The 54,942-nt window shown below is 65.5% G+C and carries 56 protein-coding genes (2 of these 56 cut by a window edge); 26 read left to right on the top strand and 30 right to left on the bottom strand.

Annotated features, from left to right (window positions below; genetic code table 11):
- Both ACED18_RS08030 and ACED18_RS08025 read left to right on the top strand, forming a co-directional pair.
- Window positions 1-556, top strand: partial view of an energy-coupling factor transporter transmembrane component T family protein gene (locus ACED18_RS08030; RefSeq protein WP_377290702.1) — the 3' portion only. 185 nt of this gene lie to the left of the window's left edge; only the last 556 of its 741 coding nucleotides appear in the window; its start codon lies beyond the left edge, outside the window; the stop codon is at window positions 554-556.
- A complete protein-coding gene (locus ACED18_RS08025; protein WP_377290700.1) occupies window positions 553-1,386 on the top strand; it encodes an energy-coupling factor ABC transporter ATP-binding protein in 834 nt (277 codons plus the stop codon). The genes ACED18_RS08030 and ACED18_RS08025 overlap by 4 nt, the downstream gene beginning before the upstream one ends.
- A gap of 6 nt (window positions 1,387-1,392) precedes the next feature.
- Here ACED18_RS08025 and ACED18_RS08020 read toward each other — a convergent pair whose 3' ends face one another.
- A complete protein-coding gene (locus tag ACED18_RS08020; protein ID WP_377290698.1) occupies window positions 1,393-1,929 on the bottom strand; it encodes an Lrp/AsnC ligand binding domain-containing protein in 537 nt (178 codons plus the stop codon).
- Between the two features lie 7 nt (window positions 1,930-1,936).
- Window positions 1,937-3,103 (bottom strand): M20 aminoacylase family protein, encoded by a 1,167-nt coding sequence (locus ACED18_RS08015; RefSeq protein WP_377290696.1) that lies wholly within the window; start codon window positions 3,101-3,103, stop codon window positions 1,937-1,939.
- Window positions 3,104-3,348: 245 nt separating this feature from the next.
- Between ACED18_RS08015 and ACED18_RS08010 the strand changes: the two genes are divergently transcribed.
- The 4 genes from ACED18_RS08010 (at window position 3,349) to ACED18_RS07995 (ending at window position 6,290) form a co-directional block, all read left to right on the top strand.
- The gene (locus ACED18_RS08010) at window positions 3,349-4,392 is read left to right on the top strand and encodes a D-alanyl-D-alanine carboxypeptidase family protein (protein ID WP_377291115.1); all 1,044 of its coding nucleotides are present in this window, start codon (window positions 3,349-3,351) and stop codon (window positions 4,390-4,392) included.
- Between the two features lie 12 nt (window positions 4,393-4,404).
- Window positions 4,405-5,634 carry a CobW family GTP-binding protein gene (locus ACED18_RS08005; protein WP_377291113.1) on the top strand — a complete coding sequence of 410 codons (1,230 nt, stop codon included), beginning with the start codon at window positions 4,405-4,407 and terminating at the stop codon, window positions 5,632-5,634.
- Between the two features lie 65 nt (window positions 5,635-5,699).
- Window positions 5,700-5,960 (top strand): hypothetical protein, encoded by a 261-nt coding sequence (locus tag ACED18_RS08000; protein WP_377290694.1) that lies wholly within the window; start codon window positions 5,700-5,702, stop codon window positions 5,958-5,960.
- 99 nt (window positions 5,961-6,059) lie between these two features.
- Window positions 6,060-6,290, top strand: coding sequence for a transcriptional regulator (locus ACED18_RS07995; RefSeq protein ID WP_377290692.1), 231 nt, complete (start codon window positions 6,060-6,062; stop codon window positions 6,288-6,290).
- Between the two features lie 427 nt (window positions 6,291-6,717).
- On the opposite strand, the gene ACED18_RS07990 is transcribed toward ACED18_RS07995, so the two are convergent.
- The 5 genes from ACED18_RS07990 to ACED18_RS07970 all read right to left on the bottom strand — a co-directional run bounded on the left by ACED18_RS07990 (window position 6,718) and on the right by ACED18_RS07970 (window position 10,962).
- Complete coding sequence (locus ACED18_RS07990; protein ID WP_377290690.1) at window positions 6,718-6,978, bottom strand: sulfurtransferase TusA family protein; 261 nt, start codon at window positions 6,976-6,978, stop codon at window positions 6,718-6,720.
- Window positions 6,978-8,444 carry a L,D-transpeptidase family protein gene (locus ACED18_RS07985; RefSeq protein WP_377290688.1) on the bottom strand — a complete coding sequence of 489 codons (1,467 nt, stop codon included), beginning with the start codon at window positions 8,442-8,444 and terminating at the stop codon, window positions 6,978-6,980. Before ACED18_RS07985 ends, ACED18_RS07990 begins: the two co-directional genes overlap by 1 nt.
- 269 nt (window positions 8,445-8,713) lie before the next feature.
- The gene (locus ACED18_RS07980) at window positions 8,714-9,667 is read right to left on the bottom strand and encodes an acetyl-CoA carboxylase carboxyltransferase subunit alpha (protein WP_377290686.1); all 954 of its coding nucleotides are present in this window, start codon (window positions 9,665-9,667) and stop codon (window positions 8,714-8,716) included.
- 87 nt (window positions 9,668-9,754) lie between these two features.
- Entirely contained in the window at window positions 9,755-10,705 is a 951-nt protein-coding gene (locus ACED18_RS07975) for a site-specific tyrosine recombinase XerD (RefSeq protein ID WP_377291111.1), read from the bottom strand.
- A gap of 38 nt (window positions 10,706-10,743) precedes the next feature.
- Window positions 10,744-10,962: a hypothetical protein gene (locus ACED18_RS07970; RefSeq protein WP_377290684.1), complete on the bottom strand. Its 219-nt coding sequence runs from the start codon at window positions 10,960-10,962 to the stop codon at window positions 10,744-10,746.
- Between the two features lie 145 nt (window positions 10,963-11,107).
- Between ACED18_RS07970 and ACED18_RS07965 the strand changes: the two genes are divergently transcribed.
- From ACED18_RS07965 to ACED18_RS07955, 3 genes are read left to right on the top strand one after another with little or no spacing between them, the layout of a single operon-like run.
- Window positions 11,108-11,704 carry a shikimate kinase gene (locus tag ACED18_RS07965; RefSeq protein ID WP_377290682.1) on the top strand — a complete coding sequence of 199 codons (597 nt, stop codon included), beginning with the start codon at window positions 11,108-11,110 and terminating at the stop codon, window positions 11,702-11,704.
- Window positions 11,705-11,716: 12 nt separating this feature from the next.
- Entirely contained in the window at window positions 11,717-12,853 is a 1,137-nt protein-coding gene (gene aroB, locus ACED18_RS07960) for a 3-dehydroquinate synthase (RefSeq protein WP_377291109.1), read from the top strand.
- Entirely contained in the window at window positions 12,850-14,151 is a 1,302-nt protein-coding gene (locus ACED18_RS07955; RefSeq protein ID WP_377290680.1) for an HlyC/CorC family transporter, read from the top strand. Before aroB ends, ACED18_RS07955 begins: the two co-directional genes overlap by 4 nt.
- Here ACED18_RS07955 and ACED18_RS07950 read toward each other — a convergent pair.
- Window positions 14,148-15,536 carry a PLP-dependent aminotransferase family protein gene (locus ACED18_RS07950; RefSeq protein ID WP_377290678.1) on the bottom strand — a complete coding sequence of 463 codons (1,389 nt, stop codon included), beginning with the start codon at window positions 15,534-15,536 and terminating at the stop codon, window positions 14,148-14,150. The two genes, ACED18_RS07955 and ACED18_RS07950, sit on opposite strands and share 4 nt — an antisense overlap.
- 151 nt (window positions 15,537-15,687) lie before the next feature.
- Here ACED18_RS07950 and ACED18_RS07945 point away from each other — a divergent pair, with 151 nt between their 5' ends.
- On the top strand, window positions 15,688-16,545 hold the full coding sequence (locus ACED18_RS07945; RefSeq protein WP_377290676.1) for a DMT family transporter: 858 nt from the start codon (window positions 15,688-15,690) through the stop codon (window positions 16,543-16,545).
- 65 nt (window positions 16,546-16,610) lie between these two features.
- Here ACED18_RS07945 and ACED18_RS07940 read toward each other — a convergent pair whose 3' ends face one another.
- A complete protein-coding gene (locus ACED18_RS07940) occupies window positions 16,611-18,533 on the bottom strand; it encodes a methyl-accepting chemotaxis protein (protein WP_377290674.1) in 1,923 nt (640 codons plus the stop codon).
- A 245-nt stretch (window positions 18,534-18,778) separates the two neighbouring features.
- Window positions 18,779-19,060, bottom strand: coding sequence for a BolA family protein (locus tag ACED18_RS07935; RefSeq protein WP_377290672.1), 282 nt, complete (start codon window positions 19,058-19,060; stop codon window positions 18,779-18,781).
- A 115-nt stretch (window positions 19,061-19,175) separates the two neighbouring features.
- Between ACED18_RS07935 and ACED18_RS07930 the strand changes: the two genes are divergently transcribed.
- The 4 genes from ACED18_RS07930 to ACED18_RS07915 all read left to right on the top strand — a co-directional run bounded on the left by ACED18_RS07930 (window position 19,176) and on the right by ACED18_RS07915 (window position 24,159).
- Window positions 19,176-19,805, top strand: a complete 630-nt coding sequence (locus tag ACED18_RS07930) for a J domain-containing protein (protein WP_377290670.1) — start codon at window positions 19,176-19,178, stop codon at window positions 19,803-19,805.
- Between the two features lie 169 nt (window positions 19,806-19,974).
- On the top strand, window positions 19,975-20,970 hold the full coding sequence (gene cobS, locus ACED18_RS07925) for a cobaltochelatase subunit CobS (protein WP_377290668.1): 996 nt from the start codon (window positions 19,975-19,977) through the stop codon (window positions 20,968-20,970).
- A gap of 3 nt (window positions 20,971-20,973) precedes the next feature.
- Window positions 20,974-22,863, top strand: a complete 1,890-nt coding sequence (cobT, locus tag ACED18_RS07920) for a cobaltochelatase subunit CobT (RefSeq protein WP_377290666.1) — start codon at window positions 20,974-20,976, stop codon at window positions 22,861-22,863.
- A gap of 291 nt (window positions 22,864-23,154) precedes the next feature.
- Window positions 23,155-24,159, top strand: a complete 1,005-nt coding sequence (locus ACED18_RS07915; protein ID WP_377290664.1) for an esterase-like activity of phytase family protein — start codon at window positions 23,155-23,157, stop codon at window positions 24,157-24,159.
- 14 nt (window positions 24,160-24,173) lie between these two features.
- Here ACED18_RS07915 and ACED18_RS07910 read toward each other — a convergent pair whose 3' ends face one another.
- From ACED18_RS07910 to ACED18_RS07900, 3 genes are all read right to left on the bottom strand, one after another.
- On the bottom strand, window positions 24,174-24,812 hold the full coding sequence (locus ACED18_RS07910) for a VUT family protein (RefSeq protein WP_377290662.1): 639 nt from the start codon (window positions 24,810-24,812) through the stop codon (window positions 24,174-24,176).
- 177 nt (window positions 24,813-24,989) lie between these two features.
- Complete coding sequence (rpmB, locus tag ACED18_RS07905; RefSeq protein ID WP_377290660.1) at window positions 24,990-25,280, bottom strand: 50S ribosomal protein L28; 291 nt, start codon at window positions 25,278-25,280, stop codon at window positions 24,990-24,992.
- Window positions 25,281-25,467: 187 nt separating this feature from the next.
- Window positions 25,468-25,938, bottom strand: coding sequence for a CHAP domain-containing protein (locus ACED18_RS07900; RefSeq protein WP_377290658.1), 471 nt, complete (start codon window positions 25,936-25,938; stop codon window positions 25,468-25,470).
- A 171-nt stretch (window positions 25,939-26,109) separates the two neighbouring features.
- Here ACED18_RS07900 and ACED18_RS07895 point away from each other — a divergent pair, with 171 nt between their 5' ends.
- Window positions 26,110-26,886 (top strand): DUF3108 domain-containing protein, encoded by a 777-nt coding sequence (locus ACED18_RS07895; protein WP_377290656.1) that lies wholly within the window; start codon window positions 26,110-26,112, stop codon window positions 26,884-26,886.
- A gap of 40 nt (window positions 26,887-26,926) precedes the next feature.
- A complete protein-coding gene (locus tag ACED18_RS07890) occupies window positions 26,927-27,799 on the top strand; it encodes a DMT family transporter (RefSeq protein ID WP_377290654.1) in 873 nt (290 codons plus the stop codon).
- 12 nt (window positions 27,800-27,811) lie between these two features.
- Here the strand turns inward: ACED18_RS07890 and ACED18_RS07885 are convergent, their stop codons facing one another.
- Both ACED18_RS07885 and gloB read right to left on the bottom strand, forming a co-directional pair.
- On the bottom strand, window positions 27,812-28,258 hold the full coding sequence (locus ACED18_RS07885; RefSeq protein WP_377290652.1) for a cupin domain-containing protein: 447 nt from the start codon (window positions 28,256-28,258) through the stop codon (window positions 27,812-27,814).
- Window positions 28,258-29,028, bottom strand: a complete 771-nt coding sequence (gene gloB / locus ACED18_RS07880) for a hydroxyacylglutathione hydrolase (protein ID WP_377290650.1) — start codon at window positions 29,026-29,028, stop codon at window positions 28,258-28,260. The genes ACED18_RS07885 and gloB overlap by 1 nt, the downstream gene beginning before the upstream one ends.
- Before the next feature lie 93 nt (window positions 29,029-29,121).
- On the opposite strand from gloB, the gene ACED18_RS07875 reads away from it, so the two are divergent.
- The 3 genes from ACED18_RS07875 to ACED18_RS07865 all read left to right on the top strand — a co-directional run bounded on the left by ACED18_RS07875 (window position 29,122) and on the right by ACED18_RS07865 (window position 32,042).
- Complete coding sequence (locus ACED18_RS07875) at window positions 29,122-29,889, top strand: class I SAM-dependent methyltransferase (protein WP_377290648.1); 768 nt, start codon at window positions 29,122-29,124, stop codon at window positions 29,887-29,889.
- 108 nt (window positions 29,890-29,997) lie between these two features.
- Window positions 29,998-31,119 carry a histidinol-phosphate transaminase gene (gene hisC / locus ACED18_RS07870; RefSeq protein WP_377290646.1) on the top strand — a complete coding sequence of 374 codons (1,122 nt, stop codon included), beginning with the start codon at window positions 29,998-30,000 and terminating at the stop codon, window positions 31,117-31,119.
- On the top strand, window positions 31,116-32,042 hold the full coding sequence (locus ACED18_RS07865) for a prephenate/arogenate dehydrogenase family protein (protein ID WP_377290644.1): 927 nt from the start codon (window positions 31,116-31,118) through the stop codon (window positions 32,040-32,042). The genes hisC and ACED18_RS07865 overlap by 4 nt, the downstream gene beginning before the upstream one ends.
- Before the next feature lie 177 nt (window positions 32,043-32,219).
- Here the strand turns inward: ACED18_RS07865 and ACED18_RS07860 are convergent, their stop codons facing one another.
- On the bottom strand, window positions 32,220-33,239 hold the full coding sequence (locus tag ACED18_RS07860) for a DUF2125 domain-containing protein (RefSeq protein WP_377290642.1): 1,020 nt from the start codon (window positions 33,237-33,239) through the stop codon (window positions 32,220-32,222).
- Window positions 33,240-33,496: 257 nt separating this feature from the next.
- Here ACED18_RS07860 and ACED18_RS07855 point away from each other — a divergent pair, with 257 nt between their 5' ends.
- On the top strand, window positions 33,497-34,045 hold the full coding sequence (locus ACED18_RS07855; RefSeq protein WP_377290640.1) for a gamma-glutamylcyclotransferase: 549 nt from the start codon (window positions 33,497-33,499) through the stop codon (window positions 34,043-34,045).
- A gap of 15 nt (window positions 34,046-34,060) precedes the next feature.
- Here ACED18_RS07855 and ACED18_RS07850 read toward each other — a convergent pair whose 3' ends face one another.
- The 4 genes from ACED18_RS07850 to ftsE all read right to left on the bottom strand — a co-directional run bounded on the left by ACED18_RS07850 (window position 34,061) and on the right by ftsE (window position 37,504).
- Window positions 34,061-34,864, bottom strand: a complete 804-nt coding sequence (locus ACED18_RS07850) for a lysophospholipid acyltransferase family protein (protein WP_377290638.1) — start codon at window positions 34,862-34,864, stop codon at window positions 34,061-34,063.
- Between the two features lie 133 nt (window positions 34,865-34,997).
- A complete protein-coding gene (locus tag ACED18_RS07845) occupies window positions 34,998-35,681 on the bottom strand; it encodes a YdcF family protein (protein WP_377290636.1) in 684 nt (227 codons plus the stop codon).
- Window positions 35,682-35,838: 157 nt separating this feature from the next.
- Window positions 35,839-36,852 (bottom strand): cell division protein FtsX, encoded by a 1,014-nt coding sequence (locus tag ACED18_RS07840; RefSeq protein WP_377290634.1) that lies wholly within the window; start codon window positions 36,850-36,852, stop codon window positions 35,839-35,841.
- On the bottom strand, window positions 36,845-37,504 hold the full coding sequence (gene ftsE / locus ACED18_RS07835; protein WP_377290632.1) for a cell division ATP-binding protein FtsE: 660 nt from the start codon (window positions 37,502-37,504) through the stop codon (window positions 36,845-36,847). The genes ACED18_RS07840 and ftsE overlap by 8 nt, the downstream gene beginning before the upstream one ends.
- A gap of 267 nt (window positions 37,505-37,771) precedes the next feature.
- Between ftsE and ACED18_RS07830 the strand changes: the two genes are divergently transcribed.
- The 3 genes from ACED18_RS07830 (at window position 37,772) to ACED18_RS07820 (ending at window position 39,744) form a co-directional block, all read left to right on the top strand.
- Complete coding sequence (locus tag ACED18_RS07830; protein ID WP_377290630.1) at window positions 37,772-38,467, top strand: hypothetical protein; 696 nt, start codon at window positions 37,772-37,774, stop codon at window positions 38,465-38,467.
- Window positions 38,468-38,568: 101 nt separating this feature from the next.
- Entirely contained in the window at window positions 38,569-39,111 is a 543-nt protein-coding gene (hpt, locus tag ACED18_RS07825) for a hypoxanthine phosphoribosyltransferase (RefSeq protein ID WP_377290628.1), read from the top strand.
- 273 nt (window positions 39,112-39,384) lie between these two features.
- Window positions 39,385-39,744: a response regulator gene (locus tag ACED18_RS07820; RefSeq protein ID WP_377290626.1), complete on the top strand. Its 360-nt coding sequence runs from the start codon at window positions 39,385-39,387 to the stop codon at window positions 39,742-39,744.
- 291 nt (window positions 39,745-40,035) lie between these two features.
- Here the strand turns inward: ACED18_RS07820 and ACED18_RS07815 are convergent, their stop codons facing one another.
- From ACED18_RS07815 to argH, 4 genes are all read right to left on the bottom strand, one after another.
- Window positions 40,036-42,714, bottom strand: a complete 2,679-nt coding sequence (locus ACED18_RS07815) for a TIGR02302 family protein (protein ID WP_377290624.1) — start codon at window positions 42,712-42,714, stop codon at window positions 40,036-40,038.
- A gap of 191 nt (window positions 42,715-42,905) precedes the next feature.
- On the bottom strand, window positions 42,906-44,174 hold the full coding sequence (lysA, locus tag ACED18_RS07810) for a diaminopimelate decarboxylase (protein WP_377290622.1): 1,269 nt from the start codon (window positions 44,172-44,174) through the stop codon (window positions 42,906-42,908).
- Window positions 44,175-44,244: 70 nt separating this feature from the next.
- Window positions 44,245-44,436, bottom strand: a complete 192-nt coding sequence (locus ACED18_RS07805) for a lipoprotein (RefSeq protein ID WP_377290620.1) — start codon at window positions 44,434-44,436, stop codon at window positions 44,245-44,247.
- 108 nt (window positions 44,437-44,544) lie between these two features.
- Window positions 44,545-45,948 (bottom strand): argininosuccinate lyase, encoded by a 1,404-nt coding sequence (gene argH / locus ACED18_RS07800; protein ID WP_377290618.1) that lies wholly within the window; start codon window positions 45,946-45,948, stop codon window positions 44,545-44,547.
- A gap of 60 nt (window positions 45,949-46,008) precedes the next feature.
- Between argH and ACED18_RS07795 the strand changes: the two genes are divergently transcribed.
- Entirely contained in the window at window positions 46,009-46,677 is a 669-nt protein-coding gene (locus ACED18_RS07795) for a TlpA family protein disulfide reductase (protein WP_377290616.1), read from the top strand.
- A 22-nt stretch (window positions 46,678-46,699) separates the two neighbouring features.
- On the opposite strand, the gene ACED18_RS07790 is transcribed toward ACED18_RS07795, so the two are convergent.
- The 6 genes from ACED18_RS07790 to ACED18_RS07765 all read right to left on the bottom strand — a co-directional run bounded on the left by ACED18_RS07790 (window position 46,700) and on the right by ACED18_RS07765 (window position 53,989).
- Window positions 46,700-47,191, bottom strand: coding sequence for a DUF523 domain-containing protein (locus tag ACED18_RS07790; RefSeq protein WP_377290614.1), 492 nt, complete (start codon window positions 47,189-47,191; stop codon window positions 46,700-46,702).
- A 26-nt stretch (window positions 47,192-47,217) separates the two neighbouring features.
- On the bottom strand, window positions 47,218-49,344 hold the full coding sequence (gene glyS, locus ACED18_RS07785; protein WP_377290612.1) for a glycine--tRNA ligase subunit beta: 2,127 nt from the start codon (window positions 49,342-49,344) through the stop codon (window positions 47,218-47,220).
- Between the two features lie 323 nt (window positions 49,345-49,667).
- Window positions 49,668-50,000, bottom strand: coding sequence for a hypothetical protein (locus ACED18_RS07780; protein ID WP_377290610.1), 333 nt, complete (start codon window positions 49,998-50,000; stop codon window positions 49,668-49,670).
- Window positions 50,001-50,099: 99 nt separating this feature from the next.
- A complete protein-coding gene (locus tag ACED18_RS07775) occupies window positions 50,100-52,019 on the bottom strand; it encodes a DUF2207 domain-containing protein (RefSeq protein WP_377290608.1) in 1,920 nt (639 codons plus the stop codon).
- A gap of 35 nt (window positions 52,020-52,054) precedes the next feature.
- Window positions 52,055-53,329, bottom strand: a complete 1,275-nt coding sequence (locus ACED18_RS07770; RefSeq protein ID WP_377290606.1) for a 3-phosphoshikimate 1-carboxyvinyltransferase — start codon at window positions 53,327-53,329, stop codon at window positions 52,055-52,057.
- A gap of 108 nt (window positions 53,330-53,437) precedes the next feature.
- Window positions 53,438-53,989, bottom strand: coding sequence for a LemA family protein (locus ACED18_RS07765; RefSeq protein ID WP_377290604.1), 552 nt, complete (start codon window positions 53,987-53,989; stop codon window positions 53,438-53,440).
- Between the two features lie 153 nt (window positions 53,990-54,142).
- Here ACED18_RS07765 and ACED18_RS07760 point away from each other — a divergent pair, with 153 nt between their 5' ends.
- Together ACED18_RS07760 and ACED18_RS07755 are read left to right on the top strand one after the other, a co-directional pair.
- Entirely contained in the window at window positions 54,143-54,340 is a 198-nt protein-coding gene (locus tag ACED18_RS07760; protein WP_377290602.1) for a hypothetical protein, read from the top strand.
- A 129-nt stretch (window positions 54,341-54,469) separates the two neighbouring features.
- Window positions 54,470-54,942 carry the 5' portion of a hypothetical protein gene (locus tag ACED18_RS07755; protein ID WP_377290600.1) on the top strand. Its footprint extends 79 nt past the window's final position, so 473 of the gene's 552 nt are visible here — the first part of the coding sequence; the start codon lies at window positions 54,470-54,472; its stop codon lies off the right edge, out of view.

The raw sequence follows: 54,942 nt of genomic DNA, 5'->3' as shown, positions 1-54,942 counted from the left end.
TCTTCTGCGGGCAGCAAGGGTGCCAGGGCTCTTCATTCTGGCGGGAACGCTGGCGCAGGCGCTGTCCGTTTCCGCCGCCGCGCCCTTCGTCACGCTCGCGCCGGAAGAAACGATCGCCGCTGCCGCCTTCGTGGCGCTGCGGAGCGCGACGTGCGTTTCGGCGCTGCTCTTTCTGGCGCTGACCACGCCCTTGACGGCGATCCTGCAGTTTCTGCAGCGGCTCGGCCTCAACCGTGACATCAGCGATATCGCGATGGTCATGTTCCGCATCATCTGGCTGGCGCTCGACTGTCTGGAAAGCGGCCAGCGCTCGCTTGCCGGCCGGCTCGGCGATGTGGGCTGGCGCCGGCGCATCCGCAGCGGCGGCATGCTGCTGGCGGCGCTTCTGCCGCGCGTGCTGGATCGGGCCGGACGGCTGGAGCGCGGGCTTTCGGCGCGGGGCTATGACGGGCGGCTTGCCTTCCTCTCGGCCGAAACGGCGGCCTCGCGCGTCCGGCTCGGCGCCATTGCGGCGGGGCTGGCGCTGGTGGCGGCTGTCTGCGGGGTGCTGCCGTGATCCTCCAGGCCATCAACATCGGCTATGCGTATCCGGGCGGCGGCGTCGCACTTGACGGCGCCTCGCTTTCGGTCGGGCGCGGGGAGAAGCTCGCTCTTCTCGGTCCGAACGGGGCGGGAAAATCCACGCTGTTCCTGACCCTGAACGGCACGCTGAAACCCGATCGCGGCACGATCCTGCTGGATGGGGCACCGGTCGGCACCGGCAGGGCCGATCTCAAGCGCCTGCGCGCCCGCGTCGGCCTCGTTCTGCAGGATCCAGACGACCAGCTCTTCGCCGCCACGGTGGTGGAGGATGTGTCCTTCGGGCCGATGAATCTCGGCCTTTCCACCGGCGAGGTCCGCACCCGTGTCGATGAGGCGCTGGCGTCGCTCGGCATCACGGCGCTGGCGGCACGGCCGACCCACATGCTGAGCTTCGGCCAGAAGAAGCGCGTGGCGATTGCCGGGCTCATCGCCATGCGGCCCGACGTGCTGCTCTTGGACGAGCCGACCGCGGGCCTCGATCCCTCCGGGGTGGAGGAATTGATGGCGGTGCTGTCGGCGCTGGCCGCAGCCGGCACGGCCCTCGTCGTCGCCACGCACGACATGGAGGCCGCCTATGGCTTTGCCGATCGCGTGGCCGTCGTGTCGGGCCGCCGGGTGGCGCGGGAGGGAAGGCCGGAGGCGGTGTTTGCCGATGCGGCGCTTCTGGCGGAGGCCGGGCTTCGACCGCCGATCGTCTACGAGATTGTGGAGCGGCTGAAGGCGGCGGGTGTGATACCCGCCGATGCGGCGCCACGGGATCGGGCCGATCTTCTGGCGATGATCGGCGGCGGCGCGTCCGCCTGAGCCGCATCACGTCAGCGGCAACGGCCCGTCGTTCTTGATCTCTTCCATCACCGCATAGGTGCGCGTCTCCTTCACGCCCGGCAGCGTCCACAGCACCTGTCCCAGGAAATTGCGGTAGGCGTTCATGTCGCGGAAGCGGGTCTTGACGAGATAGTCGAAGCCGCCGGCGACCATGTGGCATTCGAGCACGGCGGGCGCGCGGCGGATGCCCTCGGCGAACTGGTCGAAGACCTCCGGCGTCGTCTTGTCCAGCATGACCTCGATGAAGACCAGCAGGCCGAAGCCGAGCTTGTGCGGATCGAGCCGCGCGCCGAAGCCGGAGACGTAGCCATCCTTCAACAGCCGCCGCAGCCGGTCGCTGGTCGCGGTCGGGGAGAGGCCGATGCGGTCGGCGAGGTCCAGATTGGTGATGCGCCCGTCGGCTTGGAGGATGTCGAGGATGCGCCGGTCGGTGCGGTCGAGGTCGGCTGTGGCCTCCACCGCATCCTTGGCTGTCGATGCGCGCTGTCCGTCGCGGGGCCCGCCTGCCGGTTTGCGTGCCATCGCTGTCTCAGGCCGCCGCCAGCCGCGATTCGGCGAGCTTCACCCAGTAGGAAATGCCGTGCGGGATGACCTCGTCGTTGAAGTCGTAGTTGGGATTGTGCAGCCCCGCCGTCTCGCCATTGCCGATGAAGATGAAGGCGCCGGGGCGGGCGTTGAGCATGTAGGAGAAATCCTCCCCGCCCATCATCGGCTCCACCTCGGCATTGACGTTTTCCGCCCCGGCGATCGTCGCCGCGATCTCGGCGGCGTACTCCGTTTCGCGGGCGTGGTTCACGGTCACGGGATAGTTGCGCACATAGTTCAGCGTCGCGGTGGCGCCCCAGGCGGAAGCGATGCCGGTGGCGACCTCGCCAAGGCGTTTTTCGGCGAGATCGCGCATCGCGGCCTTCAGCGTGCGCACGGTGCCGGCGATCTTGGCGACATCGGGAATGACGTTGTGGGCAAAGCCCGCATTGAATTTGGTAACGGAGACGACGACCGATTCCAGCGGGTCGGCGGTGCGCGAGGCGATCGTCTGGAGGGCGGTGACGATCTGCGCGCCGACGACGATCGGATCGATGGTGCGGTGCGGCTGGGCCGCATGGCCGCCGCGACCGGTGACGGTGATGGTGAATTCGTCGGTCGAGGCCATGATCGGCCCCTTGCGGATGGCGAAATGGCCGACCGGCATGCCCGGCATGTTGTGCATGCCGTAGACTTCGGTGATGCCGAAGCGCTCCATCATGCCATCCTTGACCATCAGATTGCCGCCGCCGCCGCCTTCTTCGGCCGGCTGGAAGATGACGGCGACCGCGCCCTTGAAATTGCGGGTCTCGGCGAGATAGCGCGCCGCACCCAGAAGCATGGCGGTGTGGCCGTCATGGCCGCAGGCGTGCATCTTGCCTGGTGTCGTGGAGGCCCATGGCTTGCCGGTGACCTCGGTGATGGGCAGTGCGTCCATGTCGGCGCGAAGCCCGACGGTCGGGCCATCGCCCTTGGTGCCACGGATCAGGCCCACGACGCCGGTGCGGCCGATGCCGGTCACGATCTCGTCAACACCGAACGCTTTCAGTTTCGTTTCCACGAAGGCGGCGGTATTTTCCACGTCGAACAGGAGTTCGGGCCGCTCGTGAATATGGCGGCGCCACTGCGTGACTTCTTCCTGAAGTTCGGCGGCTCTGTTCAAGATCGGCATCGTCTTTGTCCTGGTCCGGGCTTGCGGCGTCTGGTCGTGAAAGCGGCAGGGATTGCCGCGTGTCGGGGCGGGAATGGCTTTGCCATCCCCCTGCCATATAGGCTAAATACGGCCTCGTGACGAGGCAAAACCGGAAAATCGAGGTTTCAGACGTGGTAACCAACCGACCCCTTGGCCGTTCGCTTCGCGCGCATGCGTTCCGGCTTCCCGCGCTGATCGCCGCAAGCGCGATCGCGCTGCAGGCCATGAGCGCCGATGTGCTGGCCAATCCGCGGCTTGTCGTCGACGTGAAGACGCTGAAGGTTGTCGAGCATCAGGATGTCGATCGCAAGTGGTATCCGGCCTCGCTGACCAAGCTGATGACGGCCTATACGGTGTTTCGCGCGTTGCGTGCCGGGCAGGTCTCCCTCACCACCCCGGTGGTGATGACCAAGAACGCCGCCGCCGAGCCGCCGAGCAAGATGTTCTACAAGCCGGGACAGGCGCTGACCCTTGATAGCGCGCTGAAGATCCTGCTCGTCAAATCCGCCAACGACATAGCCGTGGCGATCTCCGAAACGGTGGGCGGCAGCGAGGAGGGCTTCGTCGCGCGCATGAATGCGGAGGCGCAGCGCCTCGGCATGCGCAATTCGCGTTTCGTCAATCCGCACGGCCTGCCGAAGCTCGGCCAGTATACGACGGCGCGCGATCTCGCCATTCTGGCGGTGACGCTGAAGCGCGAGTTTCCGGAATATGCCGGCTACTTCGCGCTGGAAGGTTTTACCACCGGCAAGAAGATCTATCCCAACTACAATCTGCTGATCGGCCGTTTCGATGGCGCGGATGGCATGAAGACGGGCTTCATCTGCGCGTCGGGCTTCAACCAGGTCTCCTCGGCGACCCGCAACGGCCGCTCGGTGGTCTCCGTCGTGCTCGGCGCCGACAGTCTTGGCGGGCGGGCGGACGAGTCGGCGCGGCTCCTGCAGGAGGGGCTCACCGATCCCGGCACCAACGCGCCGCAGCTGATGCAGCTTCCGCCGGAAGGCGCGGAATTTGCCGATGTCGCCGATATCAGCAAGCAGATCTGCTCGAAGGAAGCCGCCAAGGTGCGCAGCGAAGGCCGCGACGAGGTGGGCCGCCAGAAGCTTCTGTCGCCCTATATCCACGAAATGACGCGCGAGCCGAACGTCGTCTTCGCCGGCCTCATTCCCGGCACCGAAAAGGTGGCCGGCAAGGCCGATGGCAAGCAGGCCATGAGCCAGGGCGATGCGGGCAATATTCCCGTGCCGCTGCCGCGCCCCGTCAACTGATCGGACTTCATGATGATTGCCGCCTTCGACCCCGTGCCCGTCACCATCCTCACCGGCTTTCTGGGGGCGGGGAAGACGACCCTGCTCAATCGGCTGCTGAAGGATCCGGATCTCACCGACACGGCCGTGATCATCAACGAGTTCGGCGAAGTGGCGATCGACCATCTCCTGGTCGAGACCTCCAATGACGGGGTGATCGAGCTTTCGGACGGGTGCCTGTGCTGCACGGTGCGCGGCGAGCTCATCGATACGCTGGCCGATCTCATGGACCGCATGCAGACGGGCCGCATCCGGCCGTTGAGGCGCGTGGTTGTGGAAACCACCGGCCTTGCCGATCCCGCACCCGTGATGCAGTCCGTCATCGGACATCCGGCGCTGGCGCAGAGCTACCGGCTGGACGGCGTCGTGACCGCCGTGGACGCCGTCAACGGCGTCGCGACGCTGGCGGCGCATGAGGAAGCCGTGAAGCAGGCTGCCGTCGCGGACCGGATCGTCATCACCAAGGCGGATCTGGCCGGCGCCGGCGTTGTCGATCGGTTGCTGGCGGAATTGAAGGCGCTCAATCCGGGTGCGGCGGTGATCTTCGCCGACCAGCCGGACGCTGCCCGCGCGGATCTCTTCGCCTGCGGCCTTTACGATCCCGGCAGCAAGACTCCGGATGTCGCCCGCTGGCTTCAGGCTGAAGCGCTGGCCGATGCGGTGGGGCATGCGCATCATCACGATACCGACCATGTATGCAGTCCCGGCTGCGCCCACGACGACCATGGGCATCACGACCACGGGCACCACCATGGCCATCACAACCATGGTGACGCGCATGATCACGCCCACGCCCACCATCATCACCATGATCACAGCCGCCACGGGCGGGATATCCGCTCCTTCGCGATCATCGAGGATCAGGCGATCAGCCCGATGGCGGTCGATATGTTCATCGATCTCCTGCGCTCCGCCCATGGCGAAAAGCTGCTGCGCATGAAGGCGATCGTGAAGCTTTCCGACAATCCCGAGCGGCCGCTGATCCTGCATGGCGTCCAGTCGATCTTCCACCCGCCGCGCCGTCTGGCGGCCTGGCCGGAAGGATCGGAGCAGAAAACCCGCATGGTGCTGATCACCAAGGGCCTTGAGGAGGCTTTCGTTCGCGACCTCTTCGATGCCTTCACCGGCAAGCCGCGGCTCGACCGGCCGGATCGGGCGGCGGTCGCGGACAATCCGCTGGCGGTGCCGGGGGTGCGGTTTTGAGGACGGGTTGCGTTCCTTCAGGAGGGGCGCCATTTTAATCCGTGGCGGGATGTGAGGGCCTGACGATGGCGAGCGCACACGACATTCGGATCAGTATTGACGAACGACTGCATAGGCGGATCGTCGAGCGTATGCAGGCTCGCGGCAATGGCGATATGACCTCCTATCTGCTCGACCTGATCGATGGCGATCTCGAGGGGCAGGGCGTTGCTGCCGATGCCGGCAATTGGCTCGCTCGTCAGCTGGAGGCCGGGCTTGCTGCGCCGGAAAGCGATTTCGTCGCTATCAGTGCCGATGAGGTGATTGCACGCAACCGCAGGGGCTGACGAGCGAACTCTGCTTGACCGCTTGTTCAGCTCTCATGTCTCCACTCACCAAACGATTCGCCACGGGCGTCAAACTCTGGCATCGTCTTCCGTATGGATATGACCCTCGCCATCTCGCCGGAACTCAAAGAACGCGTTCAGCGGATCGCGGCCAAGGCGCGGCGTCCGGAAGCGGATGTCATCGCGGATGCTCTGGAGAGGGGCCATTCCCTCGACTGGCAGGAAGCGTTCATTGACAAGGTCAATGCCGGTCTCGCCGATGCCGAGCGTGGGGCCTTTGCGTCGGCCGGGGAAATGATGAGACTTCTCAACACGTACCGTTCAACCTGATTTTACCGCACACATGATACGGCGCATCTGATTTTCTGGCCTCGCAGCGCCGCGCTGGCGTCCTGGAATGATGGTTTGGACAATCCTGTCATCAAGGGCGACCACCTCCCGGTCGTCATGGTCGGGCTTGACCCGACCATCCACGGACCAAGCCGTCAGTGGTTCAAAAGATGGATCCTCGGGTCAAGCCCGAGGATGACGGGGGAGAGGTGTTTGCGCTCTATCAGAGCGATGATCGAGCCATAATCCGCAAATATGTCATAGAACGTTCGAGCCGATGCACCATGGGCATCGCTTCCTGTGTCTACCACAAGACTGCACGGTCAGAAGCACCATTTCAAATGCGTTTTTTGTAACTCTTCACTGACGCGAACTCGCTCCCGTTGATGGTCGGAAGGCTTCGAGCACTGACAGCGCGTGATGCAGATCACCCCCGCCGGATCACGAAGCGGTGGCCGGTTTGCGTCTTCACCGCTTCTTCCAGCACATGCCCGTCTTCCCGGCAGAAGTGAGGGATGTCGATCACGGACATGGGGTCGGTGGTCTCGACGGCGATGCGGGTGCCGGGGGAAAGCGTTGCCATGCGCTTGCGGGTGCGCAGCACGGGCAGCGGACATTTCAGGCCGCGCAGGTCATAGGTCAGGATCGCGACGCCCGCGCCGGCGTCTGGCTCTTCGGTCCGGGGCATCAATTGCCCCAGAGTTTCCAGAAGGGACGCTTCTTCGGCTCGCTGGCCTGTTCGGCAACCGTTGTCGGCTGAGCCTCGGCCTCGGCCGGGTTGGCGGCGGGGACGGGGACCGTGGCGGTGGTCGCGCCCGCGGTGCGGGTCTGGCCTGCCGTTGCCGGCGGGGTGGCGGGTGTCGCGATGCGGTTGCCCGCTGCAGCCGCCTGGGCTGCAGGAACGGTCGGCGTGGCCTGTGCCGGCTGCTGCTGCGGCTCGGCGGCCGGTTCGTCGCTGGAGAAGAGCGAGAAGAGGCCGCGGCGGCTGCTCTTTTCGACTGCGGCGGTCTGCTGCACCGACGGAGCGGCTTCGGCGACCGGGTTTTCGCGCGGCACCGGAACGGAGCCGGTCGCGGTGACCTTTTCGAGGGCGGCCTGCTGCACCTTTGCGGCCTCGCGGGCTTCCTCGGCTTCCTTCTGCGCCTCCATCCGGGCCTGCAGTTCGGAGACCTTCATCAGCTTGCCCGCGTCGAGCGAGGTGCCGGTCGGGGCGTAGGCGAGCTCGCGGCCCTTGCGCTTGTCGGCGACGATCGCCTTGCGCTCGGCCTCGCTCGGCTCGTACCAGACGAGGCCGTCATATTTCTTCAGCGCCTTGTCGTAGTCGCGCTGGTAGTCCTTCTCATAGGTGGACATCGCGGCCATGAGGGCGGGCGGCGTCGACATGGCGGGCGGGCACTGGCCGGCGGGGCTCAGCGCCTTGCCGCCGGTCTCCTGGTTGAAGACGTATTTCTTCTCGCAGAAACCCACCTCCGGCGGACGCTTGGTGACTTCGAACTGGTCGTAGCCCACCTTCAGCATCTTCCAGAAATCCATGTTCGGATTGTCGCGGTGACGCGCCATGTTTTCGGCGGTCATGCGGAAGGGAAAAGCCTGCAGCTGGATGGTCTTCTGCCCGCCCTTGAAGGCGTCGCGGGCAAAGGCGAAGATCTCGATCATCTGCTCGTCGGTCATCGAGTAGCAGCCCGACGACGAGCAGGCGCCGTGGATCATCAGATGCGTGCCGCCACGGCCGTTCGCCCGGTCATAGGGGTTCGGGTAACCGGTGTTGATCGCGAGGTAGTAGCTGGAATTCGGGTTCATCTGGCCCGGCGAGAGCGGATAGAAGCCCTCCGGCGCCTGACGATCGCCTTCCTTGGTCTTCGGACCCAGCTTGCCCGACCAGGCGCAGATATCGTAGCTCTTGACCATCTGGAACCGGCCGGCAGTGTTGGCCTTCCAGACTTCCAGCTTGCCTTCCTCCTTGAAGATCCGCAGCGCGACGGGCGCGTTCTTCTGGATGCCCATGGCGGTCATCTTCGAGACAAGCTTCGGCGACAGCTCGTAGGCCGTCTTGTTGGACACCTTGGAAATGTCGACGCTATCAAGCGTTTCGTTCGTGCAGCCGGAAAGGGCGAGCACGGTCACGGAAACGGCAGCGAGAAGTGTCAAGCGCATCGGCACAGCCTGTCCTGCAAGTCGTTTCGAATGCCAAAACGGTCAAGAAACCGGAGCCGTCTTAGCAGCGGAGGCGTTCGCCGTCATCTTTACGAAGCGAAACTTCACAAATTCTTAACCAGACCAAACTGGTTTCGGCCTGTCGTCAGCCGTTGTGATAATCCCCGCCGCCGCAATTCCGTCCCCGGCACGCGGGCGTCGGACCCCCGCGTTTCCAAAGCGGAACAGTGTGGCCAAGTTACGGCGTGCCAGAGCTTTGCGGATCGGTTTTACAGCGTGCGACCGATTGCCAGGTATTTCTGGCGGCGCTCCTTGCGCAGATCCTCGCCCTTCAGCGCCGTCAGATCCTTCAGCGCATCTGAAATCACGGTGCCGGTGCGGCTGATCACGAAGTCGGGATCGCGGTGCGCGCCGCCGACGGGCTCGGGAATGATGCCGTCGATGATGCCGAAGGATTTGAGATCCTCGGCGGTGATCTTCATGTTGCTGGCCGCTTCCTTGGCGCGGGTGCTGTCGCGCCACAGGATGGAAGCCGCGCCTTCCGGCGAGATCACCGAATAGATGGAATGTTCCAGCATGTAGACACGGTTGCCGGTGGCGATCGCGATCGCGCCGCCCGAGCCGCCTTCGCCGATCACGACGGAGACGATCGGAACCTTGAGGTTAAGGCACATTTCGGTGGAGCGGGCGATGGCTTCCGCCTGGCCGCGCTCTTCGGCGCCGACGCCGGGATAGGCGCCGGCCGTATCGATCAGCGTGATCAGCGGCAGGCCGAAGCGGTCGGCCAGTTCCATGATGCGGATCGCCTTGCGATAGCCTTCCGGCCGCGGGCTGCCGAAATTGTGCTTGATGCGCGACTTGGTGTCGTTGCCCTTTTCCTGACCGATCACGGCGACGGGCAGGCCGTTGAAGCGGGCAAGGCCCGCCTGGATGGCATCGTCATTGGCAAACTTGCGGTCGCCGGCAAGCGGCGTGAACTCGGTGAAGAGCGCCTTGGCGTAGTCGACGAAATGCGGGCGCTGCGGATGGCGGGCGACCTGCGTCTTCTGCCAGGGCGTCAGCTTGGAATAGATGTCGGCCATCGCCTCGCGGGTGCGGGTTTCCAGCCGCGAGACTTCCTCGCTCGTGTCGATGCTCTCGTCCTCTCCGGCGAGTTTCTTGAGTTCGTGGATCTTGCCCTCAAGGTCGGAGATCGGTTTTTCGAAGTCGAGATAATTGTGCATCAAAACGGTTCCGGTCGTTTGCGAGACGCTGTCCCGGGTTTGTCCCTTGGAGTCTTCGTTAGAAACTCGGGCGGGGGCTCGGGCGTCCTAATCCTTGTTTTTGGCCTGTTTGGCAAGAGGGTGGTGGGTTTGCACCAGGCTGTGCAGCCTTTCCTCGAGCACATGCGTATAGATTTGCGTCGTGGATATGTCGGCATGGCCGAGCAGTTCCTGCACGGCGCGCAGGTCGGCGCCATTGGCCAGAAGGTGGCTGGCAAAGGCGTGGCGCATCACGTGGGGCGAAAGCGAGGCCGTGGAAAGGCCGGCGCGCGCAGCAAGCCCCTTGAGGTCGCGGGCAAAGACCTGACGCGGCAGAAAGCCTTCCTTGCCGGCGGAGGGAAAGAGGAAGGCGCTGTCGGGGTCTTCCCGGCCTGTCTCCTTCGCCTCGGCAAGGGCGCGCCCGTAAGAGGCAACAGCGGTCTCGGCGGTGCGCGACAACGGCACCAGCCGCTCCTTGCCGCCCTTGCCGCGGATGACGAGAAACCGGCCGTCGCGGGCCAGCACCGTGACCGGCAGGCTGACGAGTTCGCTGACGCGCATGCCGGTGGCGTAGAGCAGTTCGACGAGCGCATGCATGCGCAGACGCTGCAGGCGGCCGTCCCCCTCTTCCTTCGCCTCGGCCTCGGCGCGTGCGAGAAGCCGGGTCACGGCATCAATCCCCATGGTCTTCGGCAGTGGCCGGCCCTTTCGCGGCGCATCGAGCACGCTGGTGGGGTCGTCGGTGCGCAGGCCCTCGGCATAGAGGAACTTGAAGAACTGCCGGAGGGCGGAAAGGCGCCGGGCCTGCGAGCTGGCCTTGAACCCCTCGTCCGAAAGATGGGAGAGATAGGCGCGCAGGTCATCGCTCTTTGCCGCCGTCAGCGCCACGCGCCGCCCCTTGAGAAAGGCGCGCACGTCATCGAGATCGCGGCCGTAGGAGGCGAGCGTGTTGGGAGCGGCGCCGCGTTCGGCGCTCATCATCTCCAGGAAGGCTTCCACCTGCGCAGCGGACAGATCCATGCCGCCGGCCGGGCGTGCGTCATCCTCGGCTTCGATCGTCATGGCTTTGCGGTTGCCGGAATGGCGACGGTCGTTGCCGGGGCTGCGGCCTGTGTTGCGGGCTGCGTCGCCGCTTGCGCGTTCAGGCGTTCGGAGGGGATGCGGATCGTCACCTCGCGCGGACGCGGCTCCACGAAGGTGGCGAGCGCAAACATTACAGCATAGATGCTGCCGGCGACCATGCCGCAGACGAACAGGAATCGGAAGAGTGTCGGCATCGGCGCTCCGCTGGCATCGGCTTTGGTGCCGCTGCCGCCGCAGCCAATATGAGGACGTCGATCGCGCCATGCAAGGCCGTCGCTGTGACTGCTTGACGCTTGCGGACGATTTGTCGATACCGGGGGACCAAAGGGGGAAGACGCCATGACCGATATTCTGGAGCCGCGGACGAAGAGCCGCCAGGCGCTTGCCGCTGAGGCCAAGCTGGCTCTCGAGCGGCGCAACCTGGTCTTTGTCGGGCTCATGGGGGCGGGCAAGTCTGCCATCGGCCGGCTGGCGGCGCAGGCGATGAACATTCCGTTTGTCGATTCAGACCACGAGATCGAGCGCGTCTCGCGCATGAGCATCGCCGAACTCTTCGCCGCCTATGGCGAGGCCGAATTCCGCCAGCTCGAAACGCGGGTCATCAAGCGGCTGCTGCGCTCGGGTCCGCGTGTCGTTTCCACCGGCGGCGGCGCCTTCATCAATGAAAGCACCCGCCGGCACATCAAGAAGGCCGGCATCACGGTGTGGATGAAGGCCGACATCGATGTGCTGTGGGAGCGCGTCAGCAAGCGCGACAACCGCCCGCTCCTGAAGACCGAGAACCCGAAGAAGACGCTGGCCGACCTCATGGATGTCCGCTACCCCATCTATGCGGAGGCGGATCTGTGCGTGACGTCGCGCGATGTCCCCAAGGATGTGATGGTGGACGAGGTGCTGGCGGCGATTGCGGCCAGCCCGCAGACAAGTGGAGAATAGATCGACATGACGATGACCGTTGCCCCACAGGCCGTTTCAGCCCGGCGCACCGTGCGCGTCGATCTCGGCGAGCGCTCCTATGACATCCTGATCGGCCCCGGGCTGATTGCCGAGGCGGCGCGGGAGATCGCCAGCCGCCTCAAGGGTCGGCGCATGGCTGTCATTACGGACGAGAATGTCGGCGCGCGCTATCTGGCGCCCCTTGTCGACAGCCTGAAGGCCGCTGGCATCGAGACGGCGTCGCTGACGCTGCCGGCCGGCGAGAAGACCAAGAGCTTCGAGCATCTCATCACCGCCTGCGACACGATTCTCGCCGCGCGCATCGAGCGCAACGATGCCGTGATCGCTCTCGGGGGCGGTGTGATCGGCGACCTCACCGGCTTTGCGGCCGGCATTGCGCGGCGCGGCTCGCGCTTCATCCAGATCCCGACCTCGCTGCTCGCGCAGGTCGACAGTTCCGTCGGCGGCAAGACCGGCATCAATTCCCGCCATGGCAAGAACCTCATCGGCGTCTTCCACCAGCCGGATCTGGTGCTCGCGGACACCGACGTGCTCGACACGCTCTCGCCGCGCGAATTCCGTGCCGGCTATGCCGAAGTTGCCAAATACGGGCTGATCGACAAGCCGGACTTTTTTGCCTGGCTGGAGAAGAACTGGCAGGCGGTCTTTGCCGGCGGCGCGGCGCGCATCGAGGCAATCGCCGTCTCCTGCCAGGCCAAGGCCGACGTGGTGGCGGCCGACGAGCGCGAAAACGGGCGGCGCGCGCTGCTCAACCTCGGCCACACCTTCGGCCATGCGCTGGAGGCGGCAACCGACTATGACGGCAGCCGGCTCGTGCATGGCGAGGCTGTCGCAATCGGCATGGTGCTGGCGCATCAGTTTTCGGCGCGCATGAACCTTGCCAGCCCGGATGCCGCGACCCGCGTCGAGGCGCATCTGAAGGCTGTCGGCCTTCCGACCACGATTGCCGATATTCCGGGCCCGGCGCTGCCGACCGCACGGCTGATGGAGGCGATCGCGCAGGACAAAAAGGTGAAGTCGGGCCAGCTGACCTTCATCCTCACCCGCGATATCGGCCAGTCGTTCATCGCCGACGACGTGCCGGCGTCGGAGGTTGAGCGGTTCCTGACGGAGAAAGCGGTGCCATGAGCCTGGAAAGCATCGGGACCTTTCTTGCCGAATACTGGCCGGCGCTGGCCTCGGTCATCGTGCTCCTGATGCTGTTGGCTTTCTTTTCGGGCTCGGAGACCGCGCTGACGGCCACATCGCGCTCGCGCATGCACACGCTGGAGGCCAATGGCGATCCGCGCGCCGGTGTCGTCAACCGGCTGATCGCGCGGCGCGACCGGCTGATCGGCGCGCTTCTGATCGGCAACAACCTCGTCAACATTCTCGCCTCGTCCCTGACGACGAGCCTGCTCATCGGGGTCTTCGGCCATTCGGGCGTGGCGGTGGCAACGCTCGGCATGACCGTGCTGCTCGTCGTCTTCTCCGAAGTTCTGCCGAAGAGCTGGGCGATTGCCTCGCCCGACCGGTTTGCGCTGGCGGTGGCGCCCTTCGTGCGGCTGTTCGTGGCCGTTGCGGGGCCGATCTCCAGCGGAATCAACGGGCTGGTGCGCGTTATCCTGTCTTGGTTCGGCGTCAGCCTTGCCTCCGACCAGTCGATGCTGACGGCGCACGAAGAACTGCGCGGAGCGGTGGATCTGCTGCACCGCGAGGGCTCGGTGGTGAAGGCGGACCGCGATCGTCTCGGCGGCGTGCTCGATCTCGACGAGCTCGAAGTCTCCGACGTCATGGTGCACCGGACCTCGATGCGGGCGCTGAATGCCGACGAGCCGCCGGAGGTGCTGGTGCGCACCGTGCTCGAAAGCCCCTATACGCGCATGCCGCTCTGGCGCGGTGCGGCCGACAACATCATCGGCGTCGTGCATGCCAAGGATCTCTTGCGCGCGTTGGCCGAACCCGACCGCGAGCCCTCCGATCTGGATATCACGAAGATCGCGCAGAAGCCGTGGTTCGTGCCCGATACGACCAACCTCAAGGAACAGCTGAACGCCTTCCTGCGCCGCCGCGCCCACTTTGCCATCGTCGTGGACGAATATGGCGAGGTGCAGGGGCTGGTGACGCTGGAGGACATTCTGGAAGAGATCGTCGGCGACATCACCGACGAGCACGACATCGACATCCAGGGCGTGCGCCCGGAGGCCGATGGCTCGATCGTGGTGGATGGGTCCGTGCCGATCCGCGACCTCAACCGCGCGCTCGACTGGACGCTGCCCGACGAAGAGGCGACGACGATTGCCGGCCTCGTGATCCACGAATCCAAGATGATCCCGGAAGAGCGTCAGGCCTTCACCTTCTACGGCAAGCGCTTCACCGTGATGAAGCGGGTGAAGAACCGGATCGTCAAGCTGCGCATCCGCACCGCCGAGGGCGCGGACGTCTAGGTGATGGGCGAGCGCAGCGCGCGGTCGATCACCTCGAAGGCGCGGGGCGGCATTTGCGTGACATTGATGCGCATGAAGCCGCCGGCTGTGAGAGCCGGGCTGAAGACGTTGCCAGGTGCCAGCACCACCTTTTCATCCAGCGCGCGACGGGCGAGTTCGGCCGAATCGCAGCCTTCAGGCAGCCGGCACCAGAGATAGAAGCCGCCGCGCGGCATCAGCCAGGGTTCGATGCCGCTCTTCGACAGGCGGGCGGCCACATCGCGGCGGTGGTGCGCGAGGCGCTGCCGCAGGGCCTCCAGATGCTTGCGGTAGCTCCCGTCCCCCAGCACGCCCTCGACGATCTCGCCGGCCAGCGGGCTGATGCCGCCGAAGCTGGTCGCGACCTGGATATCGGTGAGCGCCTCGATCCGGTCTCTGCGTGCAATGACGTAGCCGCAGCGCACAGAGGCCGAGAGGGTCTTGGAGAAGCTGCCGATGCGGATCACCCGCTCCAACCCGTCGAGCACCGTGAGCCTGACGGAAGGCTCTGGCTCCAGGGCGGCGAAGATGTCGTCCTCGACAATGGTCAGGTCGTGCAGCGCAGCGAGCGTCAGCAGGCGGTGGGCCGTCTGGGGCGAAAGCGTCGCGCCGGTCGGGTTGTGAAGAGCGGCGTTCGTCACGTAGAGACGCGGCTTGTGCGTTTCGAGCACGGCCGCGAAGGCAGCGAGATCCGGCCCCGACGGTGTGAAGGGAACGGAGACGAGTTTGGCGCGATGGGCGCGCAGCATGGCCTGGAAGTTGAAATAGCAGGGATCGTCGACCACGACCGTATCGCAGGGTTGCAGCAGGTGTCGGCAGACGAGGTCGAGAGATTGCGAGCCGGACGCCGTCATCAGCACCATGTCGGGCGAGGCTTCCAGTCCCTCCTCGCAGGCATGGCGCGACAGGAGACGGCGCAGGCCAAGCGATCCGCGGCTCTGCCCATAATCGGCAAAGATCGTATCCGGTGCGGTCGCCAGGCGACGGATGGCGCGCCGGAGCGCCGGGTGCGGCATCCAGTCTGCCGGCAGCCAGCCGCAGCCCGGCCGCAACACATCGTCGGCGGCGTCGAGCGACTGGCGCGACACCCAGAGCGGATCGATCGCCCGATCGCGTCCCGGTGCGGGGTTGCTGATGTCGAGGGCAGGGGGCTGCCCGATCACGTAGAAGCCGGAGCCCGGCCGGGCGCGGATCAGGCCTTCGGCCGCCAGCCGCTCATAGGCATCGACGACGGTGGAGGGCGAAACGCCCATCATCCGCGCAAAACCGCGCACGGACGGCAGGCGGTCGCCGGCCACCAACATGCGGCTTTCCAGCCGGCGTCGGATTTCGCTCATCAGGACAGCGATGCGCGGTGCCTCGGCCATGCCGGTTTCTCCTCGCTTGCTACGGGTGTCTCGACCAACCGTATGGCTATTCGTTCCCATACAGTTTGATCAAATCGTATGGATGTGTATCTAGCCGTGCCTGGGCCCCCGCGTCTATCCCGGTCGCTCATTCTTGGACAGGAGACGCGCGATGTCGCAGGTGGCGAAGGGCTGGATCAACGGGTTTGTGGGCGTGCTGATCTTCAGCGGATCGCTGCCGGCGACGCGGCTGGCCGTGGGTGGCTTCTCGCCGCTCTTCCTCACCTCGGCGCGGGCGGTGATCGCGGCCCTGCTCGGTGCGGCCTTTCTGGCGCTGTTCCGGCAGATTCGCCCGGCGCGGCGGGACGTGATCTCCCTGCTGATCGTTGCAGGCGGCGTGGTGGTCGGCTTTCCGCTTTTGACGGCGGTTGCCCTCCAGCACATCACCTCGGCCCATTCCGTCGTGTTCATCGGCCTGCTGCCGCTGTCGACGGCGGTCTTTGCCGTGCTGCGCGCCGGCGAGCGCCCGCGGCTGCCGTTCTGGCTGCTTTCAGGCGCGGGCAGCCTCATCGTTGTCAGCTTCGCACTGAGCCAAGGCGGCGGGTCGCTCACGGGAGATGCGCTGATGCTGGCCGCGATCCTGGTCTGCGGCCTTGGCTATGCGGAGGGGGCGCAGATGTCGCGGCGGCTTGGCGGCTGGCAGGTCATTTGCTGGGCGCTGCTCACCGCACTGCCGGTGATGGCGCTCGTGATGATCGTGGCCTGGCCGGGCGGGTTTGCGACAGTCAGTGAGGGGGCGTGGCTTGGCCTCGCCTACGTCTCCGTCTTCAGCATGCTGATCGGGTTTTTCTTCTGGTATCGCGGATTGGCTCAAGGCGGCATTGCCGGTGTCGGACAGTTGCAACTGCTCCAGCCGTTCATGGGGCTGGCGCTCAGTGCAGCCCTGCTCGGCGAGCCCGTCGCCTGGAGCATGATCGCCGCGACGGCGCTGGTGGTGGCCAGCGTGGCGGGTGCGCGGCGCTTTGCCTGATCGACGGCTCCGCTTTTCAGGCGAGGTGGAGGGCGGCGGGCCGGTAAAGCCCGCCGCGCTCGCGATCAGAATTCTTCCCAGCTGTCCTGCTTCAGGGCGAGATTTCCCTGCGTGGCGCGGATGGCGGGGCGCGCTGCCGTTGCGCGGGCCGATGCAGCGGCGCGGGCGGGTGCTGCATTGCGGGCCGGCTGCGGCTGAGCCGACGGCGCTGCGGCACGGCGTTCGCCCGCCCCGACCTCGAAGCGGGCGATGAGCGCAAAGAGCGCGTCGGCTTCGCGGGCGAGCGAGTGGCTGGCGGCGGTCTGCTCTTCCACCATGGCGGCATTCTGCTGGGTGCCCTGGTCCATGGTGTTGACGGCGGCGTTGATTTCCTTGAGGCCCGTTGCCTGTTCGCGGGCGCTTTCGACGATCGCCAGGACATTGGTGGACACTGCCCGGACCTGCTCGACGATCTCGCAAAGGGCTTCGCCCGTCTGGCTGACGAGATCGACGCCGTTGCGAACCTGATCGCCGGACTTCACGATGAGCGCCTTGATCTCCTTGGCGGCCTTTGCGGAACGCTGGGCGAGTTCGCGCACTTCCTGGGCGACGACGGCGAAACCCTTGCCGGCTTCCCCGGCGCGCGCGGCCTCGACACCAGCGTTGAGCGCCAGCAGGTTCGTCTGGAAGGCGATCTCGTCGATGACGCCGATGATGCTCGAAATCTCGCGGGAGGAGTTTTCGATGTCCTGCATGGCGTCCACGGCGCGGCCGACGATCTGGCCGGAGGTTTCGGCGGAGGCGCGGGTGCGTTCGACCATCGTGCCGGCCTCGCTTGCCCGGCGGCTGGAATCGCCAACCGCCTTGGTGATTTCCTCGAGGGCTGCCGCCGTCTCTTCCACGGAGGCAGCCTGCTGCTCGGTGCGCTTCGACAGATCATCGGATGCGGAGCGGATCTCGTTGGAGCCGGCAGCGATCGCCTCGGCATTGCCTGCCACGGCGCGCACGGTGTCTTCCAGGGCCTCGGAGGCGCGGTTGAAGTCCCGGCGGACGGAGTCCAGCCGGTCGGCAAACGGCGTGGGGATGCGATAGGTGAGGCGGCCTGCGGCCAGTTCGCCAAGTGCCGTTGCGATGGTGTCCATGGCCTGGCGGACCTCCTCGGCTTCCTGTGCCTCGCGCTGGTCGCGGGCCTTCTCGCGCATCTCGCGGCCGGCCTCTGCTTCCTGCTCCAGGCGCACCCGTTCGCGGGCATTGTCGCGGAAGACGGCGACGGTGGCGGCCATGGCGCCGATTTCATCCGTGCGGTCCTGACCGTAGATGGTCAGGTCGAGTTCGCCCTTTGCCAGTCGCTGCATGGCGTCGCCCATGGACAGAAGCGGTGCGATGACGCCGCGCTTGACGATGAGGATCGAGGCGATCGCGACAGCAAGGGCAATCCCCGACAGCAGCAGCATCGCAGCGGTCAGAAGGTTCTTGAACGCGTTGCCTTCGGCCATGTTTTCCTTGGCGACGCGCAATTGCAGTTCGATCAGCTGGTTGATCTCGCCGCCGAGCGGATCGATGGTCGGATAGAGGGTATTGCGCGCAAAGGTGTCGAGCGCCTGGGCGTCGTTGGCCTGCATGATGCGGACGAGGTCGGCCACCCGCGCGTCTGCCGTCAAGCGTTCGGTGTTGAAGTTCTTGGCGATCGCCCGTTCGTTGGGCGTCATGTCGGTCTGCATGAAGGCGGACCAATTCTTGTCGATGGCGGCCAGAGCGTCTTGCACATGGGCTGCACCATCGGCCGCGCTCATCGTGCCGGCATTCACCTTGTGCGCGGTATCGACGATCCGGACAGCATAGCTGTCGGAGATCATCTTCAGAAGTTCCATCGGGTGCACGCGGTCGGTCACGATGGAGTTGGCGAGGCTGGATTGCCTCTCCATGGCGAAGAACGAAAACATGGCCATCACCACCAGAATGGTAGTGAGGCCAGTGATGCAAGCCAGAAGTTTCTTGCGAATAGACATGGGAGTTCCCTCGCGCGTCGTTTCGACGCGCCGTTGTGCAGCCGGGCCAGAATTTGCTTGAATTCCTGCAGCGAGGCCCGGACTCATCCCGGTCGAAACTGTGTTCCACCCGCCTGACGTAAAAGGGTAAATACCGTCAGTTTAAATTCAGTAAATATCAAATTAGGTATATTGAATGTGTTGTCGCGCAGATCGTGGCGGCGTTCTGTTCTGTCCACGAGGGCGTTTGGACAATGCGGCAGCGACTACCAGCGCGTCGGCTCGCCCGGGGCGGCAGCCTCGACCGCGAGCGCGTGCAGGCCGGCGTCGAGTTCGGGTTTGACGAGCTCGTTGATGGCGCGGTGGCGTGCAACGCGGGAGAGGCCGGCAAAGGCTTTTGCGACGATGCGCACGCGCAGATGGGATTCGCCGCTGCCGTCAAAGCCCGGCTGGTGGCCGGCATGGTGGTGGCTTTCATCGATCACGACGAGGCGTTCCGGTGCGAATGCCGCCGCGAGCCTGTCTTCGATCGTCTGCCGCACGGACATTGCCTTCGCCTTTCGCATGCCTCCCGCCAGAAGCAGGAAAATGGTTCGACAAAGCCAGCAACATTCCGCTTTGTCAATTCTTGTTGTGGGTCGCCGCGCGCCCCATACTTTGCGCATGAAACTCGATTCAAAATATTTCGACGGGATCCGCACGCGTCCCCGCCGCAAGGAGGCGCGGCAGGAGGCGGTCGTGCCCATGTGCCAGTGGGACGGCTGCCAGGAGAAGGGCGCGCACCGCGCCCCCGTCGGGCGCAATGCCGAGGGCGAGTACTTCATGTTCTGCTTCGAGCACGTGAAGGAATATAACAAGGGTTACAACTACTTCTCCGGCCTCTCCGACACCGAGATCGCGCGCTACCAGAAGGAGGCGCTGACCGGCCATCGTCCGACCTGGACGGTGGGGGTGAACAAGAACGCCAAGAATGCGCCGACCATGTCGAACACGCGCTCCGGCACGGCGGGTGCGCAGGCGCGCATGCGCGATCCCTTCGGCTTCGTGGACCAGGCGCGCGCCGGAGCCCGGCCGGAGCCGCGCCAGCGCAAGCTGAAGACGCTGGAGGCCAAGGCTTTCGACACGCTGGGCCTGACGGCGAACGCGACGGCGGCCGACATCAAGGCGGCCTACAAGGATCTCGTGAAGAAGCACCATCCGGATGCCAATGGCGGCGATCGCGGCTCGGAAGAGCGTTTCCGCGCCGTCATTCAGGCCTATCAGATGCTCAAACAGGCCGGCTTCACGAGCTAGGGTCTCCGTCAGCCGGTGTTGCGGTGCGGCGAAAAGCTTGTCACCATGGCGTCTTTCAATCCCGGAAGACGGTTTTCAAGGGCTTCGGCTTGTTCTAGAACCGTTTTCGACTGCATGCAGATTCAAGCGGAATGCCCGCAGGCTTTTCGGTCGGCGGCCTGGAGACATCATGAGCAAGGTAGACCTCGACATTTCCAATCTTCCCGATACGACGATTTCCGTTCGCGAGGTCTTCGGCATCGACTCGGACCTGCGCGTCCCGGCCTATTCGAAGGCCGACCCATACGTGCCGGACGCAGACCCCGACTATCTCTTCGACCGCGAAACGACGCTCGCCATTCTCGCCGGCTTTGCCCATAACCGCCGCGTGATGGTCTCGGGCTACCACGGCACGGGCAAGTCGACCCATATCGAGCAGGTCGCCGCCCGCCTCAACTGGCCCTGCGTGCGCGTCAACCTCGACAGCCATGTCAGCCGTATCGATCTCGTCGGCAAGGACGCCATCGTCGTCAAGGACGGCATGCAGGTCACCGAATTCAAGGACGGCATCCTGCCCTGGGCCTACCAGCACAATGTCGCGCTCGTTTTCGACGAATACGATGCCGGCCGCCCGGACGTGATGTTCGTCATCCAGCGCGTGCTGGAATCGTCGGGACGCCTGACGCTCCTCGACCAGAGCCGCGTCATCCGTCCGCACCCCGCCTTCCGCCTGTTCGCCACCGCCAACACGGTCGGCCTCGGCGATACGACCGGCCTCTACCACGGCACGCAGCAGATCAACCAGGCGCAGATGGACCGCTGGTCGATCGTCACGACGCTGAACTATCTGCCGCATGACAAGGAAGTCGATATCGTCGCCTCCAAGGTCAAGGATTTCACCAAGCAGCGCGGCCGCGACACCGTGTCGAAGATGGTGCGCGTTGCCGATCTCACCCGCGCCGCCTTTATCAATGGTGATCTGTCGACCGTGATGAGCCCGCGTACCGTCATCACCTGGGCTGAAAACGCCCATATCTTCGGCGATGTCGCCTTCGCCTTCCGCGTCACCTTCCTCAACAAGTGCGACGAGCTGGAGCGGGCGCTGGTGGCCGAACATTACCAGCGCGCCTTCGGCATCGAGCTGAAGGAGAGCGCGGCCAATATCGTTCTGGAGGCGACCGCTTAATCCATGGCAGGCCGCGGCGACAATTCCAAACCGAGGCCCGCGGGCGTCATCGACGTGGAGCCGTTCCGGCGGGCGCTCAGCGGTTGCGTGCGCTCGATTGCCGGCGACGGCGAGGTCGAGGTCGTCTTTGCCAACGAACGTCCGGGCATGACGGGCGAGCGCATCCGCCTGCCTGAGCTTTCCAAGCGTCCGACGGCGCGGGAACTCACCGTCACGCGCGGGCTCGGCGACAGCATGGCACTGCGCAAGGCCTGCCACAATGCCCGCATCCACGCGACCATGTCGCCGCAGGGTGCTGACGCCCGCGCCATCTTCGACGCGGTCGAGCAGGCCCGCGTCGAGGCGATCGGCTCGCTCAGCATGGCGGGTGTGGCCGACAACATCACCGGCATGCTGGACGAGAAATACGCCAAGGCGAATTTCGGCGCCATCGAACGGCAGGCGGATGCGCCGCTCTCCGAGGCCGTGGCGCTCGTCGTGCGCGAGAAGTTGACCGGGCAGAAGCCGCCTGCTTCCGCCGGCAAGGTGGTCGATCTCTGGCGGTCCTTCATCGAGGAGAAGGCGGCCGGCGACATGGACGGGCTGTCGTCCGCCATCAACGACCAGCAGGCCTTTGCCCGCGTCGTGCGCAACATGCTGTCCGCCATGGACGTGGCCGAACGCTACGGCGACGAGGACGAGCCGGAGGAGGCCGAGGACAACAGCGAGGAAGAGCAGCCGCGCAGCCAGGAGGAGGAGCAGAGCTCCTCCGAAGAGGATGCCGGCCAGGATGCCGCACCTTCTGAGGAAAACCAGTCTGCCGAAGAGCAGATGGAAGAAGGGGAGATGGACGGGGCGGAGATCTCCGACGACGATCTCCAGGACGAAGGCGACGACGACAGCGAAACGCCCGGCGAGGTCAAGCGGCCGGCCCAGCCCTTCTCCGATTTCAACGAGAAGGTCGATTACCACGTTTTCAGCGAGGAATTCGACGAGACGATCACGGCCGAGGAACTGTGCGACGAGGCGGAACTCGACCGTCTGCGCGCTTTCCTCGACAAGCAACTGGCCCATCTGCAGGGCGCCGTCGGGCGTCTCGCCAACCGGCTGCAACGCCGCCTGATGGCGCAGCAGAACCGCTCCTGGGAATTCGACCTCGAGGAGGGTTATCTCGACACGGCGCGCCTGACGCGCCTCGTCATCGATCCTATGCAGCCGCTTTCCTTCAAGCGGGAGAAGGACACGAATTTCCGCGATACGGTGGTAACGCTATTGATCGACAATTCCGGCTCCATGCGGGGACGGCCGATCACGGTGGCGGCGACCTGCGCCGACATCCTTGCCCGCACGCTGGAACGCTGCGGCGTCAAGGTCGAGCTTCTCGGTTTCACCACCAAGGCTTGGAAGGGCGGGCAATCGCGCGAAAAGTGGCTGGCTTCCGGCAAGCCCGCGACCCCCGGCCGCCTCAACGACCTGCGTCACATCATCTACAAGTCGGCCGATGCGCCGTGGCGCCGCGCGCGCCGCAACCTCGGCCTGATGATGCGCGAGGGGCTGCTGAAAGAAAACATCGACGGCGAGGCGCTGATCTGGGCGCATGACCGCTTGCTTGCCCGGCCCGAGCAGCGGCGAATCCTGATGATGATCTCGGACGGCGCGCCGGTCGATGATTCCACGCTGTCGGTCAATCCCGGCAACTATCTGGAACGGCACCTGCGCGCCGTGATCGAGCAGATCGAGACGCGCTCCCCGGTCGAACTGCTCGCCATCGGCATCGGCCACGACGTGACGCGCTACTATCGCCGCGCCGTGACGATCGTGGATGCGGACGAACTGGCCGGCGCCATGACGGAGCAGCTGGCGGCGTTGTTCGACGACGAAGGCAGCGCCCGGGGACGCAGGCGGGGGCGGTAGGCTTTTCGCACGGAGAGGCGGGTGGGGGCACCCCCCTCTGTCCTGCCGGACATCTCCCCCGCAAGGGGGGGAGATCCGAAGGCGGCATGTGCCTTGCCAGACGGAACCGTTTGGTTTGGGGAGATTCTTGCTTGAGGAAGCCGGTGCCCCCAGCCGATCTCCCCCCTTGCGGGGGAGATGCCCGGCAGGGCAGAGGGGGGTAAAGCCTCCAGATTGTCCACCTCGCCACCCCTCGTTCCGACACAATCGCCGGCCAAGGCTCGGCGCCTCACTTCCGGAAGGATCTCCTGCGTGCTGCGATCATCCCGTCTCGTTCCTGCGCTCGCCCTGGCGCTCGGCATCGCCACTGCGCTCCCGGCCCGTGCGGTCGAGGTGGTGGATCTGCCGGTGAAAAGCCGGGTGATCGAGAATTTCAGGATCGGCAGCGACCAGACGGTCTTCGGGTCGCTCGAATTCGTCGGCGGCCTGGAGATGACCTCCAGCCAGATGCTGTTCGGCGCCGTCTCCGCCATCCGCTTCCGGCCGGACCGGGCGCATTTCGTGGCGATCATGGATACCGGCCACTGGCTGACGGGGCGGGTGACGCGGGATGCCGCGGGGCGTCTGTCCGGCGTGGCCGATCTACAGGCCGCCTCGATGATCGACGACAAGGGGCGCGACAATGCGCCGAAATGGGCGATGGATGTGGAGGGGCTGGCGCTGCGCCCGGGCGAGGTCATCGCGAGCTATGAGGGGCGCGCGCGTGTCGATGTCTATCCCGATCCGGGCTTCGAGCAATCAAAGCCTGTCGAGCGATTGAAGCTTGCCATGCCCGTGGCGCGACTGCCGGACAATCGCGGTCTCGAAACCCTTGCGTTGGCGCCGGCCGACAGCCCGCTTGCCGGCGCGCTGGTCACGGTGTCGGAGCTTGGCCGCGACGGAAAGGGCAACCTGATGGCCGAAGTGCTGGAGGGGCCGCGGAAGGGCGTCTTCGCCGTCAAGGAGCGCAAGCCCTTCGCCATCACCGACGGCGCCTTCCTGCCGAATGGCGACCTTCTGCTTCTGGAGCGGCGCTTCTCCTTTGCCGAGGGTGTCGGCATGGAAATTCGCCGCATTCCCGGCGACACGATCAAGCCCGGCGCGGTTGTGGACGGCGAGGTGATCCTCGCCGCCGACATGCGCTCGCAGATCGACAATATGGAGGGGCTGGATGTGGTAACCATGCCGGATGGCGCGATCCACATCATCCTCGTCTCCGACGACAATCACTCGATCCTGCAGCGCAACCTGATGCTGGAATTCCGGTTGCGCGACTGATCCGCTGTCTGCGCTCAGGCCTTGGCTTCGACGCCCGGCATCGGGCGGATGATGCTCATCAGCGCGCCGTAGGGCAGGAGCATCACGAGGCCGACGAGGATCTTCACGGAGAGGTCGCCGGCGGCCCAGGAGATCCAGCGCGGGACTTCCGTGGCGAAGAGGCCGAGGAAGGGCGCGTTCTCGATCGCGAAGGCATCGTTCGGGCCGAAGACGGCGAAGGCCGGCGCGAAGGCGAAGGAGAAGAAGATCGCCGTATCCAGCACCGAGCCGAACAGGGAGCCGGCGAGCGGCGCGCGCCACCAGGTCTGCCGGCGCAGGCGGTTGAAGACGGAGATGTCGAGCATCTGGCCGATCAGGAAGGCAGAACCCGACGCAATGGCGATGCGCGGCGTGGCGAGCCAGATCGACAGCGTAACGGCCACCACGAAACCGGCGATCACGACGCGGCGCGCAACGGCCGGGCCGAACTGGCGGTTGGTGAGATCGGTGACGAGGAAGGCGACGGGGTAGCTGAAGGCGCCCCAAGTGAGCAGGTCACCCAGTGCCATGCCGGCAATCGAGCCGGGCAGGGGGTACTGAACGAGGATATTGGAGGCGATGACGACGAGGGCCATCAGGGCCGTGTAGACGGCAAACATGCGGTAGGAGAGCATTTTTTTATCCTGGGGTATGCCACCAGCTGGCGTTTCGGGATGCCTCTGCCTTGGACCGAAAGGGCAGGCAGGGCGTGGAATGAAGCGTGGAACGCGACGTTACGTCAGGTGTCCCCACGCGAAAAGGGCTCGCCGGTGGACCGGCAAGCCCTCAATTCATCCGCGATGCGGCGCCGATCAGGCGGCTTCTGCGGTCTTCTTGACGATCTGGCGGCGCAGCAGGCGGGCGCGCATCGACAGTTCGGTCTCGTCGGCCTTCAGCAGGAAGGCATCGAGGCCACCGCGATGCTCGACGGAGCGCAGGGCGTGCGCGGAAACGCGCAGGCGGTAGCGCTGGCCCAGCGCGTCGGAGATCAGCGTGACCTGGCACAGGTTCGGCAGGAACCGGCGCTTGGTCTTGTTGTTGGCGTGGCTTACATTGTGGCCCGTCTGGACCCCTTTGCCGGTCAATTCACAAACACGGGACATGATGCACCTATTTTTGTTTTTCCGCCACATCGGAACGCATCGTGAGGGCCTGAGCCCAGGCCGCATTTCCGACTGGCCGTTATTGGAAGTGGCGGTTCTATAGTCAGACTCACCCCGCCCGTCAAGCCAAACCTCTCCTGACGCGTGGAAAACCCCGCAGATCCGGGGCTTTCCGCGTGGGTCTATCCTAGTTAAGGCCGTTCAGCCAGCCAAAGCGCACGTCCTTGCGTGCCAGAAAGACATCGGGGCCGGTGATGAGAATCGCATTGCCATGGCGCTTGTCGTTTCCGCCTGAGCAGTGAACGACCTTGTTTTCATTCACCATGATCCCGATGTGCCCCTGCTTTCCGTTGGCGTCCGGATAAACGACAATAGCCCCAGCCTTCGGACCGGTAAGTTCGGAGAAGATGCCGACGCTGTTGCCCACGTCGGTCCAGATCGCGGTCGTATCCATCCAGCCTCCATTAAAATGCTTGTAGAAATTCTCGTTCGATTTTCGACTCATAGAGAAACACCAAGCGACGAAACCGGAGCAGTCGCAGAAACCGCCTGCGGCTGGCGTGGGCGAACCCGGGTTCATGCCTCCCTTGCCCAGCCTGTAGCGGATTCCGAGTTCGGTCGCCGACTCGGCGCGGGCCAAAACTGCTTCAACCTGCATGGTACCCCTCACGTCTTGGTTTCAGTGCCCCGCGCATGCTATTTTAAAGAGTAATTTCGTCAATATCCCGGATTGGTTGCGTTAACAAAATCTTGCCGTCACCCAAGAAAAACCTAAAATCCGGGTGATAAAGGCGGCATCTTTCCTGCATTTCCGGTGAGGACGGCGTTGATGGTGATGCGTGCATGTGTGGCGGCGGCGGCCTGTCTTTCGGTCCTGGTGGCCGCTTCCCTTGCCCGGGCGGAGGAGATCCGCCATCGCACGGACTATGCGATCGCGCTGGCTGGCCTGCCGGTGGCGCGGGCCTCCTTCGATACCGAACTCGTCAATGACCGCTACACGATTTCCGGCACGATGAACTCGGCCGGGCTTGCGGATATCCTCAGCCGGACCAGCGGGCAGACGCAGGTGACGGGAACGCTGATGCGTGACCGGCTCAGGGCCTCGCATTACTCCATGTCCTATCGCAGCGGCTCCAAGCAGCGCTCCATCGAGATGACCTTGCGCAATGGCACGGTGACCTCCTCCGTCATGACGCCGAAGCGCACGACATCGCCCGACAACTGGATACCGGTCTCGGCCGCCGACATGCGTAATGTCTTCGACCCGCTCTCCGGCCTCATCATCCCCGCCCGCAACCGGGTCTGCCCGAAGACCCTGCCGATCTTCGACGGCGAATCGCGTCTCGATATCCGCCTATCGCCGAAGGGCACCAGGCCGTTCAAGACCGAGGGCTTCGAGGGGGAGGCGATCGTCTGCGGTCTCGCCTTCACGCCGAAGTCCGGCTTCAAGAAGGGGCGCAAGGATGTGGAATATCTGGCGAAGCTGAAGACGATGGAGATCTGGTTTGCCAAGGCGGAGGCGGTCAATGTATACGCTCCCGTCTATGTACGCATTCCAACGAGCCTCGGGGCGGTGACGGTGTCGGCGACACGCTTCGGCGGCTGATCCTCCGCCCGGCCGGCTCCTTTAAAAAGAGGGGCCGGACATGAAGCTTCGGGCAACCGTGATCGGCTTTACCGCCATTCTCATGTGGGCGCTGCTGGCGCTGATGACGGCGGCGTCGGGCACTATGCCACCGTTCCAGCTCTCGGCCATCTGCTTCTTCATTGGCGCGTTGCCGGGCCTTGTGGTGCTTGTGCTGAAACCTGAGCGTCTGGCATTGCTGAAGCAGCCGGCCAAGGTGTGGATCACCGGCATTGCCGGCCTCTTCGGCTACCACTTCCTCTACTTCACGGCGCTCAGGAATGCGCCGGCCGTCGAGGCCGGGCTGATCGCCTATCTCTGGCCGCTGCTCATCGTCGTTGGCTCGGCGCTGTTGCCGGGCGAGCGGCTGAAGGCGCATCACGTGGCGGGCGCCGTACTCGGCCTTGCCGGCACGGTGCTGATCGTGGCGCGCAACGGCATCGCCTTCGAGAGCGGCTATGCGATGGGCTACGGCGCGGCGCTGCTCTGCGCCTTCACCTGGTCCACCTATTCGCTGGTGACGCGCCGTTTCGATGCCGTCTCGACGGATGTGGTGACGGGCTTCTGCCTCGCAACATCGCTGCTCTCGCTCTTGTGCCATCTCGGGCTTGAAACGACGGTCTGGCCGGAAGCGACCAGCCAGTGGCTGGCGATCCTGGGCCTCGGACTTTTGCCGGTCGGCGCGGCCTTCTATGCCTGGGATTACGGGGTGAAGAACGGCGACATCCAGTTTCTCGGCGTTGCCAGCTATGCCGCGCCGGTTCTCTCCACGCTGGTGCTGATCCTCTTCGGCTTTGCAGAGCCGTCCTGGCGCATTGCGCTTGCCTGCCTGCTCGTCACCGGCGGGGCGGTGCTCGCGGCGAAGGACGTGATCGTCAAGCCCAAGGCTTCCTGACGGTCTTTCGCGTCAGCCCTGCGGCGGCTCCCAGCCGGGCGGGGCCATCTCGAAGGCGGAGAAATCAAAGCCAGGCGCCACCGTGCAGCCGACCAGCGACCAGGCGCCCATGGAAAAGGCCGATTGCCACCAGCCGGCCGGCACGATCACCTGCGGGCGCTCTCCGGCGGGAAGGTCCATGCCGAGCCTGTGCACCACCGGCCCCTCGTCCGGCGGCGCGATGGACAGCGCCAGTGTGGCGCCTGCATAGTGGTGCCACACCTCCGCCGCATCCCGCACCCGATGCCAGTGGGAACGCTCGCCGGCCTCCAGCAGATAGTAGATGGCGGTGGAATGGCCGCGAAGGCCGCCTTCCTCGTCGCGGAAGGTCTGCACATACCAGCCGCCTTCGGGATGACGGTCCATGCCGAGCGTGGCGATGATCTCGCCGGCGGTCAGGTGGTTTGCGCCCTGCGTCATCAGAAGCTGTCCTTCCGCTTCCGGATCTCGGCGAAGACCTCGGCGTCGGTGGCATCGGCCATGCCGAGCGTGTCGCGGATGCCCGTTGCGTCCGGGCGAAGGAAGGGGTTCGTGCGCCGCTCGACGGCCATGGTGGTCGGCGCCGTAAAGCGGCCGTCCTCGCGCACCGCCGTGATCTCCTTCACCCGGTCGGCCAGTTCGATATTCTCCGGGTCTACGGTGATCGCGAAGCGGGCATTGGACATGGTGTATTCGTGGCCGAAATAGATGACGGTATCGTCCGGCAGCGCCAGAAGCTTCTGCAGCGAGGCCCACATGACCGGTGCCGGGCGCTCGAACAGGCGGCCGCAGCCAAGCGCAAACAGCGTGTCGGCGGCAAAGAGCAGTTTTTCGTCCGGGACGTGGTAGCAGATGTGGCCGGCCGTATGGCCGGGGGTTTCGATAACCGCGACGGTATGGCCCGAAAGGTCGAACCGGTCACCGTCGCCAACCGCCCGGTCGATGCCGGGGATCTTCGCCGCCTCGTTTTTCGGGCCGATGATGGTGGCGCCGAAACGCTGCTTCAGCGCAAGATTGGCTTCCACGTGGTCTGCATGGTGGTGGGTGGTCAGGATGTGGGTGAGCGTCCAGCCGCGCCGCTCCAGCGCCGCAAGGATGGCGGCTTCTTCCGGCGCATCGATGGAGACGGTCAGGCCCGTCTTCTGGTCGTGCAGGATGACGCCGAAATTGTCGCTGCGGCACAGGAACAGTTCGATCTCGAAGGCACTCACGCTGGCATCTCCCTGACTGGTCTCGGGTTCTCTTTTGCCTGAATCTACGCCCCGCAGCCTTGAAGTCCACCCTTGCATGGCTAACATCGCCGCATGCACGCCGATATCGTCGATCTCCGCCAGTTCTACCATTCCCGCCTCGGCCGTGCCGCCGAGTATGCGATCGGCATGACGCTCGCCTCGCTCTGGGCCCGGCTGCCGGAGGAGCGGCTGGTGGGGCTCGGCTATTGCGTGCCCTATCTTGACAAGTTCCGCGCCGATACGGAGCGCACCTTCGCCTTCATGCCGGCCGGGCAGGGGGCGGTGAACTGGCCGATTGCCGAGCGCTCCTCCACCGCGCTTGTCTTCGACGAGGAACTGCCACTGCCGGATGCCTCGATCGACCGGGTGCTGATGGTGCATTCGCTGGAATTTGCGGAAAATCCGCGCGAGACGATGAAGGAGATCTGGCGCGTGCTGGCGCCCGGCGGGCGGCTCGTCATCGTCGTGCCCAACCGGCGCGGTGTCTGGGCGCGCATGGAGCACACGCCCTTCGGTTCGGGCCGTCCCTATTCCCGCGGGCAGCTGACATCGCTTCTGCGCGAGACCAATTTCACACCCGGCGTCAGCGGGGAGGCGCTGTTCTTCCCGCCCTCCACCCTGCGCACCATGCTGCGTCTGCGCATGGGTTTCGAGCGTATCGGCCGGACGCTCTGGCCCGCCTTTGGCGGGGTTCTCATCGTGGAAGCCCAGAAGCGGCTCTATCAGGGCCTGCCGGTCGCCTCGCGCGCCTCGCGGCGCGTCTTCGTACCGGTGCTGGCGCCGCAGGGCGTGCCGACGACCCGGGTGCCGACACAGCGGCGGGACGATGCGGGCGCTTGAGGGCGCGCAGGGGCTGCGACCGTCGAAAGTCTCGACATTGCCGGAGCTTGGGTCTAATGGCTCTCAGACCGAAACAGCCCCACCGGACACAGCCCGAAAGCGCTTCCCATGACCGCCCAGACCACCGCCGCCTCCGACCGTCCCACCCCGCGTTCCGGCATTCTCGACATTGCCGCCTACGTGCCGGGCAAGGAGCATGCGCCGGGGGTGGCCAAGGTCTACAAGCTCTCCTCCAACGAGACACCGCTCGGCGCCAGCCCCAAGGCGCTGGACGCGTTCCGCAAGGCGGCCGAGAAGCTGGAGCGTTATCCGGACGGGCAGGCCATGGCGCTGCGCGAGGCGATCGGGGCCACCCACGGGCTGAACCCGGCCAACATCATCTGCGGCAACGGTTCGGACGAGTTGCTGGGACTGCTTGCCCGCGTGTATCTCGGCCCGGGTGACGAAGGCATCATCACCGAGCACGGCTTCCTGGTCTACAAGATCGAGATCCTCGCTGCCGGCGGCACGCCCGTGACCGTGAAGGAGCGCGATTGCCGGGTGGATGTCGACGCGATCCTTGCTGCTGTCACCGAGCGTACGCGTCTGGTCTTCCTCGCCAATCCGGCCAATCCGACCGGCACCTATGTTCCGATCGAGGAGATCCGGCGCCTGCATGCGGCCCTGCCGAAGTCTGTGGTTCTGGTGCTCGATGCGGCCTATGCGGAATATGTGCGCCGCAATGATTACGAGGCGGGCATCGAGCTTGTCTCCGCCAACCGCAACGTGGTGATGACGCGCACCTTCTCGAAGATCCACGGACTTGCGGCGCTGCGTATCGGCTGGATGTACGGCCCGGCCGAAATCGTCGATGCGCTGAACCGGGTGCGTGGACCGTTCAACCTCAATGGTCCTGCAATCGCTGCCGGCGCCGAGGCGATCCGCGATCAGGCCTTCATGGCCGCCGCCGTCCAGCACAACGATACATGGCTTGCCCGCATGACGGCGGAGATCGAGGCGCTCGGGCTGCGCGTCACGCCGTCGGTCACGAATTTCGTCCTTATCCATTTTCCGGAGACGGAGGGACGTCGCGCGGCCGATGCCGATGATTTCCTCACGGCTCGCGGCTTCATCCTGCGTGCGGTGCGCGGCTATGGTTTCCCCAATGCGCTGCGCCTGACGATCGGTGACGAGGAGGCCAATCTCGGCGTGCTTGCGGCGCTGAAGACCTTCGTGGAGCAGGGACGATGAGCGTCTTCTTCGATCGCGTCGCGCTTGTCGGTATCGGCCTCATCGGCTCGTCCATTGCGCGCGAACTCAAGCACCTCAAGCTTGCCGGACACATCGCCATCTCCACGCGCAGCGCCGAGACGCTGAAGCGGGCGGAGGAACTGGGGCTTGGCGACAGCTACACGGTGTCGGCCGCCGACGCCGTGCGGGATGCCGATCTCGTCATCGTCTCCGTGCCGGTGGGTGCCTCCGGCGCTGTGGCGCAGGCGATCGCCCCGCATCTGAAAGCCGGCGCCATCGTGACCGATGTCGGGTCCACCAAGGCCTCGGTCATTGCGCAGATGCAGCCACATATGCCGGCCGGCGTTCACTTCATTCCGGGCCACCCGATCGCAGGCACGGAGCATTCCGGCCCCGATGCCGGCTTCGTCGGGCTGTTCAAGGGGCGCTGGTGCATCCTGACGCCGCCGGAGGGCAGCGATGCGGGCGCGGTTGCCCGGCTGCGGGCGCTCTGGGAAGCCATGGGCTCGCGGGTGGACGAGATGGACGCCGCCCACCATGACAAGGTGCTCGCCATCGTCTCGCACCTGCCGCACATCATCGCCTACAACATCGTCGGCACGGCCGATGATCTGGAGACGGTGACGGAATCGGAAGTCATCAAATATTCCGCCTCGGGTTTCCGCGACTTCACGCGTCTGGCCGCCTCCGATCCCACCATGTGGCGGGACGTGTGCCTGCACAACAAGGATGCGATCCTCGAAATGCTGGCGCGGTTTTCCGAAGATCTCGCCTATCTCCAGCGGGCCATCCGCTGGGGCGACGGCGACAAGCTCTTCGATCTCTTCGCCCGCACCCGCGCCATCCGCCGCTCAATCATCGAGGCCGGCCAGGACACCGCCAAGCCCGACTTCGGCCGCATGGCGGCGGAGGAGAAGGTTTAGGTTCGACGCCGGCACGCGCGAGGCCCCCTCATCCGGCTGCCGCCACCTTCTCCCCGAGGGGAGAAGGCCGGTGGGGCGCTGCCGCTGCCAAGTTACCCTTCTCCCCTCGGGGAGAAGGTGCCCGAAAGGGCGGATGAGGGGGATTGCTCCAACCCTCACCATCTCAGGCCCGAAGCTTCACAAAGGCGGAATCACAAACAGCGGGATCAGTGTCAGGAATACCGTGCCCTTGCGCGCGGTCAGTTTCACGCTGGCGCGGTCCTTCTGGCCGGAGAGCGCCTTGATGGCGTTCATGACGTTGTCGATGGTGTCGCGGTCATCCGGCAGCAGCGCGGCGAGCGCCTGGCGCCAGCCCTCGAGATTGGTCATGGCCAGCGTAAATTCGCCGGAGACCAGCCCATCGCCATCCACGGTGAAGGGGCCGGAGAGATCACCGGTCATGCCGTTGCCGAGATCGACGGCGACACGGTTTAGCGTGCCGGCATCCTGATCGATGCCGTCGGGCAGCGCCATATCGTAGTTCATCAGCCCGGCCTTGTCGGCGAGCGTCATATCGACGGAGACGGCACTGGCGGTGAGCGGCTGTCCGCCGATGGTCAGCACCGGCTTGTCGAGGCTTGCAGCCACGTCGAGCGCGGTGCCGTTCTGGCGGGCGTGGAATTCGCCGTGGGCTGCCGTGAGGCGGCCGGTTTCGCCGATCGTCAGCAGACTGAGATTGACGGCGAGATTGTCGCTTTCGCTGGAGAAGCGGGAGATGCTGGAAAGGCCGGCGCGCAGGCTGGCGCGCAGGCGATCCCAGTTGGCGGTCACGGCGAGGTCCGGCGTCATGCGGAATTCGGCGGGCGCGTCGAGTTCGATGACGGAATGGCCGGGATTGTAGATTTGCGCGGCGCTGCGCAGGGCACCTGACGTGAAGGAGGCGCCGATGCTGACATCATCGAGCTTCACGTTGTCGCAGAACAGGCCGATGCGGAACGGATAGCCGGAGACCTTCAGGCCCGCGCACTGGCCCGACAGGCCATCGGCACCGGCAACGGCCAGAAGCCGCGTCACGTAGTTTTCAGCCTGCCGGGCGGCGAGGAACCACAGGCCGGTATAAAGCGCGATGAAGACGACAACACCGATGAAGAGACGAAGCATCTTGCGGCTGGCGCCGCTGTCGCCATCGGCGGGCATGGGATCGGTGGAAAGGGACATCAAGGCTCCGATCGGGTGACGACCCGTGGGGTCTTTGACGCATCTGCCGCAAGGCTTTTCGCCACGGCCGCGCGCCTCACTGTAACGCGTTCTATCTTCTCGCAATTTCGCGCGTCCGGTCGTTCCTGTCGCGGCGCTTTTGCGATAGAAGGGGTTGATGAAAGAGATGGAGGGCGATCGCCCTTCCTGTCCCGGCCAGCTTGCCTTCGTCGATTCTCTTCGGAACGCGACGACGACGGGATGTGCCGGATCGACAAGTGGTACCCGATATGGACGAATTTTGGGTCTTTGGCTACGGCTCGCTGATGTGGAACCCGGGTTTCCCCTATGAGGAGCGCCAGCTTGCCCGCGTGCATGGATATCGCCGGGCACTCTGCGTGCGCTCCTGGGTGCATCGCGGCACGGAGGCGGCGCCTGGCCTGGTGCTCGGCCTGGACTATGGCGGCTCCTGCCTCGGCGCCGCCTTCCGCATCGCGCCCGGCCACCGCGAGTCCGTCGTCGCTTATCTGCGCGAGCGCGAGCTCGTGACGCATGTCTACAAGGAGCGCCAGCTTTCCGTTCTGCTGGCGGGTGGCGAGCGCGTCAGCGCGCTTGGCTACATCATCGATCGCGCCCACCAGCAATATGCCGGTGCGCTGGCTGTCGAGGAGGCGGCGCGGGTGGTGGCCGAGGCGGTCGGGCGGTCCGGCGCCAATATCGACTACGTGCTGAACACGGTCAGCCACATGCGCGACATGGGCATTCGTGACCGCTGGCTGGAAGATGTCGCGGCCCGCGCCCGGCAGATGGCCGGGCGTCCGGCCTGAACGCCCGTCTCCGGATCAGGCCGCTTCCGGCCGGCCTGCTGCCTTCAGCGTGCGTACCCGCTCGGCCGTCACCGGCGGCAGGGGCACGTGTGGATTGGCCGCCACGGTTTCGAGGAGAAGCCTGTCGCTTTCCCGTTCCATCGTCTCCTTCAACTGCTCGAAGAAGGTGTCGGGGTCGAGCCCCGGCGCGATCGGCGGCAGGATGCGCACCTTGAAATGGCCGGGATAGCGCAGTGTCGAGCGGCGCGGCCAGAAGAGGCCGGGATGCATGACGACGGGCAATACCGGCGCCTGCAGATCGCGGTAAAGGCGTGCGATGCCGTATTTGTAGTCGGGAGCCGCACCCGGCTGCTTGCGGGTTCCCTCCGGATAAATGATCAGCTGCCGGCCGGTCGCCATCTCCTCGCGGGCGCGCGCCATGACAGCGGCCATTTCGCGGCCGCGGGCAGCGCGGTTCACCGGCACCATGCGCTGCTTCATCACGTACTGGCCGAAAAGCGGAATCCACATCAGCTCGCGCTTGAGGATGTAGAACGGGTCCGACAACCAGGGCAGCAGGGCATAGACATCCCAGAAGGACTGGTGCTTGGGTGAGAAGATGTAGTTGCCGTCCTTCGGGATGTTCTCCAGCCCCTCGATCTCGAAGGTCGTGCCGACGATGGTCTTGAACAGCCAGTTGTTGGAGCGCGCCCAGTTTTTCGGCACGAACCACGCCATCTTGCGCGGCAGCAGAAAATAGACCGGGGTCAGCACGATCATCTGGATGATGAGGTTCATGTAAAAGAGCGTGTTGAAGGCGATCGAGCGCAGGCGGATCATCGGTAGGCTTTCGTGCGGAGGCCGGAATAGGGGCCCGGCCGGGAGGCATCGTCTTGCCGCTGCCTACACGATTATCGGCGCTGCGAAAACCGTGCGTGTGATGGTCGCGGGCGGCTGACCCGGATTTGGCGTCTCAGGTGCCCGTGCCGCCGAGATCGGCGCGCAGGCCATTGGAGCGGCCGGCCCCCAGCGCGTCGCGGACGGTGGCGGCGACGGTCTTGATATATTCGAGCAGGATCGTCTTCAGCGCCATCGGGTTGCTCAGCCAGTTGCTGGTCTTGAGGTCGGAATTGACGACGGGGAAGGCGATGAACTCGATGTCGGGCGCGGCGCGGCGCAGTTCTAGCAGGCTGCGCGGCATGTGGTAATTGTTGGTGACGACCAGTACGCGCCCGTAGCCGCGCCCGCGCGCCCATCGCGCCGTCTCGTTGGCATTGCCGATCGTGTCGATCGCCTGCCGGCCGATATCGACGCAGCAGTCGAAGAGATCGCGCGGCGTCTGCGTGTTGCGGCGGATCTGGCTGCCGCTGGTGGAGGGGTTGACGCCAGAAATCAGGAGGCGCTCGCCGGCCCCGGACTTCAGGAGTTCCACGGCCTGGTCGATGCGCTGGAAGCCGCCCGTCAGCACGACGATCGCATCGGCCTTCGGTCTGTCCGGCGGCTGCAGCGCGGCCACGACATCGGCGAAATAGAGGAAGCCACCGAGGAAAATCGCGCCGACGACGAGAAGGGCATAGAAAGCGAAGCGCACAAAACGGCGGACGGGGCCGCGCCGCCGCCGTGTCGTTTCTGTCCGTTCCGTCGTTTGCTGATCCATCTCCATCCGCTTCAGTCCGCCCGCCGAAGACGGGGAGATCCCGCACGGCATCGTCGCCGATTCGCATCTAGCCCGACATTGCGGCGGCCTCGGGATGGATGCCAAGCCGTGATTCCTGACCTATTCCGATGTTTGATGACAGGCGCGTGACAGCGCGTCATGACGGCGGCAGTCCGTCGCTGCGGGCCGGATCGGAGCGGATCTGGTCGATTTCGCGGATGGTGCGCATCACCGTCACGCGGGCTGTCACCGTCGTCAGCAAGGCGATCACCAGCATGATGGCGAAAATGCCGGCATAGCCCGTCCAGCCGATGGTGAAGGAGCCGAAGAGCGCGTTGGTCTGGTCGCTTTCCGGCGTGGCGAGCCGTGCGGCCTGCCAGTAGCTTGCCGCCATGAAGGCGAGCGCCGAGGCAATGCCGCCGGCGCCGGCGCCTTTCAGGCTGATTTTCAGGAAGTGCTTCTGGAACTCGGAGGCCACGAAGCTTGCCTCCGCCCCGACGAAGTGCAGCACCTCGACGATATGGCGGTTGCCCGACAGGGCACCGCGTGTGGCGAAGATGACGGTCAGCACCATGGCGGAGCAGACGAGCACGAGCACGCCGGTGCCGATCAGCGCCGTGGTGTTGGCCATCGCCACCAGACGGTCCACCCAGGTGCGGTGATCGTCCAGGAAGGATTGCGGGATCATCTCCTTCAACGCCTTGCGCATGGCGGTGAAGTCGGGCGGGTTGTTCTCGTCGATGGTGACGATGACGAGGCGCGGGACGGGCAGTTCGCCGATGTCGAGGCCTTCGCCGAGCCAGGGTTCGAGGAGCCGCGCGGTCGATTCGCGGTCCATGATGGTGCCGGTGAGCGCGCCGTTGAAGGTGAGCGCCAGATCGCGCGCGTCGGCCAGCGCCTTTTCCATGTCGAGGCCTTCGGCCGGCTTGATCTGGATGGTGATCTCGCGGGAAATCTGGCTCTGCCAGCTTTGCGCCGTCGAGCGCACCATGCTGACGGCACCGAGGGTGAGGCAGGCGAGGAAGGACATGATGGCGATGACGGCCATCAGCGCCTTGCCGGAGACATTGGTCGACGGCACGATCGGGCCGGTTGGCCGCACCTTCATCTCGATGCGGCGGGCGGCCGGCGCGGCGGTCTTTGCGGTCTCGGCGGCCTTGCTGTCACTCATAGATGTCGAGCCGCCCTTCGGAGAGGATGAGGCGCCGGGCATCCACCTGGTCCATCAGGGAAAAATCGTGGGTGGCGATGACGACGGCGGTGCCGAGGCGGTTCAATTCCAGAAAGAGATTGAGCAGCCGCCGGGCCATGGGCGGATCGACGTTGCCGGTTGGCTCGTCCGCCAGCAGGATTTCCGGCTGGTCGATCAAGGCACGGGCAATGGCCGCACGCTGCTTCTCGCCACCCGATAGAACGGGCGGCAGCACATTGATGCGCTCGCCAAGGCCGACCCATTTCAGGAGTTCGATCACATCGGAGCGATAGCTCGACTCCTCCTTGCCGCGCACGCGCAGCGGCAGGGCGACATTCTCGTAGGTGGTGAGATGATCGAGCAGGCGGAAATCCTGGAAGACGATGCCGACGCGCCGGCGCAGCATGGGCAGTTCGTCGGTCGGGATCGAGGAAATGTTGCGGTCGAACATGCGGATCAGGCCGCGCGTGGGCTTCAGCGACAGGAAGAGCAGCTTGAGCAGCGTCGTCTTGCCGGCGCCGGATGGGCCCGTCAGGAACTGGAAGGAGCGGCCGGGAATGGTGAAGGTGAGGTCGCGGAGGATCTCCGGCCCCATTCCATAGCGCAGACCGACATTTTCGAATTGAATCAACGCCTCGTTCCAGATGTCCTGTGCGGCGCCAGAGCGACGGATGCCGGACTGGACGGCGATCCGGCCGTCCTCCCGTTTCCCCGCGATGCGCGCCGCGATTGTCCCCTGATTCGGGGCCGATCTCGTTTCCTGCCTGTTAAACCGGCCGGTTTGAAGGCGGTTTGCAATGCATTAACCAATTCCGTTTACGTGTTGGAAAGATTGGTTTCAATGCCTGCATCTTGCGCTGCGTTTCCTTGCGCCGGCATTGCGGGCGGGGAGAGTGCCATGCAAAGCTTCCGCGACCGCCGCCAGACCTCCCATGACCCCCGCGCCGCCGACGTCATTCCGCCGGAACAGGCCGTGCGCGTGGCTGGCCGCGCCTTGCGGGCGCGCCCGTCCGACGTGATCGATGTCACCTTCGAGACGATCGTGGAGAGCGCCGCGCCGCGCCGGCCAGCCTTTTCCGTCGGCAATGACAATGCCCGCGTGCCGGATGCCTTCGGCGCGCGGCCGGGCGATATGGCCGCGGCATTTCTTGCCGGCGGTGCGGTGCGCCGGGCCGAAGGTCGGCTGCGCGGGATGTCGGCTTGGGTGTTCACGGCTGTCGTAGGTATCTGCGGGGCCCTGACCTTTGCGCTTGCCCTGACTAGCGCGTCGGCGCCGAAGGCTGCCGCACCCGCGGCGCGCGCTCCGCTTGCCATCACCACGCAGGGCCACATGGTGGAGGATCGCGGCGGGCTGAAGGTGCTCACCGTCTATGGCTCGATCGAGAACACGACGGCTGTGCCGCTTGCCATGCCGGGCGTGCAGGTGGAGGTGCTTTCCGGCGGCCGGCGCGTCGTTCTGGGCGAGGTTCCGCCGGGCAGCGACCTGATCGCGCCGGGCGAGGCGCGCGCCTTTTCGGCGCGGCTGCCACATGCAGGTGGAAAAGTGTCCGGCCTTGCCCTTTCCGTTGCGCCGCAGGGTGTTGCGGCCCGGTGAACCGTGCTACGCGCATCTCCTTTACGCAGTCCGGATGCAAAGCCGCTGACGCACTTTTGCTGGACATGCCAATTGCACCGCTTTGAAACCGGAGTGAGCCGATGCCCGTCGTGCGCGGAAAGACTATCGAACCCCTGTTCACCGCTGAAGTGATCGCCGAGCGCAACCTGTCGCTCGCCCAGGAGATCATGCGCGGCCCGACCGACGATCTTCTGGTCATCTCGGTTCTCAAGGGCTCCTTCATCTTCGCCGCAGACCTGATCCGCGCCCTGCACCATGCGGGCCTTGCGCCCGAGGTCGAGTTCATCACGCTTTCCAGCTACGGCACGGGCACGGTGTCGCGCGGCGTGAAGATCATCAAGGACATCGACAGCGACGTGAAGGACCGCGACGTGCTCCTGATCGACGATATCCTCGAATCCGGCCGCACGCTGCGCTTTGCCAAGGAACTGATGTACGAGCGCGGCGCACGCAACGTCACCATCGCCGTCCTGCTCGACAAGACGGAGAAGCGGCAGGTGGATCTTGTCGCCGATTACGTCGGCTTCGAATGCCCCGATCATTTCGTCGTCGGCTACGGCATGGATGTCGCCTATGCCTTCCGCGAACTGCCCTTCGTGGGCGTGGTCACCGGCGACGCCTGAGGCGTCTGCCGGGCGGCATCCGGCCGTGGTGCCGCCGGCCGGGCCATGATGCGAAGGGATTAACGGCCTTTCGCGCCTCTTCATCTCCTGTTTGCCAAGCGGGAAACCACGGTCTCTCCTTTACCGAACGAAAAGGTTTCGGTGGTGTTTTGGGGCGGCACGATCCTGTGCGCAGGGCTTTGCTGCCGCTCAAGAGCAGCCCCGGATGACCGGCTTTCGGCATGATGCCGGGGTGGATGATCCGAGGTCAGCCTTCAAGACATGGAGACCATGATGGCCAGAATTCTGATCGCCGAAGACGAGGATGCGCTGCGCTCCTTCGTCGCCCGCGCCCTGAAGCTCGACGGACACGAGGTGGTGGAAGCCGCCGATGGCGCCGAAGGTCTGGAGCGCGTGACGGCCGAGGACTTCGATCTCCTGCTGTCCGATATCCGCATGCCCGCCATGGACGGCATCGAACTCGCCTGGAAGGCCTCCGACACGCGGCCCGGCATGAAGATCCTGCTGATGACCGGCTATGCCGACCAGCGCGAGCGCTGCGAAAAGCTCGCCCAACGCATCATCGATGTAGTCGACAAGCCGTTCAGCCTGCCCGATATCCGCAAGGCCGTCGCGGTGGCGCTGGCCGCCTGAACGCGTCAGGCGAGGGGCCGCGGTCTGCCGCGAGGCGGCGTTTTCCGCGAGATTTCTGGTTCCGGTCGAAACTCACGGGTTTGATTTCGCCAATGGACGCCCCAATCTCCGTCATGCTCGGGCTTGACCCGAGCATCCATGCTGCGCATCGCGACCGCGGATGTGGATCCTCGGGGCAAGCCCGAGGATGACAGCGGGTGGGGGAGCGCTTTCCCAATCCTGCCGCCGAGTGCGCGGCCGGAGCGTGAGATGATGTAGCGCCAGCGAGCCGCTGCTGCGCTCACCCGCATCTCACCGAATATCCAGCAACCGCTCCAGATATTGCCGTTCCAGTTCCGGCGAGGCGTTTTCGCCCAGTTTGCGGCGGATTTCCTCGAGGATTTCGCGGGCGCGCTGGGTGTCGATCTCGTCGGGCACCTTCACCTGTTCGCCGAAATCGGGGCCCATGTTCTGCTGCTGGCGGCCGAGGGGGTCGCGGCCGTTGCGGCCCATCTGCGGTGTGCCGGGACCCTGACCCTGACCCTGACCCTGTTGTGCCTGCATCTGGTTCATCATGTCCTGCGCGCCCTGGCGCAGCGCCTCCATGGCGCGGCCCTGGCTGCCGAGTGCCTGTTCGCCACGGCTGCGACCAAGCGCTTCGGCCGCGCTGCCCATTTCGCTCTGCGCCTTGCCGAAGCCTTCGCCGGGCTTCATGCCCATGCCTTCAAGGCCTTTCTGCAATTCGCCGAGTTCCTTGCCGAGCCCTTCCTGGCGCTGGCGCAGCTGCTTCAGCGCCTCGCGCAGTTGCTCGGCTGTCATGTTGTCGAGCGGGTTCTGCTGCTGCTGGCCGTTTTCGCCCTGTTGCTGCTGGCCATTGTCACCGGGCTGCTGCTCGGGCGGTTCCTGGCCGAAGAGTTCGTCATCCTCGCCCTGCAGCGGATCGCCGCGCTGCTGGCGGTCGCGCAGCGCCTGGTCCATGCGGAAGGTCTCGTCCATCAGCTTCTGCTGTTCCTGCATCAGGCGGCCGAGCTTGTCCATCTGCTCGCGCATGGCGTTGTTCTGCTCGCCCTGCTGCCCCTGCTGGGGGCGACCAGCCTGCAGATTGTTCATCATGCGCTGCAGTTCGGAGAGCATCTGCTGGGCCTGATCGCGGGCGCCGGATTTCGCCAGATTCTCGATCTGGTCCATCATCCGCTCCAGATCCTGCTGGCGCAGCATGTTGTTCATCTGCGGATTGTTTATGGCGCTCTGCGGGTTCTTGGCGGCCTGTTCGGCCAGAGCCTGCATGAATTCCTGCATGGCCTCGCGCAGTTCCTTCATCAGGCGCGCGATTTCCTCGTCGGACGCATTGTTCTTCAAGGCATCCTGAAGCGCCTGCTGGGCATCGCGCAGGCGGCGTTCGGCAAGCGACAGATTGCCGTCCTCGATGCCGAGCGCGACTTCCCAGAAATAGTCGGCGGCCTCGCGCAGCATGTCGTCATTATAGGCGAGCGCCAGACGGTTGCGGGCCGAGCGCATGGCGAGGAAATGGGTGACGTTGGGGATCGTTTCGTCGGCGCGGATGGCGAGCGCATCGTTGAGTTCCAGCGCGCGCGGCACCTGGTTTGCATCGAGCGCGAAGATCTGGCGCTGTTCGGCGATCGCGCCGGCCAGCGGCTCGTAGAAGGTCTTGGCCGGCAGGACCATCTCCTGCGGCTGGCTGCGGCCTTCCTGCCCGGCGGCGTCCTTGGCCACCAGGGTGATGCGCACGGGCTTGCCGGAGAGCGGATGTTCGCTGAGGTTCCGGCTCGTCAGGCCCTTGACATCCTTTGTATTGCGGCGCGGCAGGTCCAGCCGGTATTCCGGCGCCGGGTAGAGCGGGCGGGCATTGGCGGCGGGTGTGTCGAGCGGCACGATCTCCGCCCAGGCTTCGGTGATGCCGTAGTCGTCCTTGCCGAGGAAGCCGATCTCCAGCGCTGCCGCGACCGTCGTCTTCGGCTGGCCGTCGAAGGCGATTTCCGGGGCCTTGTCGGGCGTGATGGCGAAGCGCCAGCGCTCGGCGCCGACGACGAGCGTGCCCGGCTGGTCGATCTTGTAGAGGTGCGTTTCGGCGCCGGTCGCGCCGGGCTTCGCGGCCGCGCTCTGCTGCGCGGGCGGGGCGGCGGGGGCGGGCTTGGCGCCCTCTGCGACTTTCTCCGGCTTGCGCTCCTCCGCGGCGATCGCGATCCCCGGGCCGCCGCTCTCCGGCTCGAAACTCACGGGCGCATTGCCGCCGCCGGACAGGCGCACGGTGGCTTCGGAAAATTGCGGGACGGTGAGCACCGGCTTTGCATCCGGCGCGGCTGCGGCCTGTTCGCCAGTCAGGAAGACGGGCGCCTTGCCCGTATAGGCCGGCGGGGTCACCCAGGCATCGATGCGCAGGTCCGGTTTGACGACGGCCGGTTCCGGCAGGTGGAAGGCATCGGAGAGGAAGCCGGCGCGGTTGGAGTAGGAATAGGCGAAGGCAAGGGCGGCGATCAGCACGGGGGCGGCGCGCAGCGCGAAGGGGTCGTGGCGGGGCAGGTCCGGCTGCGGCGTGCCGGCCGAGAGCGTGCCGATGGTGCGCGCCATGCGGGCCTGATGCTCGCGCCACAGGGCTTCGGCCGCCGGACCGCCGGTCGACACGGTTTCGTCCTGGATGCGGATGGCCTGATGGCGCAGGCCGTTGCGGGCCTCCAGCATGCGGTCGGCGGCCTCGGGGGCGGGCAGGCGGATCCGTGCGAGTGGCAGGAGGGAGGCGACGAAAGCAAGCGCGAAGGCGGCAAGGGCGCCGGCATGCAGCCAGAAGGGCGCCAGGCGGAACAGGCCGAACCAGGCGGCGGCGACGAAAAGCAGGAGGACGGAGACCGGCAGCAGCAGCTTCGGCGCCACGGCTTCTGCCAGCAGCACGGCGCGCGCCGCAACACGCTTGCCGGCCAGCAGGCGGGTGAGCGGCGGGGCCTTTTCGGGCGCGGGCGGCGGGGCAGTCGTCATCCGTCGGTTCCTCGTCGGTCCGGGCCAGCGCCGCCATCGTCCGGCGACGCGTGCCCTTCATTGCATCGAGGATAACAGTCTTTGTGGCGAAGACGAGGGCGCGAACGCAAACGTGAACGGGAAGACCACACGGCCCACCGTTTTTGCGGGCGCCCGTGGGTATGTCGTCCAGGCCACTGAGGCTGCCGTGGTCAGGCGAGCCAGTCCGGCACGCTGTCGAGGCCGATCAGGTCGTCGTAGGTGAGGCGCGGGCGAATCACGTGGAAACGATCGCCCTTGACGAGCACTTCGGGCACCAGCAGGCGGCTGTTATAGGTGCCGGCCTGCACGGCGCCATAGGCACCGGCCGAGCTGATCGCCATCAGATCGCCAGGGCGCGGCGTCGCCATTTCGCGGTCGAGCGCCAGATAGTCGCCGGTCTCGCAGACGGGGCCGACGACATCGGCGCGGATGCGCGGCGCATTGGCGGCGGAGATCTTCACCGGACGCACCTCGTGCCAGGCTTCGTAGAGCGTCGGGCGGATGAGGTCGTTCATGGCGGCATCGACGATGATGAAGGTCTTGTCGCCGCCGTCCTTCACATAGATGACTTCGGTGACGAGAATGCCGGCATTGCCGACGATCAGGCGGCCGGGCTCTGTGACGATGCGGCAGTTGAGGCCGGCCAGCTGGTTCTTGACGATGTCGGCATAGGCGTCGGGCAGCGGCGGCGGATTGTTGTCGTCCCTGTAGGGGATGCCGAGGCCCCCGCCGATATCGACATGCTCGATCGTGTGGCCATCGGCGCGCAGCAGGTCCACCAGCTCGCGCAGCAGGCGGAAGGCATGGTCGAAGGGCTGCAGCTCGGTGATCTGGCTGCCGATATGCATGTCGATGCCGGTGACCTCGATGCCCGGAAGGGTGGCGGCATGGGCATAGACGTGGCGGGCGCGATCGTAGGAAATACCGAACTTGTTTTCCTTCTTGCCCGTCGAGATCTTGGCATGGGTGCGGGCATCGACATCGGGATTGATGCGGAAGGAGACCGGCGCGCGCTTGCCGAGGCGCACGGCGCGCGCGTTCAGCACTTCCAGCTCCGGCTCGCTCTCGACGTTGAAGCAGTAGATGCCGACTTCCAGCGCGTAGTCCAGCTCGCGCACCGTCTTGCCGACGCCGGAGAACATGATGCGGTTGGCGGGTACGCCGGCGGCAACGGCGCGGCGCAGCTCGCCTTCGGAGACGACATCGACGCCAGCGCCAAGGGCGGCCAGCGTCTTCAGCACGGCCTGGTTGGAGTTGGCCTTCATCGCATAGCAGACGAGGGCATCGACATCGGCGAAGGCTTTTGCGAACACCGTGTAGTGGCGCTCGAGCGTTGCCGTCGAATAGCAGTAGAAGGGCGTGCCGACGGCCCGGGCAATGTCGGAAACGGCCACATTCTCGGCATGGAGGATGCCATCGCGATAGTCGAAGTGGTTCACGGGATCAGGTCTCGTTCAGGGCCTTGCCGGAGCGGGGCGCGGTGGCGCGGCCCGGATCTGGCGCAAAAATCTAGAGGAGCGGATCGAGCAGGAAGGGGCGATCTTCTGGCGCCGTCTTTTTCTCGTCCTTGGATGCATTCCGGTTGATCTGGTCAGCCGGTGTGCCGGGCGGGTCGAGGTCGCCCTTGCGGCCGCAACCGCTCACGGCAACGGCGAGTGCCGCGGCGAGGAGCGCGAGACGCCCGATCTTCAGTGCTTTCATGTGTCCGTCGTCCTTCCGGATGCTCCCGCGCGGGAAGCCAGTTGACGTTTCTCATAGCCGGTTTGGCGCCGCTTGTAGAGGGCCTGTTTCCGGCTTTGGGCGGAGCGCTCAGACGCGCTCGCGCCACCAGGCGATCTGCCGGCGCACTTCCACCGGCGCGGTGCCGCCGAAGCTCTTGCGGCTGGCGACGGAGGCTTCCACCGTCACCACGTCGTAGACGGCGTCGGTGATCGCGGGGTTGATGGCCTGAAGCTCTTCCAGCGAGAGTTCGGAGAGGTCGCAGCCCTTCTGTTCGGCGAGCGCGACGGCGCGGCCCGTGACGTGGTGGGCATCGCGGAAGGGCAGGCCGACGGCGCGCACCAGCCAGTCGGCCAGGTCGGTCGCGGTCGAATAGCCGGAGCCGGCGGCGGCCTTCATGCGGTCGGCGCGGATCGTCATGTCGCGCACCATGCCGGTCATGGCGGCGATGGCGAGTTCAATGCTCTCGGCGGCGTCGAAGACCTGTTCCTTGTCTTCCTGCATGTCCTTTGAATAGGCGAGCGGCAGGCCCTTCATGACGGTCAGGAGCGCGATCAGCGAGCCGTTGATGCGGCCGGTCTTGGCGCGCACCAGCTCGGCCGCATCGGGGTTCTTCTTCTGCGGCATGATGGAGGAGCCGGTGGAGAAGGCATCCGACAGGCGGATAAAGCCGAATTGCGGCGTCGACCAGATGACGATCTCTTCGGCCAGCCGCGACAGGTGCGTGGCCGCGATCGAAGCGATCGACAGGAATTCCAGCGCGAAATCGCGATCCGACACCGTATCGATGGAGTTGCGGGTGGGCTCGCGGAAGCCAAGTGCGGCGGCCGTCATGTGGCGGTCGATGGGATAGCCGGTGCCGGCGAGTGCCGCCGCGCCGATCGGGCATTCGTCGAGCCGCACGATCGCATCGCGCACCCGCGAACGGTCGCGGCCGAACATCTCGACATAGGCCATGCAGTGGTGTCCGAAGGTCACCGGCTGGGCGGTCTGGAGATGGGTGAAGCCGGGCATGACGGTTTCGGCGTGCTCTTCGGCGCGGTCGAGGAAGGCCGCGATGAGGCTGGTCAGCGCCTTCTCCGTCTTCTGCAGCTCTTCCTTCACCCAGAGGCGGAAATCGAGCGCCACCTGGTCGTTGCGCGAGCGGGCGGTGTGCAGGCGGCCGGCGGCGGGGCCGATGAGGGTCGCAAGGCGGGCCTCGACATTCATGTGGATGTCTTCAAGCTTGCGGGAGAATTCGAAGCCGCCGGCCTCGATCTCCGACAGGATCGTGTTCAGGCCGTGAACGATCTTGTCTTTGTCCTCGGCCGAAATGATGCCTTGATGGGCGAGCATGGTCGCATGTGCGATGGAGCCGCGGATGTCCTGGGCATAGAGCTTCTTGTCGAAGCCGATCGAGGCGTTTATCTCCTCCATGATCGCATCCGGACCGGAAGCGAAGCGACCGCCCCACATCTGGTTGGAGGAAACATTCTCGGATGTGCCGTCAGCCATGGGAAACCCGCCCTCAAAAGTGCCGTCCGCGACCCCGGTTCCGCCTTGGAGACACAGGACTTGAACGACAGAAAATCGACGCTGCCGCCCAGACGCTATCTCGCGCTCGCCGCCCTTGCGGGCATCGTGGCCGGTGCGGCTGCCGTATACGTCAGGGAAACGGGTGCTGGCAATGGTGGCGCCACGCAAACGGCCGCCGTTCAGGGCGATTGCGCGGCCGCGAGCGGCACGATCGCGGCCATCAAGCCGTTCCTGAAAGGGCAGGTGGCGGCCATGAATGCCGTCGATACGCCGCGCAGCCTGCCGCCCATGACCTTCAAGGATGCCACCGGCAAGGACATGACGCTCGCCGACTTCTCCGGCAAGACGCTGCTCGTCAACCTCTGGGCCACCTGGTGCGTGCCTTGCCGCGAAGAAATGCCGGCGCTGAACGGGCTTGAAAAGGCCAAGGGCTCCGACCGGTTCCAGGTGCTTGCCATCAACATCGACATCGGCGACGACGAGAAGCCGAAGACCTTCCTGACGGAGACCGGCGTCGATGCGCTCGGCCTTTACCGCGATGCCAGCATGGGCGTTTTCAACGTGCTGAAAAAGGAAGGCCTCGCCTTCGGCCTGCCGGCGACGATGCTGATCGACGGCAAGGGCTGCCTCATCGGCGCGATGAACGGCCCGGCGGCCTGGGACAGCGAGGATGCCAAGGCGCTGGTGAGCGCGGCGGTGGGGGGCTGATCTGCTCTCCGGCGCTCAGGCCTCAAGGCTGGGCGTCGAGCCGCGCCGCCAGAGCCTCTATATCGCGGTGGCTGAAGACCGCGATGCCGGCACGCATCAGTCGTGCTGCCACGACGCCCTGACCGGCGACCTTTACCCCGGCGAAACGTCCGTCATAAATCTCGCCTGAGCCGCAGGAGGGGCTGCCGTCGATCAGCAGCGCGAAGCGGCAGTCATTCTGCCGCGCCACGGCCAGCGCCCGTTCGGCAGCGAGCAGGAAGGCGGCGGTGACGTCGCGGCCGGTGTTTTCGACCAGGGTTGCCCTGCCGTCCAGAACCGAGGCCCCGCCCCCGGAACCCGCGATCTCGGCCGGTGGACGCGGCACGGGCAGGCCGGCGGCCATTTCCGGGCAGAGAGAGACGAGACGACCTTCCTGCCGCCAGCGGTCGAGGAGCGGGTGGGCGAGGGGTTTCGCCTTTCCGTCGTAGCGGACCTGTTCACCCATCAGGCAGGCGCTGACGAGAATGCGGTCCATTGCGCTCTCCCGCCCGGCCGGCTCGGTCACCCGGCGATCTTCGAGAAATCCGCCACGGTGCCCGTCGCCTCGCGGATGCGGGCCAGCAGCGCGAGGCGATTGGCGCGGATGGCGGGGTTTTCGTCGTTGACGAGCACGTCGGCGAAAAAGGCGTCGATAGGTGCGCGAAGGGCTGCGAGCGCTTCCATGGCGGAGCGGAAATCCTCGCGCGACACGGCATCCGCGGCGGAAGCCGCGGCCTGCGTGGTGGCGACGTAGAGGGCCTGTTCGGGCGGGAGCGCCAGAAGGCTCGCATCGACCGTGGTGCCGATCGTCGTGCCCTTCTTCTCCTCTGCCGCCAGAAGCTGCGTGGCCCGCTTGGTGCCGGCCAGAAGGTTCAGCCCTTCTTCCGACGTGATGAAGGCCGTCAGCGCCTCGACGCGGCGCGCGACCATCAGGAGGTCGTCATTGCCGCTGCCGACGGCGAGCACGGCGTCGATGAGGTCGTGACGCGCGGCGAGATCACGCAGATAGACCTTCAGGCGGTCGTGGAAGAAGGAGAGGAGGTCGGGGTCTGAAGCTACCGATGAGAGCGCGAGCCGCACTTTTCTTTCCAGCATGATCCTGATGACACCCAGCGCCGCGCGCCGTAGCGCGTACGGGTCCTTGGACCCCGTCGGCTTTTCATCGATGGCCCAGAAACCCGTCAGCGTATCCAGCTTGTCGGCGAGCGCTACCGTCAGGCCGACGGCGTTTTCGGGCAGGCGGTCGGAGGGGCCCTGCGGCTTCCAGTGGTCTTCGATGGCAGCTGCGACGGCCGGGTCCTCGCCCTGCAGCACCGCATATTTGCGGCCCATGATGCCCTGAAGCTCCGGGAATTCGCCGACGGCTTCGGTGCGCAGGTCGGCTTTCGCCAGAACCACCGCGCGGTCCACCAGCGCCTTGTCGGCACTGGTAAAATCCGCAAGCGTTGCGGCGAGCGCGCGGATGCGGCTGACGCGTTCGCCCTGCGTGCCGAGCTTGGCGTGGAAGGTCACGTTCAGCGCATCGAGCTTGGCCATGCGTTGGTCGAGCGGCTTGGCGAGGTCGAGGTCGAATTTTGCGGCCGAGGCCTTCAGCGTGTCGAGGTCCGGCAGGTCGTTCTGGTCGCGGGTCCAGAAGTGGCGGGCGTCGGAAAGGCGGGCGCGCACGACCTTGCCATTGCCATGCACGATCTCATGGCCGCCATCCTTCGCCACGATATTGGCGACGAGAATGAAGCGGTTGGACAGCACGCTCTCGTCGGCGCCTTGCGGGCGCGTCACGAAGCATTTCTGGTTGGTCTTGATGGTGAGGCGGATGATCTCGGCGGGGATTTCGAGATATTCCTCCTCGAATGCGCCCATCAGCACCTGCGGCCATTCCACGAGGCCTGCGACTTCCTCCAGCAGACCTTCGTCCTCCACCAGATCGAGCCCGTTGGCGAAGGCGAGGTTGCGGGCATCGGCCGCGATGATCTCCTTGCGGCGCTCGGCATCGAGCACGACAAAGGCCTTTTCCAGCTTTTCGACATAATCGGCAAAGCGGCGCACGGTGATTTCGGCCGGCGCGTGGAAGCGGTGGCCGTAGGTGACGTTCCCGGCCACGATGCCATCCACCTCGAAGGGGATCACCTGCGTCTCGTCATGCTCCGGCCCGAAGGTGCAGACGATGGATTGCAGCGGGCGCACCCAGCGCAGCGCGCCGGGCCTTGCCGAGGCCGCACCCGAGCGCATCGGCTTCGGCCAGGGAAAATCGCGGATGATCTTCGGCATGATCTCGGCGACGATCTCTTCCGTCGGCCGGCCGGGCTTGACGATATGGGCGACGTAGAAATCGCCCTTCTTGGGATCGCTGTGGACATGCGCTTCCGCGATGGAGGCAAGCCCCGCGCCGCGCAGGAAGCCTTCGATCGCCTTTTCATTGGCGTCGGTGCGCGGGCCCTTGCGTTCCTCGCGCTGGTCGGCGGAACGGGCCGTCAGCCCGCGAATGTCGAGCGTCAGGCGGCGCGGCGTCCAGTATTCCCGCGCGCCCTCGTAGGTCAGACCTGCCTCGACCAACTGGTCGGTCACCAGCTTCTTCAGGTCGCCGGCGGCCTTGCGCTGCAGGCGGGCCGGGATTTCCTCGGAGCGGAGTTCAAGCAGGAGATCGGGCATCAGAGCATTTCCTTGACCCCCGCGCCACGGCGAAAGGGCCGGCATCGACTGCCGTCATGGATGGATTTCGCTGCGCTCTGCTAACAAACTTTTGCGCCGCTGCACAACCGCAAAAATGGTGTGGCGGACGGGCGAGACGGCGCGCGTCGGAAGCGAGATTTCGACGCGGCCGCACGGCGTCCGCACGTGTCGTGGCAGACCGGCATGTTCCCGGCAGGGCTCCGTTGGTTGCGGCGAAAGCTTGAGGTCGGCTGTCTCGCCGGGATAGGCGGCATGCCAGCCATGTCTTGCCGATCGCCGTGTCACGCCGGTCGGATCACCTGTCAGCCGGGCCGACGCGCGATTGCCTTGAACATGGCTTCCAGTCGATCGAGGACTCCGAGATGCCGGTGAACGCCGATGCTGCGCCGTCCACTCTCGGTCAGGCGAATCTCCAGGCGATCGGACAGCCCGTCAAAGGCCTCCGCTGTTTCCAGAAGGCCACGTTGGATGCCCTCCTGAATAAGGGAGGCGGTTGCCGGGTCGATGAGTGTGGTGTGCAGGCTATAGTGGCCCCACCTGGCGGAAACCGGATGGCCGGAGCGCTCATGGATACCTGACAGGAAAGACCGCATGGCCTCCGTCAGATCGAACCAATCGTGGTGCTGAGTGCTCATGAGAGATCTCTAGAAAGATCCTCATGGATTTACAACCATAAATTATCAATACAACTTTATGCAATTATAGGGTGCCAACGCCTCAACGCATCGTCTTCCTCACCATCCCCCGCCACCGCCGCCACCACCGCCGCCGCCGGATGAGCCGCCGGAAAAGCCTGACGACGAGGAGGATTGCGGCTGGGGCAGGGTGGAGGCGATGGTTCCTGCCATGGACGAGGAAAAAGAGCCGATGCGGCTGAAGCCGCGGGAAAGGTCGCCGACATACCAGCCGGGCTGCTGGGCGGCGGCTGCGCCGGCGGCAGTGGCAGTGGCGAGCCAGGTTTCGAAGGTGCGGCTCCAGGGCTTTTCGACGCCCAGGGCGACGGCGTAGGGCAGCAGGGTCTCGAAATGCTGCGGCGACATCTGCGGCGCGCCCTGCATGTTCATCCGGTCCCTTTCGGCAACGGTCAGGTAGAGGCGCAGTCCCTCGATACCGTCCATCAGGCGGCGGCCGAGTGGTGTCGGCGCGCCCATCAGGAAGAAGAACAGCACATTGACCAACAGGATGCCGCCGATGCCGATCACCAGCGGCAGGTCGCTGATATCGGCCAAGAGTTCGATCTGGCTTGCAATGACGGAGCCGCCGATGCTCACGGCCACGAAGCCGATGAAACCGAGGGTGACGATCGAGCCGATGCGGGAGGCGAGCGAGGCGTGGCGGCGCAGGCCCTTGCCGACACTGGTAACAAAGGTGCCGAAGAAGATGGCGGCAAAGCAGACGGCAAACAGCATGCCGACGATATCGTCGCCGGGCGCGCCGAACAGGAATATGGCGGCGATGAAGAGGACGCTGAGCGCTGCGCCGCCGATCACATAGCCGGTATTGCTCTGGTAGTAGCGACCGCGATGTTCCTTCTCGATGGCCGAGCGGAAATCCTCGCCGAGGCTCTTCACCACCGTTCCGTTGGCGCGGTCGATGACGAGGGTTCCGCCGGCCTGCTCGACGGCTTTCAGCAAGGCGGCTTCACCCGACGGAAGGGCGGCGGCTGCGGGCTTTGCTGTCCGCTTGAGCGTGATGCATGTGTCGAGGTCTTCCAGGACGAGGTAACCAGCCACGGCGAGGCTGATGGCGGCCGCCGAAAGCGCTGTCCAGCCGCCGCCGGAAAAGCCCTTGTTGTCGACGTAGTTGACCAGCGCAGGTGACAGACCCTCCGGTGCATCCCATCGTGGAACCACCGTGCCGGCCGGCGGATCGCGGCCGACCAGCCACCAGAAGCGGGTGTAATAGGCCAGCACCACCGCAAGTCCGACATAGGCGATGATGTCGCTTAGAAAATCGCGCAGCAGCCACAGCGTTTCCTGCGTGCCGGTTGGTGGTACGAAAACACCCTTGTCGACCTTGACGGCGACCGTCAGCCCTTCGCCGGTTCCGAGCGGTCGCGTGGTCGCGAAGAAGATCTCGTTACCCTCCTGCAGCACCCGTGCGTTTCTGGCCGTCGCGCCTTGCGGTCCGGTGAAAAACGTCGTGCCGGTGAGCCTCGCATCCTGCGGCAGGGTGATGGTGGCGGAGGCTTCCTCGATGGGGAATGCCCAGCTGTTGCCCGTCACGTTCCAGTAGAACTCGTCGTAATCGGGAAAAAAGCGAATTTGCCGGTCGGTGCGGTAGGTGATCTGGTAGGTATGCTCGCCCGGATCGAGCAGCGTATCGGCGCTGCCGATCCGCAGGCGCTGACCGCCTGCGATCGTTTCCAGGGCATAGGGTTCGGACGCGCCGTCCCGCTCCACGGACTGTACGTCGAAGGCCACCGTCTGGCGCCGGCCGTTGGCGTCGCGCATTTCGGTCGGGAAGTCGCGGAAGATGCCGCGGCGGATGTTGCGGCCCTCGGCCGTGACCGTGATGGTTTCGGTGACGGAGACCTCGCCATTGGCTGAAAGGCCGATAACGGCATGGAAGGCGTTGATCACCTCCGCAGCGCCGGCCGGGCCGGCCACGGCGAGCGCCAGCATCAGGAGAAGACGTCCGAACCACCGTGCCATTGCCGTTCCTCCGTCTTTCTGTCTCGTTGGCGGGATCAGCCCTTCGGAATGTCGCCGGTCAGCCCGACGCCAAGCGATGCCAGCGCCCGCCAGTAGCCGGGATAGGTCTTGCCGACGCAGGCCGGGTCGAGAATGGTGATGCCGTCGATCTTCAGGCCGGCGAGCGCGAAGCTCATGGCGATGCGGTGGTCGGCGAAGGTGTCGATCTCGGCCGGCAGACGCTGGCCGGCCAGCGCCGGATCGGCATGGACGATCAGGTCGTCACCCTCTTCCACGGCAAGGCCGGGACGGATGGCATTGAGGCCGGTCGAAACCGCGCGGATGCGGTCGCACTCCTTGACGCGCAGATTGGCGATGCCGACGAAGCGGACCGGCGTTTCGTTGAAGGCGGCGAGTACGGCAATGGTCGGGATGGCGTCCTGCATCTGTGAGCCGTCGATCACGGCGGGCAGGTGCGGCAGCTTGGAGATGAAATCATAGGCGCGCGCATCGGGCTGCGAGAAGGCGGCCGCCGGCGTACCGATGTCGATCGCCCCGCCCGTCAGCACTTCCGCACCCCAGAGATAGGTGGCGGCCGAGGCATCGGGCTCGATGTGATAGTCGGCGGCGCGGTAGCCGGTCGGCGCCACGCGCCAGCTGGTCGGGCTCGCCTGCTCCACCTTTGCGCCGAAGGCTTCCATGGCTGCGGTGGTGAGGTCGATATAGCCGCGCGCACCGATATCGGCACCCGTCAGCGCGATTTCGATCGCCCGGTCATTGCCGGCCGCCGCCATCAGCAGGGCGGAGACATACTGGCTGGAAAGCCCGCCATCGATCTCGACGCGGGTCTCGCCGAAGCGTCCCGTGCCCTTCACCGTTACTGGTGGGCAGCCGGTCGGGGCTTCTGCCGTCACACCCATGCGCACCAGCGCCTCCACCAGCGGGCGGATCGGCCGCTTGCGCATGTGTTCGTCGCCGTCGACCACGACTGTCCCGTCGACGAGGGCGGCTGCCGCCGTTAGGAAGCGTGTTGCCGTCCCGGCATTGCCGAGGAAGAGCGGTGCTGCAGGCGCCGACAGGCGGCCGGAGCCGGAGACGACGAAGGTCGTGTCGTCGGGCTCGTCGATCGCGACACCCATGGCCCGCAACGCCTCGGCCATGTAGCGCGTGTCGTCGCTTTTTAGCGCGCCCGTCAGGCGGCTGGTGCCGGCTGAAAGACCGGCGAGCAGCAGGGCGCGGTTGGTGATCGACTTCGAGCCGGGCGGGGCGACATGGCCGTTCAGCGGGCCGCTGGCGGGGGTGATGGTGAGCTTGCCGGAAGAAGGGGTCATGGCGCCTGTCTCGATATCGGTCGTCTGCTGGAATGGCCGTGGTCCGGCTTTGACCGAACCTGTCGCGGCCGGCCCGTCCTCTACGACGGATCGGCTCTTTCCGGAAGATCAGAACTTCACGGAAGGCACGGCGCGGTCGGCCGTGTCGGTGATCTCGAAATAGGGCGCCTTGGTGAAGCCGAAGGGGCCGGCGACGAGATTGGAGGGGAAGCTTTCCACGCGGACATTCAGGTCGCGCGCCGCGCCGTTATAGTAGCGCCGCGACATCTGGATCTCGCCTTCGATCGTTTCGAGGCTGCGTTGCAGCTCGGCAAAATTCTGGTTGGCCTTGAGATCGGGATAGGCCTCGGCCAGCGCCACGATGCGCCCCAGCGCCTGCGAGAGCGCGCCTTCGATGGCCGCACGGCCCGCCACGTCGCCAGAGGGCGCCGCCTGGGCGCGGTTGCGCAGCGAGACCACCTCTTCCAGCACCGTCTTTTCGTGGGCCGCATAGCCCTTCACGGTCTCGATGAGGTTCGGAATGAGGTCGGCACGCCGCTTCAACTGCACGTCGATGCCCGACCACGCCTCCTCCTTCATCTGCCGGGCCTTCACCAGACCGTTATAGACGATGATGAGGTAGAGCGCGGCGACGGCGAGGATCGCAAGGCCGATCAGCATGGGAAGTTCCTCCTGACAGTGGCGGGAGGATTACCGCACTTCGCCGCGGGCGCAAAGCCGCAATGCGGGGCCTGTTTCCGGCGGAACGGCACGGCGCGGCGCTTTGGACGAAAGTGACGGTATCGGATCAACCCAAAGCCGGCAGCCAGCGTCATGTCCACCCTCGCCAAGCTCATCAACATCATCGCCTTCTCGACGCTTTTCCTGATGCAGGCCTCCGTGCAGCCGATCGAAAAGCCGCATGGCATCCGCCGCGCGCTACAGACCTATGCCGGACAGTTGTCGACCGGCGCCTACCCGACGCTGAAGCCGGTCTGGCAGCTCGGCGGCGCCCAGTCGGACGCAATCTGACGACTTGGTGCAAGTAAAAATCGCTAAAATTCGACTGAAATTCGAGTAAAACTTGCCCGCAACACTGCACGTGATCTGAAGATCTGTCCTGTATCAGAAAGGAACAACAAGAAATTCGACAGGGACATCATGATCGCGATTGCCTCCGTGGGCGCTGCCGCGCCCTTGCCCTTTTCTGCGCCCAACACGCGGCCGCGTCCGGAACCATCGGTGCCGACCTATATGGACGAACCGATGTTCGACCCGAATGCGCCGGACGAGGCGTTGATGGAGGAGGGGCGGGCCTACCGTGCCGCGACACAGGCTTTCTCCGCTGAGGTCGCGGCGTGGCCGCAGGATGAGCCCGCGGTGTATGTAGACCAGCCGCTGTTCGACACCAATGCGCCCGACATGGCCGTTATCGAGCAGGGCCGTGCGATCCGCGCCGCGGCCGGCGGTGAGGCGACGGCTGCTTGGGCCGGGCTCCAGGCGACGCGTACGGACCTTTATGGCGAGCAGACTGACGAGGCTCTTCGTCGCGAACAGGCAATCAACGCCATCGCTGCCCGCGCGCCGGCAGCGCTATTGGCCGTGAATGGTCTTGCGTCGGGACCCCTCCTGCT

This window comes from Rhizobium sp. SG2393, from assembly GCF_042610495.1.
Lineage (GTDB): Bacteria > Pseudomonadota > Alphaproteobacteria > Rhizobiales > Rhizobiaceae > RU20A.
This window is presented reverse-complemented; position numbering and strand designations above follow the sequence as displayed.

Bases quoted from the DNA above. Each gene is read 5' to 3' on its own strand.
- ACED18_RS07965 (WP_377290682.1), top strand. From the start codon at position 11,108: ATGACCGATATTCTGGAGCCGCGGACGAAGAGCCGCCAGGCGCTTGCC.
- ACED18_RS07815 (WP_377290624.1), bottom strand. From the start codon at position 42,714: ATGACGACTGCCCCGCCGCCCGCGCCCGAAAAGGCCCCGCCGCTCACC.
- ACED18_RS07780 (WP_377290610.1), bottom strand. From the start codon at position 50,000: ATGAGCACTCAGCACCACGATTGGTTCGATCTGACGGAGGCCATGCGG.
- ACED18_RS07845 (WP_377290636.1), bottom strand. From the start codon at position 35,681: ATGGATCAGCAAACGACGGAACGGACAGAAACGACACGGCGGCGGCGC.
- ACED18_RS07830 (WP_377290630.1), top strand. From the start codon at position 37,772: ATGCAAAGCTTCCGCGACCGCCGCCAGACCTCCCATGACCCCCGCGCC.
- ACED18_RS07885 (WP_377290652.1), bottom strand. From the start codon at position 28,258: ATGACGCAGGGCGCAAACCACCTGACCGCCGGCGAGATCATCGCCACG.
- ACED18_RS07875 (WP_377290648.1), top strand. From the start codon at position 29,122: ATGCACGCCGATATCGTCGATCTCCGCCAGTTCTACCATTCCCGCCTC.
- rpmB (WP_377290660.1), bottom strand. From the start codon at position 25,280: ATGTCCCGTGTTTGTGAATTGACCGGCAAAGGGGTCCAGACGGGCCAC.
- ACED18_RS07910 (WP_377290662.1), bottom strand. From the start codon at position 24,812: ATGCTCTCCTACCGCATGTTTGCCGTCTACACGGCCCTGATGGCCCTC.
- ACED18_RS07900 (WP_377290658.1), bottom strand. From the start codon at position 25,938: ATGCAGGTTGAAGCAGTTTTGGCCCGCGCCGAGTCGGCGACCGAACTC.
- ACED18_RS07775 (WP_377290608.1), bottom strand. From the start codon at position 52,019: ATGGCACGGTGGTTCGGACGTCTTCTCCTGATGCTGGCGCTCGCCGTG.
- ACED18_RS07770 (WP_377290606.1), bottom strand. From the start codon at position 53,329: ATGACCCCTTCTTCCGGCAAGCTCACCATCACCCCCGCCAGCGGCCCG.
- ACED18_RS07805 (WP_377290620.1), bottom strand. From the start codon at position 44,436: ATGAAAGCACTGAAGATCGGGCGTCTCGCGCTCCTCGCCGCGGCACTC.
- ACED18_RS07765 (WP_377290604.1), bottom strand. From the start codon at position 53,989: ATGCTGATCGGCCTTGCGATCCTCGCCGTCGCCGCGCTCTACCTCATC.
- ACED18_RS07895 (WP_377290656.1), top strand. From the start codon at position 26,110: ATGGTGATGCGTGCATGTGTGGCGGCGGCGGCCTGTCTTTCGGTCCTG.
- ACED18_RS07980 (WP_377290686.1), bottom strand. From the start codon at position 9,667: ATGCACAATTATCTCGACTTCGAAAAACCGATCTCCGACCTTGAGGGC.
- ACED18_RS07935 (WP_377290672.1), bottom strand. From the start codon at position 19,060: ATGTCCGTGCGGCAGACGATCGAAGACAGGCTCGCGGCGGCATTCGCA.
- argH (WP_377290618.1), bottom strand. From the start codon at position 45,948: ATGGCTGACGGCACATCCGAGAATGTTTCCTCCAACCAGATGTGGGGC.
- aroB (WP_377291109.1), top strand. From the start codon at position 11,717: ATGACCGTTGCCCCACAGGCCGTTTCAGCCCGGCGCACCGTGCGCGTC.
- ACED18_RS07890 (WP_377290654.1), top strand. From the start codon at position 26,927: ATGAAGCTTCGGGCAACCGTGATCGGCTTTACCGCCATTCTCATGTGG.
- hisC (WP_377290646.1), top strand. From the start codon at position 29,998: ATGACCGCCCAGACCACCGCCGCCTCCGACCGTCCCACCCCGCGTTCC.
- ACED18_RS07865 (WP_377290644.1), top strand. From the start codon at position 31,116: ATGAGCGTCTTCTTCGATCGCGTCGCGCTTGTCGGTATCGGCCTCATC.
- ACED18_RS07985 (WP_377290688.1), bottom strand. From the start codon at position 8,444: ATGCGCTTGACACTTCTCGCTGCCGTTTCCGTGACCGTGCTCGCCCTT.
- ACED18_RS07970 (WP_377290684.1), bottom strand. From the start codon at position 10,962: ATGCCGACACTCTTCCGATTCCTGTTCGTCTGCGGCATGGTCGCCGGC.
- hpt (WP_377290628.1), top strand. From the start codon at position 38,569: ATGCCCGTCGTGCGCGGAAAGACTATCGAACCCCTGTTCACCGCTGAA.
- cobS (WP_377290668.1), top strand. From the start codon at position 19,975: ATGAGCAAGGTAGACCTCGACATTTCCAATCTTCCCGATACGACGATT.
- ACED18_RS07760 (WP_377290602.1), top strand. From the start codon at position 54,143: ATGTCCACCCTCGCCAAGCTCATCAACATCATCGCCTTCTCGACGCTT.
- ACED18_RS07945 (WP_377290676.1), top strand. From the start codon at position 15,688: ATGTCGCAGGTGGCGAAGGGCTGGATCAACGGGTTTGTGGGCGTGCTG.
- glyS (WP_377290612.1), bottom strand. From the start codon at position 49,344: ATGCCCGATCTCCTGCTTGAACTCCGCTCCGAGGAAATCCCGGCCCGC.
- ACED18_RS07955 (WP_377290680.1), top strand. From the start codon at position 12,850: ATGAGCCTGGAAAGCATCGGGACCTTTCTTGCCGAATACTGGCCGGCG.
- ACED18_RS07950 (WP_377290678.1), bottom strand. From the start codon at position 15,536: ATGGCCGAGGCACCGCGCATCGCTGTCCTGATGAGCGAAATCCGACGC.
- ACED18_RS07790 (WP_377290614.1), bottom strand. From the start codon at position 47,191: ATGGACCGCATTCTCGTCAGCGCCTGCCTGATGGGTGAACAGGTCCGC.
- ACED18_RS07930 (WP_377290670.1), top strand. From the start codon at position 19,176: ATGAAACTCGATTCAAAATATTTCGACGGGATCCGCACGCGTCCCCGC.
- ACED18_RS07850 (WP_377290638.1), bottom strand. From the start codon at position 34,864: ATGATCCGCCTGCGCTCGATCGCCTTCAACACGCTCTTTTACATGAAC.
- ACED18_RS07860 (WP_377290642.1), bottom strand. From the start codon at position 33,239: ATGTCCCTTTCCACCGATCCCATGCCCGCCGATGGCGACAGCGGCGCC.
- ACED18_RS07995 (WP_377290692.1), top strand. From the start codon at position 6,060: ATGACCCTCGCCATCTCGCCGGAACTCAAAGAACGCGTTCAGCGGATC.
- ACED18_RS08005 (WP_377291113.1), top strand. From the start codon at position 4,405: ATGATTGCCGCCTTCGACCCCGTGCCCGTCACCATCCTCACCGGCTTT.
- ACED18_RS08020 (WP_377290698.1), bottom strand. From the start codon at position 1,929: ATGGCACGCAAACCGGCAGGCGGGCCCCGCGACGGACAGCGCGCATCG.
- ACED18_RS07990 (WP_377290690.1), bottom strand. From the start codon at position 6,978: ATGCCCCGGACCGAAGAGCCAGACGCCGGCGCGGGCGTCGCGATCCTG.
- cobT (WP_377290666.1), top strand. From the start codon at position 20,974: ATGGCAGGCCGCGGCGACAATTCCAAACCGAGGCCCGCGGGCGTCATC.
- ACED18_RS07975 (WP_377291111.1), bottom strand. From the start codon at position 10,705: ATGGATCTGTCCGCTGCGCAGGTGGAAGCCTTCCTGGAGATGATGAGC.
- ACED18_RS07820 (WP_377290626.1), top strand. From the start codon at position 39,385: ATGGCCAGAATTCTGATCGCCGAAGACGAGGATGCGCTGCGCTCCTTC.
- ACED18_RS08015 (WP_377290696.1), bottom strand. From the start codon at position 3,103: ATGCCGATCTTGAACAGAGCCGCCGAACTTCAGGAAGAAGTCACGCAG.
- ACED18_RS08000 (WP_377290694.1), top strand. From the start codon at position 5,700: ATGGCGAGCGCACACGACATTCGGATCAGTATTGACGAACGACTGCAT.
- ACED18_RS07940 (WP_377290674.1), bottom strand. From the start codon at position 18,533: ATGTCTATTCGCAAGAAACTTCTGGCTTGCATCACTGGCCTCACTACC.
- ACED18_RS08010 (WP_377291115.1), top strand. From the start codon at position 3,349: ATGAGCGCCGATGTGCTGGCCAATCCGCGGCTTGTCGTCGACGTGAAG.
- ACED18_RS07840 (WP_377290634.1), bottom strand. From the start codon at position 36,852: ATGAGTGACAGCAAGGCCGCCGAGACCGCAAAGACCGCCGCGCCGGCC.